The following is a 57,671-nucleotide window of genomic DNA, read 5'->3' as shown; positions in this document are numbered from 1 at the left end:
CTTGCTGAATCCAGCATAGAAGTAAGCTAATGAAGTTAACAGTGCTAAGGCAACTGTTGTGTTAATGTCGCTGGTGGGAGCGGCCAGTTCACCTTCTGGCAAATGAATTAGTTTAAATGGAACTAATGCCCCTGACCAGTTAGACACGAAAATAAACAAAAACAATGTGCCGATAAATGGCACCCAGGGGCGATATTCTTTTTCGCCGATCTGGTTTTTTGCTAAGTCCCGAATAAATTCTAGGGCAAATTCCATCAAGTTTTGAATGCCGCTAGGAATGCGTTTAACGTTGCTGCTTGCCAAGATGGAAACCAGTGTTAATACGCCAATTACAAACCAGGAGGTGAGAAACACCTGTCCATGTAGCTTTAAGTTGCCTATTTGCCAGTACAGATGTTTACCCACTTCCAATTCTGCCAATGGAAGGGAGTAAAAGTTCAGAAAATTCAGCATTTTCTTGTTAGTTGGATCGCTTCTCTCATCTTACTGGAGAAACAGAGCGTTTTAAGGTTGCCGGAGCTTTGTGGAGTCAGATATAAACGCCACTCTAACTACATAGATGATGAGTGTGGCTTTATAGGTGAGAAATCCCAAGAATATGGGCATGATTTCCAGTTGTTTCAACTTTGATGCTAACAAAATCAGGATGACTAATAAAGCTAACCTGGTTTTACTCAGCTTTTGTTTCTCTGTACCTAATCGCTCTACATCTTTGGCCAACATCCTCAAGTAAAGCACACCTGCACACGCCCCTAATAAATAATTTAGAGCAATGTTGAGGGAATAGGAAACCCAAACAGAGATGAAAATGACCCCTGTTAACACAAGCGTGATTACCAACAACTCTTGATAGAGTTGATAAAACTCCTGCATGGAGGAGCTTGCTGGCTGTTTTTCTTCAGAACTAGCTTGAGTATCTTGTTCTGTTGTCGGAGTGGGTACAATTTGTTCTTCTGACAAGCTCACGGGACTTGAAACCAGTACAGCTAAATAGGGTGACTGCACATTCAGTCAGTTGAATCATATCACGCTCTGGTAACAATACTTTAGAAAAAAACAATTATCTTATTTTTTGGTGATTGGTGACTGGGGACTGGGAAAATACAAATAATTTTCCCTGCTCTCTGCTCCCTGCTCCCCTGCCTCTTCTACACTCTCTCGCTAGGTGTAGGGATGAGTAGTTGATGTTTTATGAGGTTTTAGACTACGTTTAAGTATAACTACTGAACTTTAGACTAAAAACACAAAATGACTCAGGGAAGCTGAGTTGAAAAAAAGCAAAGTAAAAAATTCAAAAAATGAGAAATCAAGCAGTTTTTGGCTGGGCTTTACGTGAAGGTGAAGTACGCTTTTTAACGATAGGATAGCGAATTCTACGTTGTCTGTTCTGTCCGGTCTTCCAGCCGGGAGATTTACCCCGTGGTTTTGGCGGTTGGGCAGGAGTGGAAACCCTGACTAAAATCCCAGGCATCGCTTGTGCAACCCTTCCAGGCGTAAGTTTAGTGATTTGTTTCTGCCATTTTTGCCTTTATTTTTAAACACATTTTTGATGTTTAATTAATAGTTTGGCATACTATGTACTGAAGAACCAAATTAAACACGGTTGTCTTTATTTTTGTCCTGATTTTTGTCCTGATTTTTCTATTTTATCACTACCTCAAGATTTGAGCGATCGCCTATTCTCAATATACGACAAATCAAATACAAAAAACAACTAGTATAAAACCTGATGTAATCTATCCTTAAATCCTGGATATTATCTCGACTTACTTCGACATAGTTCGACTGCGCTCACTAACCGCTCAGTACAAGTCGCGGTAGTTGAGCGTAGTCGAAACTCGATAACCACCTGATTATGACAAAATTTGAACGCAGATGAACGCGGATTTTTAATTTTTAATTTTTAATTTTTGACTTTTGATTTCCCGAAGGGTGTCCTGATGCTGACAAAATCATTCATTTATCAGCTTTCAGTAAACTGATTACTGATTACTGATAGCTGAATACTCACACAGACTTTAACCTAGCAAATAATAACTCTACTTTATCTAAATCTTTATCTCCTGGTGAACGTTCTACACCACTAGATAAATCAATTCCATCGGGATGAATTTGACTTAAAGCTGTTAATATATTATCTGGTGTTAGTCCTCCTGCTAAAAACCAAGGACGACTAGGTTTATAAGCTTGTAACATTTCCCAATCTAATGTTTTTCCTGTTCCTCCTAATTGTTGGGGATGGTAAGCATCTAATAGTAAAGTATCTACATAGTCAATATAGTTAGCTGTGGTTTCTAGTTGTTGTAAATTTCTCACTCGCAAGGCTTTAATAATTTCTATGTTTGGTAAAATTTGACGTAATTGATCACAAAATTCTGGTGTTTCATCTCCGTGCAACTGTACACCCGTTAATTTAGATGTTTGTACAGTTTCACTAATTTGTAAAATGCTGCTGTTGGCAAAAACGCCAATTTTATCAATATTATCTGGTAGTGGTGCTACTGCTGCTTGTATCTGTTCTATGGTAACGTAGCGTGGTGAAGTTGGCACACAAATAAATCCTAGTGCGGTTGCACCTAAGTTAGCTATAGCTAAAGACTGCTGTGGTTGAGTAATTCCGCAAATTTTAACTCGCATTTAAGTGTGAGATAAGTTTAATAAATGACGGGGGAAATTAAAAATAATTACAAAAGTACATTAATTTAAAGGAAAAACTTTTGCTTTGTCCTAGCTAATTCTATAATTTTGTAGGTTTGGATTCATTTTTCATAATAGGAGAATACATCTTGTTATCATCTATTTTATTAGCAGCAGCATCCGTACCCGCTACACCTGAGTGGAGTCCTACAGTTGGTATTATTATCAGTGCCAGTTGTTTGGTGGTACTTTTACTCAGTTTGGCAAGTAAAGCGCCCAAAGTAGGACCCCAAATGCCTTTACTTCCCGTAAGTGTAGCAGGTTTTATCGGTGCAATGGCTTTTGGTCATGTAATTGGTATTGGTATTGTTTTAGGACTGACTAACATCGGTCGTTTATAAGTTTAATTTAATGCTCTTTTACTAGAGAGTAACTTAAAAATTCGGCGGTAGGTAAACATTAACTTACTTACCGCTTTTTTATGTCTGGGGACTGGTGACTGGTGACTGGGGACTGGTGACTGGGGACTGGGGACTGGGGACTGGTGACTATGAGACAATGGAAAATTGATAATTGATAATTGATAATTGATAATTGATAATTGATAATTGATAATTGATAATTGATAATTGATAATTGATAATTAATAATTAATAACTTCTACCTCCCCTACCTGCCCTACTTCCCCTGCCTTCTGCTATGGTGAGAAATATAAGAAATATATAAATAAATTGATGTAATGCAAAAAAATTGGCAAATTGGATCTTTATTTGGCATTCCTTTGTTTTTGGACTCCCTATGGTTTGTAATTGTTGGGTTGGCAACTTTAAATTTTGGGGTTGCTTACCAAGAATGGGGAACTGTCACGGCTTGGAGTGCAGGACTGGTAATGGCACTGCTGTTATTTACTTCTGTGCTGTTGCATGAGTTGGGGCATAGTTTAGTGGCGCAGTCCCAAGGAATTAAAGTTAATTCGATTACGCTGTTTTTCTTTGGTGGTATTGCAGCGATAGAGGAAGAGTCAAAAACTCCAGGTAAAGCTTTTCAAGTGGCGATCGCTGGTCCTGCGGTAAGTATTATCCTGTTTTTGTTGTTAACTCTAGGTTATCAAGTGATTCCTGATACTACATTATTAAATGTTATGGTCAGGGATTTAGCAAGAATTAACTTGGTTGTGGCTTTATTTAACTTGATTCCTGGTTTACCTTTGGATGGGGGACAGGTATTAAAAGCAGCACTGTGGAAAGTTACAGGCGATCGCTTTCAAGCAGTACATTGGGCGGCTAAGTCTGGACAAATTTTAGGTTATTGTGCGATCGCTTTCGGATTTGCTCTAGATTTCTTTACCCAGGAATTGGTAACAGGTTTGTGGATTGTATTATTAGGTTGGTTTGCAATTCGTAATGCCAATACCTATGACAATGTTACCACCCTGCAAGAAACTCTGATTAAACTCCAAGCAGTTGACGCGATGACTCGTGATTTTCGCGTAGTTGACGCAAATAAAACATTACGGGAGTTTGCGGACTTATATCTTTTAGATACATCTTTTCCCCATACATCACACATTGCACATACTTATTTTGCTGCATCCGATGGACGTTATCGGGGTTTAGTGAAAATTGATGATTTGCGGATCACGGAAAGAAGTCAGTGGGAAACTGAAACTTTGCAAACTATTGTTCATCCTCTGAACACAATACCCACTGTCAGCGAATCAACTTCTTTAGCAGACGTTATCAACAAACTAGAAAACGAGCAGCTACCCCAAATCACCGTACTTTCTCCCGCAGGTACAGTAGCTGGCGTGATTGATAGGGGAGATACTGTCAAGTGTTTAGCACAAGAGTTAAATTTGCAAATTAGCGAAGGGGAAATAAAGCGGATTAAAGAAGAAGGGACTTTTCCCCCTGGTTTGCAGTTAGGGGTAATAGCAAAGTCAGTAGTTGAGAGGTGACAGGGGACTGGGGACTGGTGACTGGTGACTGGTGACTGGTGACTAGGTGAGAAAAACTAAGTCTTGATCCTGACTCCTGACTCCTGTACGGGCGAAGTAGGGGCGAAGCATTCGGAAAATAGCCTTTTCATAAAATTGATAATTGGTTGCCCGAATGCTTCGCCCTTACAGGAAAATAGCCTTTTCATAAAATTGATAATTGGTTGCCCGAATGCTTCGCCCTTACAGGAAAATAGCCTTGGACAAAAATTTATCATTAGTCGCCCCAATGCTTCGCCCTTACGACTCCTGACTCCTGACTCCTGCTCTAAATTACAATTTGCCAACTATTTATTAAGCTCGACGTTCTAAAGGATTAGCCACATAATTAAATGTTGGTTCAGAGTCAATACTTTTCGGTTAAGCCCAAAAAATAGAATTATGTAGGTTGGGTTGACGTTAGGAAACCCAACATTGATAGGCTTTTGTTGGGTTGCGCTATCGCTTAACCCAACCTACGAAAACTCGACTATTTATTAAGCTCGACGTTCTAAAGGATTAGCGACATAATTAAATGTTGGTTCAGAGTTCCAAGGACCTCGTTGATCTGGCTCAGTTCCATTTGTAGATAAGTTGTAATAAAGAGAAACAGTTTCATCTGGTTGAACATTACCAAACATAGGATCAGTCAACTTACCCAAAGAATCCAAAGCTTTCATAAACATTTGGGTATGCGAAATTTCTCTTGTTAACAAATGCACTAAAGTATTTTTAGTTCCTTGATCTGTTGCCAGTTTAATTAACTCTTCATAAGTTTGCCTTGCGCCAGCTTCTGCGGCAATATTCGCCCGTAAATCTCGAACTACATCACCACCTTCATTCAAGTAATTTGCAGTCCAAGCATGACCTTGACTATCAAGAAAATGAGGTCCTATTCCGCGAATAGCAAAAAGAGTGCTGTTGTAAACTTCGGTTTGGTCGGTATTTTTTGTATGAGATTCTATGAGTTTACCAACCATTTCTAAATGACCAAATTCTTCAATGGCAATATCTTGGAGCATATCCCGAATACCAGGATTTTCTACATGAAAAGATTGCACCCAATATTGCAAAGCGGCTGTGAGTTCTCCAGTTGCACCGCCAAATTGCTCTAGAAGTAATTGAGCAAAGCGGGGGTTAGGTTCATCAACTTTGACAAAATGAATCGGTTCTTTTTTGTGAAAAAACATACAATACAATTAATTCAAATTTCCAAACAATTAATTCAAATTTCCAACTTCAAAACCCAAAATCTAAAATCCAAAATCCAAAATCCCGAATCCAAAATCCAAAATCCAAAATCTAAAATCTAAAATCTAAAATCCAAAATCTAAAATTGAATTTAGGCTCGGCTACTTCTTTGGAATAGCGTCCATAAATAAATCGCAAGTATCGCGCCAATTATTGCCACCAAAAGACCGGGAATACTTAAAGTTGCAGACGCAAATTGTAGAGTACCAGTGCGGAGGAGTGTAAATAAAGTTCCACCGATAAAAGCACCTACAATACCTAAAATTATTGTTGAGACAATGCCACCGCCTTGATGACCAGGATAAACAGCTTTGGCAAGCGCACCAGCTAATAGTCCTAAAATTATCCAAGCAATAATATTAATCATTGCCGATTACCTCTATAGTTTATACTGTATCAAATTTATTAGTATTGAAAGATAATTTTTTCTACCTGTTGATATATTTATTTAAATCAAAAGTTGTAGATAAAGGATTCAAGCTATCATAATTGTTAATTCCTGTTAATGCCATCAACATAAAAATATACCCCAATTATTAGATAATTAGGGTATTTAACGAATTACAAATTACCAATCACCAATTACCAATTACCAATTACCAATTACCAATCACCAATTACCAATTACCAATTACCATACTCAAATAGCACGAGAGAATTTTGTTTCTTTAATTCTGCTATGAGTATCAAAGTTAACGGCGATATTTCTCACTAATAATCTACCAGTATCGGTAATTTGGATTTCGTCGGCTAATAAATTGACCAGTCCATCATCTTCCAGAGGTTTTAATTCTTCTAGTTCCTGGGCAAAATATCCATCAAAATTGATGTGATATTTCTTTTCAATGTCTGATTTATGTAACTGGAAGTGAGACATAATAGACATAATTACATCCCGTCTGATGATATCATCTTGGGTTAATTTAATGCCTTTACTGGTGGGAAGAATACCTGCTGTTACAGCTTGATAATAGTCCTTTAAACCTTTATGGTTTTGAGCATAGGCATCTTCTAACATACTAATAGATGTAGAACCAAAACCAAAAAGTTCGGTTTCTGCGTGAGTTGTATAACCTTGGAAGTTGCGTTTGAGAGTACCATTTTGTTGAGCGATCGCTAATTCATTATTAGTTTTCGCAAAATGATCCATACCGATAAACAAATACTCGTTATTTGTTAATTCTTCAATGGTCATTTTCAGGATATCTAACTTTTCCTGAGCGCCGGGTAATGTAGCCGGATCAATTCTTTTTTGTACAGGTTTCATCCAAGGTACATAGGCAAAATTAAACACCACAACTCGATCAGGATCTAGAGCAATTGTCTTTGTGACAGTTTCTCTAAAAGTATGTAGATTTTGGTAGGGTAAACCATAAATTAAATCTACATTTACACTAGCGAAATTAGCCTCTCTAATCCAATCCATTGCCTCAAACAGCATTTTTTCTGGTTGGATACGGTTAACGGCTTTTTGTACTTCTGGGTTAAAGTCTTGGATACCAAAACTAATGCGATTAAAGCCAATATTTCTGAGAAATAGAATATATTCTCTACTGATATAACGGGGGTTAATTTCAATAGAAACTTCTGCATTTTCATCAATAGTGAAATAACGATTAATCTTATCCCACAAAAATTCAACTTGCTGCATTTCCAAATAATTTGGTGTTCCACCACCCCAGTGAATTTGCAAAACTTTGCGGCTGGTATCTATTAATTCGCTGGTATTTTGGATTTCCTGCGCTAAATTTTGTAGATAAGGTTTGGCAATATTCTTATTGCCAGAAATCACCGTATTACAGCCACAGAAATAACAAGCACTCTGGCAAAAAGGAATGTGGAAATATAAAGATAGGGGCGTTTGACGTTGATTAGAATTAATGATGGCTCTTTCAAAGTCTTGGGCGGTAAATGTTTCAGTTAATTCTGTAGCGGGTGGGTAGCTAGTGTATCTGGGTGCGCGGGTGTCATACTTTTTGATCAGGTCCAAATCGAATTTGACACCAGGTAATAGAAAGACCATCAAAACCTCCGAGTTACTGTTAATTGAATGCCTAGTAGTTGCACTAAGTTTGAATTGGGTTTGAGTTGGGTGGGAATTTGTAGATTGGCAATAGGTTGATATTTATCTTTTGTTACCAATTGCCAAAACATTTGTATGTTTAGCTTCAAATAATGAAACTAAAGTGAAACTAAATAGCTAGGACTTACTGCAAGAAACCCGGTTTTGATTTACAGCAGTTTTCATGTCTTTAGACCACAGTCAGGGCGAAGCATTCGGACAATTAATTATCGGTTTTTACCTAAGACTATCATCCGAATGCTGATGCTTCCAGCACGCTTCGCGAACGCCCCTACATTGTTGACGCGAAACCTAAATCAAAATGTGGTTTATTTACCTGAAAATAGCTGTAAAATACTATCTGCTTTTGTGGGGTATAGAATTCACGACTACACAAACTTGTTTGGTGGTGAATACTATTGTTGGAAATAAACCGCAAAGTACGCAAAGTACGCGAAGTAAGAAGAGTAGGAGAGGGTTTTTGTTAGTTTACAGGTAATTTACAGAGTGAAAATATCAAACTAGGTCGTTATATGTAGCTCGACCTAATGCTTGCATTAAAATTGGTTCTAACTCTTTAATTATCTCCATATTTAAGTAGAAAGCATGGTTAGCTTCTGCTACAATTTTATCAGCCATCACATCATCAACAGGCACATTATCCAATGCTTGCCGATACTTATTTTTGAATGCCTGTTTATCGGGAATTTGGGCAAAGTTATAAAACTCAGTTCCTTCATAACCAGACAATTTCAAAGCTGACTGAGCCACTTTTTGTAGCATTTGTCCACCGGAAAGATCACCCATATAACGAGTATAGGCATGACCTAATAATAAAGCAGGTTCATGGGTAGAAAGTTGGTGAATACGCGCCAGGTATTTTTGAGTTGCTGTTGATGGTGTAATGAAATTCCGCCAGAGATTACCATGATAAAATAACATATCTTGTTCTAGAGATGCTTGGCGATTTAGTTCGGGAAAATACATTACACTAATTACAGGATGTTGTTTATGCTTCTCAATTGCTGATTCTAGTTCACTGTAAACAAAATACAGATTACTCAAAAATTTACTAAAGCATTCTCTGTCTACAACTCCTTGAACAAAACATTTCATAAAACCGACATTTTCTGCATCTGTATGAGCTTGTTGAGTACCAGAACGCAGTTTGATGGCTAAATTATTACTCATTGTTGCTTCCTTCATTTTCAAGCGCCAAATTTGCTCAATAGTCATCGACTCGTTTACCAGTTCACAGTCGATGTCAACAGGAAAAAATGACTATTCTGGGTTTATGGGGTGATCCACTAATCTATCCAGCAAATACCACTGCTGCTAAAGATCAGGGTTATTTTTACTCTTACAAAATATTTAACTATCAATCTTCTTATTAATATAAAGATATTTATATTTCTTTAGACTTTTAAATATAACGATATTCAGGATTTGATGATATTTTATATTTTATTGAGTAAAATTACTCTATTTTTTGTATTGACAAATAAATTTACTGGGATTTAAAATAATTACTGAATTTTATGTATATACTTGTAAATAACAGTTAAAATAATAAAAAAGAATACAACTATGAGTACATCTGTCAAAACCATTACAGTCTACGACGAATTTATAGATTTTCTCGCTGCTGGTACTACTCCCGAAAGTCTAATTAATTTCCACCTTTCAGAAACAGCACAAAACCGTTTAGAAGATTTAATTGACAAAGCGAAAAATAATCAACTCACCAAAGAAGAAAAACGGGAGTTAGATATTTTTTTGAATTTAGAACACGTTATTAGATTAGCAAAAGCTAAAGCCCATAAATATATCAACACTGAGGGTAAATAAAATGTCTCGTACTTACATTAATTTAGAAACAAGACGGTTAGTTGTGGAACGTGCTGGAAATATCTGTGAATATTGTCTAATTTCAGAGGAAGATACCTTATCTTGTCAAGTTGACCATATTATTAGTGTTAAACACGGTGGAACAAGCACAGAGGATAATCTTTGTTATGCGTGTGTTTTTTGTAATTTGCAAAAAGGTACAGATTTAGGTTCAATAAATTGGCGAAATGGTGAACTGGTGAGATTTTTTAATCCCCGTCGAGACTTTTGGGGTGATCATTTTCGACTTGAGGAAGCTGTGATTCAACCATTAACAGATATTGGTGAAGTAACAGCACGTATTTTAGATTTTAACAATGATGATCGGATTCAAGAAAGACAGTTTTTAATAGAAGTTGGTAAGTATCCATCACTAGCAGCAAAAGCAAAAACGAATAATTAAATATAGAAAAAATGCTATAAAAATTTTCTGTAATTGCTAAATTATCTCAGATGATTTTGTACAAATTACTTTCAATAATTTAACTGATGACTACTCATTACTATTTATGTTTAGATAATTCTACAAGGATAAAATAGCAAAAGGAGTATCATGGTTAAGTCTTTGGAAACTCCCCCAGTTGAGTTGTTGAAACCAGGTGTCAAAGCACCTGTTCAAGAAACATTATTAACACCCCGATTTTATACCACAGATTTTGATGCTGTGGCGAAAATGGATATTTCCGGTTATGAAGAAGAAATCAGGTCTGTAGTTGATGAACTCAAGGCAGATTATAACCGTCATCATTTTATCAGAGATGATGAATTTAAACAGTCTTGGGATCACATTCAGGGAGAAAAAAGACTTGCCTTTATTGACTTTCTAGAACGGTCTTGTACTTCGGAATTTTCCGGGTTTTTATTGTTTAAAGAATTATCTCGTCGTATCAAAGACAGTAATCCTTTACTCTCTGAAGCATTTGAATATTTAGCACGGGATGAAGCCCGTCATGCGGGTTTTTTAAACAAGTCAATGGCGGATTTTAATTTATCCCTTGACTTGAGTTATCTTACTAAAAACCGGACTTATACTTTCTTCCCTCCAGAATGGGTAATTTATACAGTTTACCTATCGGAGAAAATTGGTTATTGGCGTTATATTTTGGTATATCGCCATATCGAAAAGCATCCAGAATTTCAATTTTATCCTTTATTTAGGAAGTTTGAAAGCTGGTGTCAGGATGAGAATAGACATGGTGACTTTTTCAAGGCTTTGTTACGTTCTCAACCTCATTTATGGAATAATTGGAAAGCACGTTTATGGGTGCGTTTTTTCCTATTAACTGTGTTTGTCACCCATACTATGACAGTTTTTGAACGGGCGAATTTTTATGAAATTTTAGGAATTCATCCCCGTAAATACAATAGTCAAGTGATCACAGAAACCAACAAAACCGCAGCTAGGGCTTTTCCTGTGATTCTCAATACAAATCATCCCTATTTCTTCTGGAATTTGGAACAATGTGCGATCAATAATCAGAAATTGATTGATCTCAAAAACAGTAACAAATCTGTAATTGAGAAGTTCTTCCAAAAAATTCCTTTGGTGATGAATATTGTGTGGTATATGTTGAAGCTTTACCTCGTTAAACCTATCAATACAGAAAAGACTCGCCAAACTGTTTGTTAATTTTTTAAACTTGTGATTTGCGGTTTTTTCTTATTATTAATTTTTAATCTTGCGTAATTCCTCAGATCCTCAACTTCTTAAAGAAGTCGGGGATCTTAATATTATTTAATCTTATGATTCTTTACAGAAATTTAAGTATTATTTGATGCTATAGGTTGTAAAATCTTCATGTCCTAAAAATCACTAAGATAATGAGGATTTTTACACAAGGTGATCGCTGGGTTATTTTATTAGTTTGTTTAATTGCTGTTTTTATTGGTTTTCAAGTATTTGCTAAACCACCTCAACCACACAATGCAGTTATTTTTGTGACTGATGGTTTACGTCCCATGACTGTAAATGCTACGGATACACCCACTTTACAGTCAATTAAAGAACAAGGTGTAAATTTTGTTAACTCTCATTCTCTATTTCCTACTTTTACCACAGCTAATGCTTCTGTGATTGCTACAGGTCATTATTTAGGTGATACAGGAGATTTTAGCAATAATATTAAAGTTAATGTACCAGTTAAAAGCGCGAAAAATACCATAGTTCCATTTTTAGAAAATGACGCAGTTCTCAGAGAAGTTAACCAACAATTTGGTAATAATTTCTTAAATGAAATTAGTCTTTTAGCGATAGCGAAAAAATCAGGTTTTAGCACTGCGGCGGTAGGTAAATTAGGTCCTGTTTTAATTCAAGATATCACTCAAGAAACGGGTAAACCGACAATTATTATTGATGACGCTACTGGTACATCAACAGGAATACCTCTGAGTGAGGAAATTAGCAAATTATTAACCCAAAATTCCCTACCTTTAATTACACCATCACGGGGTGAAAATGGTAAAGCTGGTGATAGTCAAAATCCCGGTGCAAAAGTTGCCAATATTAAACAACAGCAATATTTTGTAGATGCGACAACTAAGGTGATTTTACCTCTATTTCAACAACGAAAAAAACCTTTTGTTTTGGTTTATTGGTCACGTGATCCAGATGGAACACAACACAATCACGGTGATAGTTTAAATCAACTTGTTCCTGGTATCAATGGTTCTACTGTTCAAGCTGCAAAACGCAATGTAGATAATAATTTAGCGCAGATTATCGCTACTTTAAAAAAATTAGATTTGGCAAAAAACACAAATATATTTGTGACTGCGGATCATGGTTTTTCTACCATTAGTAAAGAAAGTAAAACTAGTTATGCAGCAAGTCTCAGTTATGAAAATGTCCCTGCTGGTTTTTTACCTCCTGGTTTTTTAGGAATTGATTTAGCAGATGATTTAGAACTTGCTTTATTTAACCCAGATCAGGAAAATTCAATAGTTGAACCGACACAAGGACAATTTTCTACTAATACTACTAATAGTATTTTAGGTAAAGATTCGCAAAATCCAGAGATAGTTATTGCTGGGAATGGTGGTTCTGATTTAATTTATTTACCTGATTTACCAAACAATGAAAATCAAAAATATTACGCCCAAAAAATTGTTAATTCTCTCCTCAAACAAGATTATGTAAGTGGTTTGTTTGTCAATGATACTTTAGGAAAAATTCCCGGTACATTACCTTTAAGTGCAATCAAATTACAAGGAAAATCACGCACTCCTACACCTTCAATAGTTGTTAATTTCCGTTCTTTTGATACAGGTTGTGGTGTACCCACAGCTTGCGGTGTGGTTGTAGCTGATACTACTTTACAACAAGGTCAGGGAATGCACGGGAGTTTTAGCCGTGCGGACACTTTTAATAACATGACTGCTATCGGACCAGACTTTAAAACGCAATATGTAGATGAAGCACCGGTGAGTAATGCAGATGTGGCTGTAACTCTCGCAAAAGTGTTAAATTTAAAAGTGCCTAGTCAGGGTAAGCTGGTGGGAAGGGTGTTAAATGAAGCTTTACGTGGTGGTGTGAATCAGGTAAATTTTCAATCTCATGTTTTAGAATCTGCACCAGCAGAAAATGGATTAAGGACGGTGTTAAAATATCAGACTATGGGTGATACTTGTTACTTTGATGTTGCGGGTTTTCTGGGTAGGACTTTGGGTTTGTAGTTATCAGAATCAGGATTTAAGGATGAACAGGATGAGGCTATAATTGATTTTAGGAACATTGCTAAAATCTAACCTATATATTCAATTATGTTTATTCTTGAATCAGCAAAAAGTTGGTTATAACATTAATATAGATAGATATGAAATGAGATACCAGATTTCTCGTCACGCACAAACAGAAATGGAACGCCGAAAAATTTCTGTTTCTTTAGTTGAATCGGTTTTAGAAAATCCTCAACAAATTCTCCTTGAAAGAGAAGGACGCAAAGTATATCAATCAAAAATTGATTTTGGTACTGGTAAACTTTTCTTACTGCGTGTTATTGTGGCAGATGATGTTGATCCTACAGTTGTAATTACTGTTTATCGCACTAGCAAAATTGAAAAATACTGGAGAGAATTATGAAAATCACATACAATGCAGAAGTTGATGTTTTAAGAATTATATTCATTGATGTGCAAGTTGAAGAAAGTGATGAAGAAAAACCAGGAGTTATTTTAGATTATGACGAATTTGGAAATATTATTGGCATTGAAATATTAGATGCTTCCAAACGTATTGATAACCCTTGTTCAGTAGAGTATTCTGTGAGTAATTCTTAGGTTGATTCTTTAATCCCGTAAATCCTATTCAGCTTAACTTAGTAACATTAGTTACTTCACTTACTACTCAAAGCATCACCATCTATACATTACTGACTGGATCGGGATAAAATTAAGAAGTATTCTAAAAATCCGGCATTTACCTTCACGGAGATTGTGGCCTGATGTTGCTGTGTCTCAGAATTGAAAATTTTGCCCTCATTGACCAGTTAGAATTAGAATTTGGTGCTGGTTTGAATGTTTTAACCGGTGAAACCGGCGCGGGAAAGTCAATCATTTTAGATGCGATTGATGCGATTTTAGGTGGTAAAATTTCTAGTCGTGTGATTCGCACTGGAACAAGTCGCGCTTTAGTAGAAGGGACTTTTAGTATTAATGCAATTTTATCGGCTTGGTTAAGTGAACAAGAAATTGATTTAATTGATGATAATTCAATAATTATTAGTCGAGAAATTACCGCAAATAACAATAATATCCGCAGTCGATCACGGGTAAATGGGGTGTTGGTAAATCGGCAAATGATGGGAAATTTGCGCGATCGCCTAGTAGAAATTACTGCCCAAGGTCAAACTGTACAAGTGGGACAATCTGCACAAGTGCGAGATTGGTTAGATTTATATGGTGGTGATGATTTAATTCAAAAACGTCAACAGGTTTCTGTTGCTTATAGTGCCTATCAACAAGCATACCAAACTTTAGAAAAACGCCGCACTTCGGAAAGAGAACGCTTACAACAACTCGATTTACTCACCTATCAAGTTCAGGAATTAAGTGCAGCAAATCTTGATGATCCGCAGGAAATGGAACTATTAACCCAGGAAAGAGAGAGGTTAAATCATGTTGTTGATTTGCAACAAATGAGTTATAAAATTTATCAATCTTTATATCAAAATGATGCCGAATCTCCCACTGCTGCTGATTTATTAGGTGATAGTGAAACTATATTAAATCATATTGTTGAATTTGATTCCCAACTGCAACCGATTTTAGAATTAGTGCGGGATGCAGTCGCTACTGTGATGGAAGTGGGTAGACAAATTAGCATTTATGGCGAAAGTTTAGAAGCTGATCCGCAAAGATTAGAAGAAGTAGAAGAACGCATCCGAGAATTAAAACAAATTTGTCGAAAATATGGACCAACTCTCACAGAAGCTATTGAATATTATCAACGCATTCAAATAGAATTAGCTGAACTTAATAACCAAGAACAATCTATAGAAAGTTTAGAACAACAAGAACAAGTTGGTTTACAATATCTTAACCAAATCAGTCAACAATTAACCCAACTACGTCGGCAAACTGCGGCTAATTTAGCATCTCATTTATTAGCTGAACTCAAACCTTTAGCAATGGAAAAGGTCAAATTTCAAGTGGAAATTACACCGACTTCTCCCACTGCTATGGGTGCAGATAAAATCACTTTTATGTTTAGTCCTAACCCCGGTGAACCTATTCAACCGTTAACAGAAATTGCTTCTGGTGGGGAAATGAGCCGATTTTTACTAGCTTTAAAAGCTTGTTTTAATCAACAAGATGGGGCGGAAACAATGATATTTGATGAAATTGATGTGGGTGTATCTGGTAGAGTTGCCCAAGCTATTGCGGAAAAATTACATCAATTAAGTCAAAATCAACAAGTTTTATGTGTGACTCATCAACCTTTAGTTGCGGCAATGGCAGATCGTCATTTTCGAGTTGATAAACAAGTAATTAATAAAAATGGTAACACTGAACAAAGAACCGTCGTGAGAGTTACCAGTTTGGATAATTTAAAAACCCGTCGGGATGAATTAGCACAGTTAGCGGGTGGAAAATCTGCAAATCAGGCGATCGCTTTTGCTGAATCTTTGTTATTGCAAGCTGCAAACCACCGTCAAAATAATGGTGAAGGATAAGAAAATGTTTTAAAAGTCTTTCATGGTGTATCAAATACTCTCATATCCCCCTAAATCCCCCTTTTAAAGGGGGACTTTGATGGATTTATCTCCCCTTATTAAGTGGGAATTTGATTTATTTGCCCCCCTTATTAAGGGGGGAAGGGGGGATCTTCGAGTTATTAACAGTTTAAAACTTGCAAAAGTTCCCCAATTTCATCTACAGTATTATAGTGTGCTAATCCAATTCTTAATAACCCTCCTGATGTTTCTACATCTAACTTTTCTGTCAGTTCAATAGCATAGAAATTTCCATGCCAAGTAAATATTCCCTGTTCTCCTAAAAACTTCGCTATTTCTGCCGATGTTTTACTTTCAATTGTGATGGAAACTGTGGGAGTTCTCCAGTTAAATTTTTCCGGTTCTGTAATTCCATAAACCTTAATTCCAGGAATTTCTAACAACCCATCAATCAATTTTTTACTTAATTCTCTTTCATATTGTTGAATCGCTGTCATTGCCGCTAACAAAGCTGCACGACGACTATGATAAGCTGATGCTAATTCATGGTTTTCTGGTGTTTCTGAAGTTAAAAACCGGGGACAATGAAAAGTAGTTAAACCTTCTCTATCTGCTGCTATTAAAGATTCCAGTAATTCATTATCTAAAGTTGGGGAAACGTGACAACCTAATTTAGCTAAGTAATTAATTGTTGCTACTAACCCCGCTAAACCTTCATGATTTAATGTTCCTGTTTCCCATCTCGATGGAACTTCATTAGATGCAGGTCTAACTTTATAGGGAGAAAATCGGGTTAAATGTTCTTTTTTGGCGTATAAAATACCAAGGTGGGGCGCAAAGAATTTATAAGCTGAACACGCGAGAAAATCACAATCTAAATGATGGACGTTTATCGGTGCATGGGGCGCATAATGCACAGCATCAACAAAAACTAAAGCCCCAAAACTATGGGCTAATTTGACTATTTTTGCAATATCATTAATTGTTCCCACAGCATTAGAAGCATAGGTGACGGCAACTAATTTTGTTTTTTCATTAATTTTGGTTTCTAAATCATTTAAATCTAGGGTACAATCTGAAATATTGATATCAACAAATTGAACATTTACACCTTTTTCTTCTAAAGCAACCCAGGGAGAAATATTAGCAGCGTGATCTAATTTTGTGACAATAATTTCATCACCTGGTTGTAATTCTCTAGCGATCGCACGACTGACACTAAAAGCGAGAGAAGTCATATTTGCACCAAATACAACTTCATCATGATCGCATCCTAAAAAATCGGCGATCGCTGCTCTGGCAGAATTAATTACCGCATCAGTTCGCGCACTGGTGGTAAAATAACCATGAGCGTTAGCATTAGACCTAACTAAATAATCATTGATATTATCCAAAACTGCACCCGGAACTTGAGTTCCCCCAGGTCCATCAAAAAATATCGCCGGTTTTCCGTTAATGGTTTGGTTTAATGCGGGAAATTGCGATCTAATCCATTTTATATCTAGAGATTCCATAAATTAATTTCCTCATGGAGAGAAAACAGATTTTTTAATGCAGATGAACGCAGATAAACGCAGATAATTTTCATTGATTTGTATTTGTAATACCAGATCCCCGACTTCTTTTTTGTATTCTGTATAAAATTATCAATTGCTCTCAGAAGTCGGGGATCTAAATTCTCAAAGCAACGTTTTTCAAAATATTCATTGGACCGATATCTTTAACTAGCTGCATTTGTTCAGTATTTCTCACCAACAAAGCACCGGCAAACCCTAGAGAATTAATAGAAATTGACTCAAATTCCTCCTGCAAACGTGGTATAATTAACATCCATTCTCGCGTTGCTAAAAAATTATATGCTCCCGATTGTTGATTATTATCAACTGCCTGAATGCCTACCATCTCTAGTAAAGCATAATATTTTGCTAACGTCACCCCTGCTGTTTCATTAGGTGCAAAAGTTGTAAAAGCGTGTAAAAAAGGCAGTCCGGGTATAGTTGTGATACCTTCTGTAAATTTAACTGTTTCTATTAATGCTGCAATGGGTATTTCTTTTCCCGAAATTGGTACTATTTGTAAATGTCTATGTTGCTGACTTGCACCAGCAATTTTACCACCATTATAAAATACTAACCCATCAAAGTCAACCAAACAAGCCGACATTGCCGTAAAATCTTCGAGAGTTAATAAACTTTCCTGTTCCTCAAAAGCACGGGTAATAATTAATAGGTGATAATCAACAACATTGAACTTATTTAAAATACAAACATGAGTTTCGGAAATGTCAGTTACAAATAAATCTTGTTCATAAGGTAAAAAAGGATTAAATTCTTTACCTGTCTTGGCAGTTTGTTTTTCTTGTTGTTCTTTTGCGGCTTTTTTACGGTTGAGATTTGCTAAAATTCTCACTAAAAATTTAACCCCATCTTGTTCCACAAATTCAAATTCTGTGGGAATAGATTTTAAAGCTTCACATTCTAAAGCGTGTGCTGTAGTTTGTTTTACCCTCTTCCATAAAGTCCCTGGTTCGAGTAATATTTTCCCCTGTGTCATCTGTTTTTATGATAAAGGTGCGAAAATATTATATACTAATTCTCAATCAATTGTAAATAACAAAATACCCTGAAAATATTGATTTTACTCCCTTTCCCCCAAAAGATTACTAATTATCTTCCTTCTCTTCCTTCTCTTCCTTTGTGTACTTTGCGTACTTTGCGGTTAATTCATAAAAAAATTGGCAACTAGATCGGAAAAGGATTAGTTATTTGTCACCATTGAAATGATCTTTGGGGCAACTCAACAAAGATGAAAATGCCCCATTTTAATTAAATAATTAAGTACGCACAGTTTCCGGCCAAAGTTCTCGCAAAGCTGGGGGCATCATGTGAATAACATCTTCAATTTCTCCTGGGGAAACTCTTTGAGCCATAACCTTAAAAACTGCACGCACCAAAGTTTCTGGATCAATATCAGCATTAACATTGCGGAAATAATCCCGAATATGCTGTAAAAATTCCTCCTTTGTTCTATCTTTAGTTTGTTTTGCACCTGGTCGCCAATTTTCGTAATAAAATCCACCTAGAAGAATGGGTAATTGCGCTCCCAAATGGGCAGCTTCTTCCACAGTCAAGCGATCGCGCAATGCGTGTAATGTAGCTCGCAAACCTTGAAAAACTTGGTGTTTATTTTCCCAACCTAACTCTTTTCCTAACTCATTAATCCAAGGAATTGTTTTCTGTACAGTAGCATCAAAAGTATCTAATCCTGTCATTGTCATAATTATTTCTCCTATTTCAGAGGATGAGTGTATGACGTTTTTTAAGCAGACTACTTAATGACTTCAAATTATAAAAACCTGAATATTTTCTAACTTCTAGCTAATGGAGCATAATTTTTTATATACTCCTCTATCTGCTAGGAGATTAGGAAAGATGAAAAAATTTTGTTACCAACAGATAAACCAAACTCTTACCTGCCTCCACGAGAAGACTTTCAATAGCATTCCCTAATTATTATTAGCAGGTGCATTTGCATTTTTTTCTTTTGAATTTGTTTCTTGTGTTGGTACAACCACAGCAGAAGAATCTTTACTCTCAGATTGCTTAGGTGGTGTTGTGGGTACAACCACAGAATTTTTCGGTTGTGGCGGTGCTGTTGGTATAACTACAGGTGCTTCTGGTTTTTCCGGTTGGGCAGAGTCGTTATTTTCAATAGCAGGGGGTGAGATATTTTCTTTTTCTTTTTCTGGAGATGGAGTAGGTTGAGGAGATGATTGAGCTTCCCGTAGCTTCTCCACTAATGAAGGTGTGGGAGTAACCACAGGTGCAGATGTAGTTTGTGGATTTGTGCTGGGTGTAAGTTCTGAAGAATTTTCTTGTTCAGGCGCAGTTTCTGGAGAAACACTCTCGTTAGTGGGAGTTGGTTCTGGGGAAAAATTACGTTTGCGCTTGCGTCGTTCTGAAGTAGAAAATGATGCCGACTCACTAGAAGATTGAGTTTGATTATCTTGATTTTCCGGTGAAGGTGTAGTTTCAACTACAGGTTGTGGTGTAGTAGGTTCTGGAAGAGGTTGTTCAAAAAGTGGCTTGGGGGCTTGTGATTGAGATTTCGGTAACATTCTTATCACAGTAAACCCTGCTGTCATAGCTACCAAAGCTACACCCACGCTCATAAATGCCTTAAATGTAACAATTTTGTTTGGTAATACTGTAACTTTACTTACTGGTGATGATATAGGAGCAGGAATAGGTGCTGGTTGTTTTTGCCGATTTTCTGCTTCTAGTGCTGATACATTAATCGTTGGTGCGGGTTGAGTAAGTAATTGCGGTGTCATCTCCAAACCGCTTCCAGGTAATAATTGTAACCATTCTGCTACCGTCGCCGGACGAAACCGAGACTCCACAGCCATACCGCGCATAACTGCTTGATTAATAGCTGCACTCAGGTAGGGTTGCAGTTCACGGGGAGAAGGCATTGGTTGTCTATCTCGTAATAATGCCGGTATGGGAACTTGTCCGGTTAACAGTGCATACAAAGTAGCAGCTAAACCATAAACATCGGTAGCTGGGGTGCGTGTTGCTTGGCTTAAATACTGTTCAATAGGTGCATAGCCTTCACTCACTAAACCAGTGTGAGTTTGTTTAACACCGCTGTTAAATTCTCTAGCTATGCCAAAATCAATCAGTATAACTTCCTGAGTGCCTTGGCGGAGAATAATATTATCAGGTTTAATATCTCGGTGCAGCAAACTGTTATTATGTACCACCTGCAATGCTGCCCCAATTTGGCGAATATAATGAATTGCGGTTGCTTCTGATAAAGGTATTCCTGGTGACACAAAGGCTTGTCCTAAAGTTTCCCCTGGAATATATTCCATCACCATGTAAGGTAAACCATTTTCCTCAAAAAAGTCACTAACTCGGACAATGTTAGGATGGACGCAAGTGGCTAATCTTCTTGCTTCATCTTGAAATTGACGCTCGAATTTAGGAAAATCAGGATGTTGCCTGAGCCGTTCATTGATAGTTTTCATCACTACTTCTTGACCTAAGTAACGATGCGTAGCTTTGAAAGTAATACCAAATCCACCTCTCCCTATTTCTTGGATAATGGTATATTTTCCACTCTGCAAAATTGTACCTGTTAACATCGGGATTCTTGAGTCTTAATTGAGCAGTTGACACTTCCATTAAAGCTTGTGTCTTTATCAGTCTAAAACTTTTTCTGGGGTTCGAGTTGAGAAGTTGTTTCTGGATAGTAGAGAGGGTTAGTAGCTAGTTACTGTTTTCTTAACCAATAATAACAAATACTCACATTTGCTGAAAATTTCCTGTTATCTTTTGGCTTTGTGACAGAATTACAGTAAAATCACTGTATGCTACTAGGATTCAAAACCCAACTCAAAGTTAACAAGCAACAACGACTACTACTGGCGCAACACGCAGGAGTAGCCAGACACGCTTGGAATCAAGGTTTAGCACTTTGTCAACAGGTATTATTACATAATAAACTTAATCCTGAAGAAAAAATCAAATTTCCCACTGACAAGGAAGCTCAAGATGTACCTCAGATGTACCTCGTGCTTTATCTAAATACAACAGGAGTCAGGAGTCAGGAGTAAAACTCTCTTTCTGTATAGGTTTCAATTTAGATTCTATAACTGATTGATCTTGATTGATCTGAAATCTGCTGTATCTAGATAAATATACCTGCGTAGATATACAGTTTTAGGACTTACGCAAGATGTGACTGAAAACCTTATTCTTGCGTAGGGGTAATTCATGAATTACCCCTACTTTCGTTCCCTTTTGCGTAAGTCCTGAGTTTTTGTTGTTAGTTTTTGTTGTTAGTTAATATCTCCATAAAAATCATCTAAAACAATTCCCCCTGTTCTCCTATATCTTGATTTTCGCGTTGTGCTTTTTTAAATGTCAATTCTCCCTGCTTCATATCAAAAAATTCTGGGCGTTTTTCTCCTGTTAATAATTCCTCAATCGTTAAAATCTGAATTTTAGCGTAATTTCTACCATTTCCAGCTTTATAAAAACCGGAAGATGCAGCTTCTTTAATCATTGGTTGGGTGGGAGGTGTGAGGGTAACAAATAATCCAATTTCTGCTTTATTTGTTTCCATAGTACCGCGCAAATCTCTAATCATAGATGCGTTAATATTTTTCCCACCTTTCACACTCACAATGATTTTTTTAACTGCTGTTTTATTTAATTTTTTAATATCTATAACATCTTCAAAAAAGATTAAACCATCTATTCCCCCATCTGCACCTTTCTTTTTATCTTTATAAGGTTGTGCATTCACCAAAGAACACGCCCACCATTGAAATTGATAAGCGTCTCTGTTAAATAAATCTATGGCTGCGGCTAAATCTTGTGGTGTACCTTCTACTTCAAATTCTATCCCTGGTACTAACTTTTGATTTTTATTTTCATCTTCAACAAATTTACTCGGAAAAGCATCTTTTAAACGTTTTTCTATTAAAGAAATTGCTAAATGGGTAATATCAATACCAATCCAATTTCTGCCTAAATTTTCTGCTGCATGGATAGCTGTACCACATCCACAGAATGGATCAAGAATGATATCATTTTCATTACTACTAATTTGAATGATTCTTTCTAATAATGTTAAAGGTTTTTGGGTAGGATATCCTAAAGCTTCCTTAGCTTGAGAATTAATAGGTGGTATATCATCCCAAATATCAGGGATAACTTTACCTTGAACCTCATCTAAATAACGTTTATAACGTGGTGTTTTTCCTGTTGGTGGTATGGCAATTTTACCTTGACTTAGCCACTCTTGAGCGCGAGATTCTGGCATTCTCCAACCATTCTCAGGAGGATCACAATCTAACAGTTTATAGAAATAACCTTTGCTAGTTTTTGTATTTGATAAATCACCAAATTGAAATCTTCTCCCGTCGCTATCAATATTACAATAATATTGTTTGATATATTCATCTGAATAACTCAACCGTTGAGGATTCCAAGTAAATTTGTTAGATTTGACATAGTAGAAAATAATATCTGTAATTCTCGCATACTTTTTAGCATCACTATGACTGCTAGTACGTTTCCAAGTAATTTGATTCCGATAATTTCTGGCATCAAATATTAAATCTAAAATCATTTTTAAATAATGACTAGCGGTAGTATCACAATGTAAATATAAACTACCTGTAGATTTAAGAACCCGATGTAATTCTATTAATCTAATTGCCATCATTACCAAATAAGCTGATAATGAATTTTTACCTAATGTTCTTACTAATAAATATAAAAATTGATATAATTCACCTTTTTTATCTTGAATTTCATCTAAAAATCTTTCTGATTCTATTCCCCAACTCCAGGTATCTTCAAAAGCGGTAATTTGTGCATCTGATTTTTCACCAGTAGCATTTTTAAAGATAATATTATAGTTAGCTTTAGAATTAAAAGGCGGATCAAGGTAAATTAAATCAATAGATTCATCAGGAATATTTTCTCTGAGAACTTGGAGATTATCACCGTAGTAAAGACGTTTCATGTATGGGAAGATTTGGTAAATTATAAAAAGTCAATGGTTGATATAATAACATATAACTAAGCTAACCTGAAAAACATCAAAGTAAAGTTAGAAAAAAATTAAGCTACCTGTTCCGCTAAAACTCGACCTTCCACACGCTCATATTCATCCTCAAGCAGCCAAATTTTCGCTTCTTCATAACTGGAACAAGCAAAAACTATCTTGTAATTTTCTGTGGGATCTAAAATGCAAAAATTATTTTTATCGTCACCAAGCAACATTAAAATATAAGGTGGTACAGAAGTGGGATCAACCCATATTTCTGTAAACTGCCAGTTATTTGCTAGGTCGGGTGCGGGGAATGACATGATATCTATCTCCAGTGACTTTTATTTCCTTTGCAGTATTTACCCAAAACGCCAGGCAAACGTTAAAAAACATTTCACTATATTTTCAAAATACAACACTATAAGGATAATTAACTAAGCATGGTTATGTTTTGCAATATAAAGTAATATACAATTTTATTGTTATACATAACGCTGCTGAAGTTTTTACAAGTAGGAAAAAATTATGATACCAATTCAAGTTACCTTTGCATTAGCAAGTTGGGTTGCTAAAGGCTTACAAGATGGAACTTTTGAACGGGTTGGGGGTGTAATTCGTGATGTAGCAAGTAAGAAAATTGTAACTTGGTTGCGAGACAGTAATTCAGTTGATAATGCAGCAATTTCAGCTAAAGGCTTTTCTGATCTAAATCAGCGTTTAGATGGTATTGAAAATCATATCGGTTCAATTGGGCAAAATTTACAATTTTCTCAAAGTATTTTGCAAGTATCTACTGCTGCTAGTATTCTCAATCTTGGTGTTTCTGTGATGGGTTTTGCGGTTATATCCCAGCGTCTAAATGAGATAGAAAACCAACTAAAACAAGCGGAGGAATTGCTAAATAAAATCAATCGCAAAATTGACATGAGTTTTTATGCTAACTTCCGTGCTGCAATCGAATTAGCGATTAATGCCTTTACAATGACTAAAAATGAAAACCGGAGAAGTAGCGCATTACAAGCTATTAATCGTTTTTTAGAAGCAGAACATATTTATAAAGATTACACCATTAATGAACTTTCCCAAAAAAGCCAAATCATTGATAAATATATCCTAACATTATCTTTAGCTTATATTGCTGAAGCTCGTTGTTATTTAGAACTAGAAGAACATGAAACAGCAATTCGTCGTTTTCAAGAAGGAGCAAAAGTTATCAGGTTACTGATTAATCAGTATGTTGAAATTATGCTTACTTCTAATCCAGCAGCATATTTACACCCTCAATTTAAAGGACAAATTGATTTATGTAGATTAACCAAAATTTACCGATGGATTAACGCTAATTTAGATGAAAATGCTGTATTTGATATGTTGCGTGAGAATATATTTAAGTTAGCACAAAATAATAATGAATGGTTGTCTTCCTTACCATCATCTATTGTAGATCGTAATGAGATCCGTTGGGGTTTATTTGGAGGAAATCCTACACCATTAACAGGTAGATTTGAAAAAGAAGTTTTTACAAGACTTCCCCAAGTATTTGCAGTGATGGAATCAATGATTGAAACTAACAACAGATTTGAATCTTACCAAACAGAAATACAAGCAATATCTAAACTAGGAATTAGTTTTCATGAATGGTTGCAATTGAAACCATCTACAGAACAAAAACCAGAAGGTGCAGAATTAATGTTTATTATTCCTTCTCAACCTTTAGAATTACCTGTTTAAAACTGTATTTCCTCAACACTTTGACGAATAGCATCTTCCATATCTTCCAGGGTTGCAGGTTCACCATCATATTTTAAACAACCTGCAACATCCTCCAACTTAGTTACTGGAAAAGGCTTTCATGATTAAGAATGATACCTGCTTATACTATTTGATGATACATTAAATGATGATATTTTTACGGATTTTAAATTTGCAAAATATTATGTATAATATTAAAATTCCGATTCAAGTGATGTGCAAGTAGTAATAATTAAATACAAATAGACGCAGATGATTTTGTAATTCACCAGATTGGGAAACGCTATATATTGCGAATTTATATATTAAAAAATACAAACATATTATTAATTCTCAAATTTTACTTATGGAAAAATTAACAATTAAAAACTTTCTCAACATAAATGAAGCTGAATTTAATTTATCCAAGATTAATATTATTATTGGACAAGAAGCCAGTGGTAAAAGCGTAATTGCCAAATTGGTTTATTTTTTTAAAACCTTCTTAATTGAATATAGAAATTCGATTTTAAAAAACCACAAAAAAAGTGAATTTGATAAAAGCATTATTAAGAATTTTAAAGAAATATTTCCTGAATATTCTTGGAATTTTCAACAATTTGATATCACATATCACATAAATTACGAGTTTCAAAATTATTATATTCGCTTGTATACCAAGCAATCCACCAAAAACAAATATACTCTAATTTTAGAATATTCAGAACATCTAATTAATATTCGTAGAAAATTACTTTCTGAATATACAAAAACAATTATTGATGATAGAGATAAAACTCAAAATAATTCCTCCAGTATTAGCAAATTAAATATAGGAGAATTTATAGATGAGATATTTTCAAAATACATTCTATCAGGAAAAAATATCAGCAATCTTGATCTACTAACTTTTATTCCCGCAGGTAGATCATTTTTTGCCGTTTTACAAAGTAATGTGTTTTCTTTTTTATCAGAAAATATTACCATTGACTATTTTCTTAAAGAATTTGGTTCAGCCTATGAAAGAGCTAAAAACTTGTATCAAGCCAGAAAAGATATCAATTTATTAGAATATAAAGATGATATTGATGAATTAGTAAACAAAATAATTGTTGGAAAATATATTCGTGAAAAAGGAGAAGACTGGATATACACTGACGATGACAGGAAAATAAACTTGTCTCATTCTTCATCTGGACAACAAGAGGCTTTACCTATGGCACTTATATTAGCAATTTTACCTTTTTTCACTTCATCTCATCGCATCTTTATCATTGAAGAACCTGAAGCACATTTATTTCCTACATCACAAAAACATATTGTTAGTTTAATTAGTCAAGTTTTCAATACAACTGAAAGAAAACATAAATTTATTATTACTACTCACAGTCCTTACATATTAACAGCTTTTAATAACCTCATTCAAGCAGGAAATACCTTTAAAGCATTAAAAGAAAAACCTGAACAAAATGATTTACTCAGAGAATTATTTAAAATAGTTCCCGAAAATCAAATGTTAGATATTAATGATATTGCTGCTTACACTATTAAAAATGGCATGATTGAAAGTTTAATTAATGAAGAAAATCACTTAATTGATACAAATATTATTGATGATGTATCCAACGAATTTAGTAGAGTTTTTGAAAAATTAATAGACCTGGAATTTGGAGAATAAAATTTGTGGATTTAGATAAATGTTCTGAAAAGATTACCCATAAAAATATTTTAATAGAAGAAAAGAAAAGTAGTAAAATAATTTTTAGCAATGAAAACTTAATAGAAGTTGAGAAAATTCAAGTAGATGGCTGTTTAGATATTCAAGGTGTTAAATGTGATTGGTTATTAGTTATCAATGAACCTTATCTGGAAATATACATAGAGTTAAAAGGTTCTGATGTAGAACACGCATTTACACAAATTGAAAATACAATTAAACTTATATCCCAAGATTATAAAAATGTGCGTAAATATTGCTATATAACCCACATTCCGTTTTGTGCCAGTGTTTCTGGTAGTTGGAGGGTGATAATTTCAGACATTTTGAAAAAGTGAAACTTTGACAATTTATTATAACCGTAAAATGTTAATATAAGAGTAACCTAGTTTAACCTAAATTAAACACCATGACTAATATTAATATTACTCTACCTGAATCACTGAAAAGTTTTATTGATCAACAAATTGCCGAAGGTGGTTATAATTCAGTGAGTGAATATTTACAACAGTTAATTATTCAAGAAGCAAGTCGGAAAAATAAAGGAAGTTTAGAATGTTTGATGTTAAGGGATCAAGAATTGGAAAGTGCTTTAGATGAATTAGCTGATAATTTGACAGCGTGCGTGGGTGCAAACGCGCCTATTTTATCTGATTATGCTGTTAGTAGTGAAAGTATTTAAGAGGATTATCTTTAATCATTTTTTTAGTTATAATGTTCGTATTTACAGCCTGTATGAAATACAAAATAAATGGAGATGGAGAACAACTTTCTTTATTTTCTTTAACAGAATTTTCGGAAGTCAATTATAAGAAAAATTCTGTATTATTTATCAATCAAACCACTCCATCAAAAATAGCGTCAAGCAAAATTGAATATATAAATAGTAGCAGTTTGCTAACTTCTCCAAGTGGATTTATCAGAGCCTATAAATTTACCCTGAATCCTTACAGTGGATGTAGTTTTGGTTGTGAATACTGCTATGCCCGCTTTTTTGCTCCTACTATTGAACAACAAAAAGATTGGGGAAATTGGGTTAAGGTTAAGGAAAATGCTATTGACTTACTTCACCGTTCCTGTAAAGCTAAGTCTCAAGACAGAAGATTAGAAACAGGGGATACAATCTATATGTCTAGTGTTACAGATCCCTACCAACCCATTGAACATAAAGTAGGCTTAACTAGACGTATTCTTGAAGAATTAGTTGAAATTCAACCACGCTTAACGATTCAAACCCGTAGCCCTATTGTAGTCAGAGATATCGACTTATTAAAACAATTCCAGCATATTCGGGTGAATTTTACTATTACAACCGACTCAGAAGATATTCGGTTACGATATGAACCCCATTGTCCATCAATAGAAGCACGATTAAAAGCTGCACGGCACGTATCAGAAGCGGGTGTACCAATTGGGATTTCTATCAGTCCCATGTTACCAATCAAAGATCCTGAGATTTTTGGACAAAGAATAGCAAAGTTAAATGCCGCAGAATATGTAACACAATTTTTCAAACCTACCCGCTCTCGTTTTAGTGCTGGTAGTTCTCCTGAGTCTATCCAGAAAATGAAGGAAGATAATTGGACTGAGACTAAGTATCAAAAAGTGAGAGCCACTTTGATTAGCATTCTGGGGAACGAACTTCCACTACTAGAAGGTAATGAAGGGTATGCGCCCGTATAAAAAAATTAGCCAAATAATGTTTAACACTTATTGACACTCGTTTCTTTTATTGCTATTGTTTATACACCTACTAAAGCATTGATTTTCTGTTGTTGTTCCGCAACAGAGTATATTCAAGTCACCAAAAACACCAAAAAAAGGTGTTGTTTAATGGTTAATACTGGAATGCTATTAGTAGGTTATTAATATTTTATTCAAATTTATATACTACAGATAGTAAATAGAGTATTTATTATACTTGGTATCAATTTATTGTAAATTGTTTATGCGATACTTACTAAGAGAAGCTTCAGAGATAGTAGAGTCATTTAGGAAAATTAACAGCTTTCAAGATTTTGCAGACTTGTTAGAAGTTGATTATTTTTGGTTCAAACAAGAATTATTTGCAGTTCCATTAGAAGAAAAATATACTTCATTTACTATTCCCAAGAGAAATGGTGAATCACGGGAAATATATTCACCAGTTTCGGGAATTCGTGAAATACAGGCAAGACTGAATGAAGTTTTGAGATTAGTATATGAACCTGAACGTAAACAGTCTGTACATGGATTTACTACCAGCAGGAATATTGTAACTAATGCTAAAAATCACTGTAACAAAAAATTTGTTTTAAACCTTGATATAAAAGACTTCTTTCCTACAATTACTCAACAAAGAATCAGAGGGGTTATGATGTCCCCACCTTATAATTTACCTAGTCAAATTGCAACGACTATTTCACATATATGCTGCTACGAGGGTAAATTACCTCAAGGCGCACCAACTTCTCCAATTATATCCAATATTGTTTGTGCTAAGTTAGATAGCGAATTACGTCTGCTTGCCAAACAAAATAAATGTTTTTATACTCGTTATGCTGATGACATCACATTTTCAACTATAGTAAAGAACTTTCCTTTATCAATTGCTAAAATCACAGGTCTTAAAATTACTGATGTTAGCTTAAGTGATAATTTAATTTCTATATTTAAATCTAATGGATTTCAAATAAACTTTAATAAAGTTAGAATACAGGGAGACAATCAGAGGCAAGAAGTTACAGGTTTAACAGTTAATAATAAACCTAATGTTTCTCGTAAATATATTAGACAAGTTCGAGCCATGCTCCATGATTGGCACAAAAATGGATATGTTCAAGCTTATATTAACGATTCAGCCATACGTTACCAAAAAAATAAGAACCGTGTTAACTTTTCTTCAGCATTAAGAGGGAAAATAGAATTTATAGGACAAGTTAGACAAAAAGATGATTTTATTTATCAAAAATTATTAACTTTTTACGAAAAACTTATAGAAAGAGAAATTATCAGACAAAGATCACTAAAATTTGATGATAAAGATTACAATAATTGGTGCGATTCGGTTGACGAATATGCTCTTCATATTATTAATAACTACATTGATGCTATATCTGTAGACATTGATAATATGAAAGAATGTATACAACAAGGTTTTGATGAATTAGACAAATTAAGAAAAAAACAAGATCCAGATTATGATCTACCTGGTGTTCCAATAGCTTATGCTTTTAAATACTTGCCCAGAAAAATTATAGCAATGACAGCAGTATTATCTCATTATTTTAGAGAAGAAAATGTACCCATTCCTGAAAAAATATTAGATGTTGGTAGTGGTACTGATGCAGTCGGCATTGCACTAGGCTTATTTAGACAAAAAATGTCTTTCCAGATTACAGCTATTGAACCTTGTAGCTATATGCGTCAATTTGCTATGTTTAGACCTAGTTTGCCGAATTTAGAAGTTTTAAATGTTAATGGTAGACTGGGAGATTGGTTTAATTACTTAAATAATAACTATTTTAATTTGATATTTATGTCTTCAATTTTGCAAAACTCCTTTGAAAATCTAGGAAATTCCTGGTGGTTAGAATGGGCTAATGAGTTATATCAAGCCTCTACTAATAATGCTAGATTAATCCTTATTGAACCTAGTGTAAAAGTAAAATTAGTCAATAAAATGAAATGGGCAATGGAGAGTTCTGGCTGGATATTAAGAGAGCAACTATTATTGAGTGATTTATTTCCAAATGTTTTTAATAAAGGTTGTCAATTAAAAAAATTAACTTCCTTAAAACAAGAACTTATAGGCAATTATTGCCCTTGGCCTGTATCTGGTTGGAATACTTATTATAAGTATAACGAAGTTATCCATATTTATTCTAAAAACAATCAATAAAAACTAATTATAACATCCCTCACTGCGTCCTCTGCGCCTCTGCGTGAGAAAACAAAAAAAGGACGAACCCCAAAAGATCCGCCCGAAAATTGCCAAAGAACACGCAAACTTTAAAACTTATCTAGGTTTTAAACCTTAGCTTCCTCCCTTACCAACTTATCCCAACCCAAATCCTTCAAATTATTATTCCTTCTTAAAGGACGAGTTACCAACTCCAAAATATCCCGCGCATTACCAAAACCATGAATCTGTGCAAAGGTAAATTCCACAGACCATTTAGTATTAATACCCCGCGCTTCTAAAGGATTTGCATGAGACATACCAGTAATTACCAAATCAGGTTTTAAATCATAAATTCTTTGTACCTGATTGTAATTATCCGGCTTTTCAACTATCCTTGGTAAAGGAACATTCATTTCCTGACAAGTCTTTTCTAACAAAGCTAACTCCGCAGCTTGATAGCGTTTATCCATGTAAGGAATACCGATTTCTGGAACAGTCATTCCACAACGCACCAAAAACCGAGCTAAAGAAATTTCTAACAAATTATCACCCATGAAAAACACAGACTTACCGCGAATTAATTTCACGTAATCTTCTAAATTTTCCCAAATCTGCGCTTCTCTTTCATCTAAACCTTTGGGTGTAATGCCAAAAACAGAACAAATTTTTTCTACCCATGCGCGAGTTCCATCTGGACCAATGGGAAAAGGTGCGCCAATTAATTTACATTTCCTGCGTCTCATTAAAGTTGTTGCAGTGCGACTTAAAAAAGGATTCACACCCGCAACATAATAACCTTCTTCTAACACAGGTAATTCTGTAAATCTTTTTGCAGGTAGCCAACCAGAAACTTTAACACCTTGTTTCTTTAATTCTAAAGTTAATTGGGTAACAACTGGATCAGGTAAAGAACCAAATAAAACCAAAGGTGGATGATCTACATATTCTGATTCTTCTTGTACAACATCTTCCTTTTTCTTCCCGAAATGTAATAACTTTTGAATTGCATTTCGTTCATTTTTTTCTGTTTCTGAAACTGGTGCTTGATCAGGACAACGGTTAGCCATTGCAGCTAAAACCGTATCTTCTCCCTGAGTAAAAGCATAATCTAAACCATTAGCACGAGCGACAACAATAGGAATACCAATTTCCGCTTCTAACTTGGGGGCTAAACCTTCCAAGTCCATTTTAATAATTTCCGTGGTACAAGTACCAATCCAAACGATAACACTAGGATTGCGATCGCGTTTAATTTGCTCACACAATCTTTTCAATTCTTGATAATCATTTAACTGAGCCGAAATATCACCTTCTTCTAACTCAGCCATTGCATAACGGGGTTCAGCAAAAATCATCACCCCCATCGCATTTTGTAGAAAATAACCGCAGGTTTTTGTACCAATAACTAAAAAGAAACTATCTTCAATTTTTTGATATAACCAAGCCACACAACTAATAGGACAAAAAGTATGATAATTACCAGTTTCACATTCAAAATTTAAAGCGGTATTTTCTGTAGCGATAGTCATTGTAATCTTCTCCCCTTAATTTTTAATGCTTACAAGTCAGGAGTCAGGTGACAGGAGTTTTTTATTTTGGATTTTGGATTTTGGATTGTTTTTGTTATCTCCAATCTAAAATCTAAAATCTAAAATTTTCTTCCCCAGTCCCCAGTCCCCTATTCACTGATTTATATTGTTGGGGAAGAGACGAGCCATTTCTGACTCATCAAAAACCTCAGAAGGTAATTCTTCACCTAAAAGGTTATTATTTTCTTCACCCTCTTCCAGAAGAGATGAATCATCTCCCCAAACATCAGAAATCACATCACGAAATTCACTTTCATCTGGTTGATTTAAATCATCCAATCCATTTTCATCGGATAGATTGAAATCATCTATAGCTTGATGTTCGTTATCTGCTGTTAAATTGACAGTCTCAAAAGACATCCCGCTAAAGTCTTTTTCTGTTTCTAAATCAGGTGCTGATTTAAACTCATCCGTGATGTTTTCTTCAGATAAAGAAATTGAATCAAACGCATCTTTACTTGCCAGTGAATCTTCCTCTTGCCATTGATGTTCCCTGACATCCATTGTGAACTCTTGAACAGAGTTTTTTTCCTCAACAACGCTGAAATCATCGACTGCTGATGGTTGATCTTCAGAAATGTTTTCTGTAACCTCTTGGGAAGCATGAGAATAAATTTTTGCTTCTTGGGTAGGACTCAACCGATTACCAAGGACAATATCTGGATCAAAATGCAGCCCTAGCACGTCAATTAGAGTATCAGCATCAGGATTTAATTTGGCAAAAGGAAACATCAACTGGGCTAATTTAGGTTCTAGGGCATTTACTACTCCCAGAATGAGGTAAGAGGAAGGACGCTTCCCGCCATCGGGGGTATAAACCGATTCCACTGCCATTTGCAAGGTAATCCAGTCACGGTTGACTTGAAAGAACTGTAACCACTTTTGTTTGATTGAATCCGTAAAACTATCAAAGAAGGCCATAATCTCCCCCATCCTGAAGAGGTAAATTGTTTTATACAATCATCAAGTCTAATTCCTCTTCCGGATTTGTTACCTGTGGTTTACTCGGATTTAAATAAAAATCTGACAAAAGTGAAAAAAGTTCACGATCAGGGGCATCGTTCGGAACGACACCTTCAGGACGCGCTAATATCTGATCAGCTATACTTAAATAATAGTCGCAAACGTATCTCAGGGAAGGATCTGACTCAGCCATCTCAAACAGCGTTTTTCCTTTAACGCGGGAAACACGGATATCTTCTATTAAAGGCAATACTTCTAAAACTGGCATTGGTACGGCTTCTACGTATTTTTCAATTAAGTCACGTTTAGCAGTACGATTACCGATTAACCCCGCTAGTCTCAGGGGGTGAGTTCTGGCTTTTTCACGGACGGAAGCAGCGATGCGGTTAGCAGCAAATAAGGCATCAAAACCGTTGTCTGTAACGATCATACAGTAGTCGGCATAGTTCAAAGGTGCTGCAAAACCACCACAAACCACATCACCGAGAACGTCAAATAAAATTACGTCATATTCATCAAAAGCGTTAAGTTCTTTTAAGAGTTTGACTGTTTCACCTACCACATAACCACCACACCCCGCACCGGCTGGGGGTCCTCCAGCTTCGACACAATCAACTCCACCATAACCTTTATAGATCACATCCTCTGGCCAAACATCTTCGTAGTGATAGTCTTTCTCTTGTAGGGTGTCGATGATAGTAGGAATCAAAAACCCGGTCAGGGTAAAGGTACTGTCGTGTTTAGGGTCACAACCAATTTGCAGCACTTTTTTACCCCGTTTAGCTAGGGCTACGGATATATTACAGCTGGTTGTAGATTTACCGATACCGCCTTTTCCATACACTGCTAATTTCATTTTTCTTTACCTCTAATAGTTTCTTTTCTTAGCTTGTACCTTTACCCAGCACTCAACCAGTTATGGAGATGTGTGAGGTCTGTGAGTGCCATTATTGTGCAAATTCCTAGAAAAGCAAAGGGTCTAAAAATCATCAAATCAAAGATAATTGATTTATTACAAAGATATTTTGATAATTAAGGCTAAAATAAACTCTAAAATCTCTAAAAAATCTTAAAAAATTGATTTATTGATATTTTTAAATTTTTTATATAAAAATAGTTACAAAAGACAAATTAGCTAAAATAGTATTTTATTAATGGTTTCCATATAATTATTCAATCATTGCCCAAGTTTATTAAGCAGCAAATAAGATGTTATTGCTGATGAGCATAACTATCGTCAGTGCATACCAGGAGAATAGACTTGAGATTTGAGAGAGGATATAAATTTAGGGTTTTTGGGACTGGAGGAACACAAAAGTAATCTGCATCTATCTTTGATCTCTGAGTATCTGCGATCATTGTTGTTAATTAATATTAAATATTCAAATATCTGAGAAAAGTTAATCAAATCATGAAATAGTTAAATTTTATGTATGATCATGTAATGTTATTAATTTTTTCCAGATCATTAATTTCCTGTAAAGATTGCCAGCCGGCGTGCCATTGAGAGTTATCCTGTAATAATTTGGCATTGATCCAAAAACGCACATTAGGGTCACAAGCAGCTACCATTTCCGCATAGACCCACTTACCCTGATTTTTACGGTTAACAACTTGAAAATGTCGCCAACCATCAACTTTTTGCTGTGCTGTCCACTTAGAACCCAGTAAATGAGGAAACTTTTGTTTTTTGGGCATTGGTGATTGGTGATTGGTGATTGGTGATTGGTGATTGGTGATTGGTGATTGGTGATTGGTGATTGGTGATTGGTGATTGGTGATTGGTGATTGGTGATTGGTGATTGGTGATTGGTAAAAATTAATATAATTTCTCGAACACCCAAACATCATGTTTATAGACTCTTTTCTCTGCGACTCTGCGCCTCTGCGTGCAACAAAAAGCATTAAGCAAAATTAGACAAAAAAGAAAAACTTTCACCAAGGTTTTACTTATTTTTTAACTTATACTTATAATTTACCCTTGGATTGTACATATATCATACCACAAAAATCTTGTGTGTCAATATCAATCCTGAAACGACGGAAACTCGTTGATAATTGATAGTGATTCTCAAGATTATTGAGAATAAATGGGGCTAATTCTCAATAAACCACATCGCACACTTTTTTTCTAGATCAGAGATTTAAAAAACTTATATATTGTTGAGGTGACAGTTGACAGGTGACAGTAAATAATTAATTATCAATTACTCATGATCGGCTTAAACTAAATAACTGATAACTTGGGATAATACTACATAATGAGGATGGGAAGACCGATCCAGAAAAAGGCTAGGGTATTTTTACAATGACGATATGAAAGTCAAATATCAAAAAAACTATGCAACCGACTAATCCGAACCAATTTACAGAAAAAGCCTGGGAAGCGATCGCGCAAACTCCCGAAATAGCTAAACAGTACCAACAACAGCAACTAGAAAGCGAACATTTAATGAAAGCACTGCTGGAGCAGGATGGACTTGCTAACGCTATTGTCACGAAAGCCGGTGCAAACATCCCAAAAATCAGAGATTACACAGAACAATTTATTTCCCGTCAACCCAAAGTATCAGGAAGTAGCACATCTGTATATTTGGGTAAAAGTTTAGATACATTATTAGACAGATCGGAAAAATATCGCCAAGAATTTAAAGATGAATATATTTCCGTTGAACATATATTATTAGGATATGCTAAAGATGACAGATTTGGTAAAAGTCTACTGCAAGAAATTGGTTTAGACGAAGGCAAATTAAAGAATACTATTAAACAAATTCGTGGGAGTCAGAAAGTGACAGATCAAAGTCCAGAAGGAAAATATCAATCTTTAGAAAAATACGGACGTGACTTAACAGAAGCAGCACGTCAAGGAAAATTAGATCCGGTAATTGGTCGGGATGATGAAATTAGAAGAACCATTCAAATTCTGTCCCGCAGAACCAAAAACAACCCTGTATTAATTGGTGAACCTGGAGTTGGAAAAACCGCCATTGCGGAAGGTTTAGCACAGCGAATAGTTGCGGGTGACGTTCCCCAATCTTTGAAAGATAGAAAATTAATTGCTTTAGATATGGGAGCGTTAATTGCTGGTGCAAAATTTAGAGGAGAATTTGAAGAAAGACTCAAAGCCGTATTAAAAGAAGTTACCGAATCTGGTGGAAATATTGTATTATTTATAGATGAAATTCATACCGTTGTCGGTGCAGGTGCAACCCAAGGGGCGATGGATGCAGGTAACTTATTAAAACCCATGTTAGCACGGGGTGAACTGCGTTGTATTGGGGCGACAACTTTAGATGAATATCGTAAATATATAGAAAAAGATGCTGCTTTAGAAAGACGTTTCCAACAAGTTTATGTAGACCAACCAGATGTACAAGATACGATTTCTATTTTGCGGGGTTTAAAGGAACGGTATGAAGTGCATCACGGGGTAAAAATTTCCGATAGTTCTTTAGTTGCTGCTGCGACTTTATCGAGTAGATATATTAGCGATCGCTTCCTGCCAGATAAAGCTATTGACTTGGTAGATGAAGCTGCTGCTAGACTGAAAATGGAAATTACATCCAAACCAGAAGAGCTAGACGAAATTGATCGGAAAATTCTCCAATTAGAAATGGAGAAACTGTCCTTACAAAAAGAAAGTGATTTAGCTTCCCGCGAACGTTTGGAAAGACTAGAAAAAGAACTTGCCGACTTTAAAGAAGAACAACGCGCACTCAGCGCCCAATGGCAATCTGAAAAAGATATTATCACCAAAATTCAATCTATCAAAGAAGAAATTGATCGAGTTAACTTAGAAATTCAACAAGCAGAAAGAAACTATGATCTTAACCGCGCTGCTGAGTTGAAATATGGTAAACTCACAGAATTACATCGACAATTAGAAACCGTAGAAAGGGAACTTGCTAACGCCCAAGGAACAGGAAAATCTCTATTACGGGAAGAAGTCACCGAAGCGGACATTGCTGAAATCATTTCTAAATGGACAGGCATTCCTATTAGTAAATTAGTGGAATCAGAAAAAGAAAAATTACTGCATTTAGAAGATGAACTACATCAGCGAGTAGTGGGACAAAGTGAAGCTGTGACTGCGGTAGCTGATGCCATTCAACGTTCTCGCGCTGGACTTGCTGATCCTAACCGCCCCATTGCTAGTTTTATTTTCCTTGGACCTACGGGAGTTGGTAAAACAGAATTAGCTAAAGCTTTAGCTGCTTATATGTTTGACACAGAAGAAGCTTTAGTCAGAATTGATATGTCAGAATACATGGAGAAACACGCAGTTTCTCGGTTAATTGGTGCGCCTCCAGGTTATGTTGGTTATGAAGAAGGTGGACAATTAACAGAAGCTATTCGTCGTCGTCCTTACGCAGTAATTTTATTCGACGAAATTGAAAAAGCGCACCCGGATGTATTTAACATTTTCCTGCAAATTTTAGATGATGGTCGTGTCACTGACTCCCAAGGAAGAACGGTAGACTTCAAGAATACCATTATCATCATGACTAGTAACATCGGTTCTCAATATATTCTGGATGTTGCTGGGGATGATTCAAGGTATGATGAAATGCGTCATCGAGTGATGGAAACAATGCGGAATAGTTTCCGTCCTGAGTTCTTGAACCGCATTGATGAAATTATCATCTTCCACGGTTTACAAAAATCAGAACTGCGAGAAATTGTGCAACTACAAGTAGATAGACTCAGACAAAGATTAACTGATAAAAAAATGTCCCTGCGACTTGCTGCATCTGCACTAGACTTTTTAGCAGAAGTTGGTTATGATCCTGTATTTGGTGCGAGACCATTAAAACGTGCCATTCAAAGAGAGTTAGAAACCCAAATTGCTAAAGCTATTTTGCGGGGTGAATTTAATGACGGTGATACAATTTTTGTTGATGTGCAAAATGAACGTCTAGCTTTTAGTCGTTTACCAGTGGAAGTGTTTAGTAATTAAGTCAGGAGTAAAACCCTTTTTTAATCAGAGTTTTATGATTAATTGATGTCCTAACTACTCTGTGTACGGCTATAATTTAACTGTGGAGAAAAATTGAAAAACCTAGTTTTTAAAAACTTTTAAAGGCTAGGAATAATATCCCCGACTTTTTAAAAAGTTGGGGTTTTGAGTTATAAATCATCAAAATAAACCATAAACTAGGAGTGTGATCTGTGTCTTTAGAACAAGTTGAAAGTTTTTATGAAATGTTAAGTTCAGATCCCGGTGTTTATGATCTGTATTATAAAAATTGCCGTCAACCCGGAGTTTTTGATAATTCTCACTGGGATACAAAAAAAATAGTTAATTTCGCTGCTACTTTTGGCTATATTTTTACCGAAGAAGAATTACAGGACTTTTGGTTTGCAACTGAACCTGTAACAGTAAGTCGTAAATAGGTGATTGGTGATTGGGAAAATACAAATAATTTCCTCTGCTCCCCAGTTTCTGCCCCAGTCCCTAGTCACCAGTCCCCAATAACCAAAATTCCAAAATAGCTTTTGCCTGTAGACATTACTGTTATTGACTTAAAATCAGCACTTGTCGCATTTTACGCATATTTTCTGGTAATTCCAAGTTCATTGCTTGTTGAATAAAAATTGAGGGGATGGGAATATTCGGTGTTGCTTGCACTGTATAGGCTAACAAAGTTCCATTTCCCATGTCTTTAAGTTCTAAGTTGGCATGGAAATCTTCAAATGTCCCTTTTTCCATGCGAAATTGTATTTGCTGTCCTAAGACTTCAACAACGCTGAGATAAATTTCTACTTGGGCAGTGAAAAATAAAAATGCTTTCTGTGCTGTTTGATATAGGCGCTTGACATCACCCTTGGTTATGATCTCGCTTTTGGTGATGTCAGGGAAATATTGCACCCAACGGGGATAATCTGTAATCTGCTGCCAAACGTTGGACCGAACTAAGGGTAAGTACATCCAAGCTGTGACAGCACCACCCCAGAGAGTATGCGATCGCGTTTGTAGCAAAATTTCACCTTGGATCAGTGACTTTTGTTTGTCTGGACTCCACAACATATCTAACCCTTTAGAACCTTGAATAGTTGATGAGATATCAGATACAGACATAGTGTTTTTCTCTACCCCTCAAACAATATTTATTAACCAAAAACTGAATCAAACATTTAAATCTTCTAAAAAACCAGAGTTTGAAAGTTTCAACCAAGAAATTTCAGGATTTAAACCTACTCATTTTTAATTACAGTTCATTTTATTGATTTTCTGGATATAATTTGATGGAAGTTGATTCTATCTACAAACTCTTGCACCCTGTATTTAAATCTACCTGTTTGGCAGAAATGACTTACAGTATCATTTTTTCTCTCTTTCCCATTCTCTATTTCCTACCCAAAGAGATATGAACCTGCAACAAGCAAACGTGATATAATTTTAATAGAAAATGTAACTTTTGCTGAAATTGCCAGAAAAATCCAGTGAATCAATCTTCATTAAATCGCAAATTAACTCAAATCTTGGGTATCCTTCTTGGTATGGGAATAGCCTTATGGATACTCAGAGGCTTGGGTATTCTCACTTTTATTCCTGGTGGTGTGATTTGGCTATTGTTGTTTGGGGCGTTGGGGTTAGGCATTTTCAGTTATTTTCAACGCAGATTATGGCGTTTTTAAGATCCGTCCTCAGCAATAAGCAAGTAAATATAGATTGATAAGCTGTTACACAGCTAAATTGTATAATCCTAATATTCTGAACTCTTGTTTAACAGGCAAGATGCCTGTTCCACTTATACAAATTAAATGCACAACAGCTTATCAAAATATAAATATAGTGATAAATATAGTGATCCGATTTGATTCATGAATTTTTCGTAGATGTGGGGAACAGGGAACAGGGAACAGGAAACAGGGAACAGGAAAGAAGGCAGTATGTACGGAGTTCTGTTCAAAAATCAAATAGGAGTCCTATATATGGAATACTATGGAATAGTGGAAAGCTGAAATAATTAGTTATTAGGGCGCACAACCATGAAAAAATATATATGTACGGTCTGCGGCTATATCTATGATCCAGAGGTAGGTGATCCTGATGGTGGTATAGAACCAGGAACAGTTTTTGAAGATATCCCAGAAGACTGGGTTTGTCCTGTTTGCGGTGCTGCAAAAGAGGATTTTACACTTTTTGAAGAGTAAAGTAAGATTATTGAAAGATTTTTAAAGTTGTCACCCTTGCAAATTGTAGTTATTGGTGGTGGGGCGGCGGGTTTTTTTGGTGCGATCGCCTGTGCTGAAGCTAACCCCCAAGCCCAAGTTACTTTAATTGAAGCCAGTCGTAAACCACTGGCAAAAGTTCTCATTTCTGGTGGGGGACGCTGTAACGTTACTCATGCTTGTTTTACTCCTGAAGAGTTGGTGCAAAATTACCCCAGAGGTGGTAAAGCTTTGCGGGGTGCTTTTACTCGTTTCCAACCTCTTGACACCGTAGCTTGGTTTGCGGCTCATGGTGTAAATTTGAAAACTGAAGCTGATGGGCGGATGTTTCCCATTACAGATCGTTCGGAAACTATTGTAGAATGTTTGATTAAAGGTGCTTTTAATGCTGGGCTAGAACTGAGTATTGGTACTCCTGTAATTTCTGTGAACCGAAAAAACGAGGGTTTTGAAGTTATTTTCAAGTCGGGAGAAACGAAATATTGCGATCGCATAATTTTAGCTACTGGTAGCAGTTTAATAGGTTATAAAATCGCTAGAGAGTTAGGTCATCACATCGAAACCCCTGTTCCCTCTTTATTTACTTTTAACATTGCTGATCCAAAATTACGAACATTGGCAGGAATTAGCGTTAATCCTGTTAATCTGCGTTTATCAATTGCAGATAAAAAACCTTTACAACAAACAGGACCTTTGTTAATCACTCATTGGGGTATCAGTGGACCTGCAGTACTGAAACTTTCCGCTTGGGGTGCAAGAATACTGCATGAAAATCGCTATCAATGCAAATTATACATTAATTGGTTGCCCAACTTGCCACAAGAGGAAGTGAGACAAAGGCTTTTAGCGGTAAAACAGGAATGGGGCAAAAAAGCGATCGCCCTCCATCGTGGTGTTGACTTACCCCATCGACTGTGGCAATATCTAATTAGCCGTATAAGTATTACTACTGAAGACCGTTGGGCAGAAATATCTAACAAAACCTTAAATCAGTTAGTTCAAGAAATATCTCAGGGAGAATACTTAATTAATGGTAAAGGAGTTTTCAAAGAAGAATTTGTCACCTGTGGGGGTGTCAACATCAAGGAGGTTAACTTTAAAACAATGGAAAGTAAGCTAGTTCCGGGTTTATACTTTGCTGGGGAAATATTGGATATTGATGGTATAACTGGTGGTTTTAACTTCCAAAGTGCTTGGACAACCGCATATTTAGCTGGAAAGTCAATGACTCAAACGAGTAATTCCTAACTGTCACCAAAAAAGATCAGATTAAGGCATGATCATTGTCAGAAACCTCAGATGCTCAAAATTAAATCATGTTATTCAGCGAAATTGTTAGTAAATTAAGTGACAATATTCAAGCTCACAGTCTCACCCTGAACCCAGAACTCAACCCAGAAATTACCGGAGTTGCAGCTATAGATGAAGCTACAAGCGGTACTATCACCTATGTGGAAGGGGGAAAATTTGCATCTTTAGTTAATTCTACTGTTGCCAGTGCTTTAATTTTACCTCTGGATGAAAAATTACACACTCAAGCTACAGAAAGGGGTATTGCTTGGTTAGCAACTCCCGAACCCCGGTTATTATTTGCTCAAGCGATCGCTCTTTTTTACCAACCCTATCAACCTACCCCAGAAATTCATCCCAGTGCCGTTATTGACCCCACCGCCAAAATCGGTAATAATGTTTATATTGGCGCTCATGTTGTCATTTCTCCAGGTGCAGAAATTGGTAATGGTGTAATTATTCACCCCAACGTCGTGATTTATCCTGATGTAAAAATTGGCGATCGCACCACCTTACACGCTAACTGTACCATCCATGAACGTACCCAAATCGGTGCAGACTGCGTAATTCATAGCGGTGCTGTCATCGGTGCAGAAGGTTTTGGTTTTGTTCCCACTCGCACAGGTTGGTTAAAAATGGAACAATCTGGTTATACAGTTTTAGAAGATGGGGTAGAAATAGGTTGTAACAGTGCAGTTGATCGTCCCGCAGTTGGTGAAACCCGCATTGGTAAAAATACTAAAATTGACAACTTAGTACAAATTGCTCACGGTTGCCAAATTGGATCAGGTTGTGCTATTGCTGGACAAGCTGGGATGGCCGGAGGTGTAAAAGTAGGAAACAGAGTCATTTTAGCAGGACAAAGCGGAATAGCAAACCAAGTAACAATTGGAGATGGGGCGATCGCCTCTGCTCAAACAGGTATTCATAACAATGTTGCACCAGGAGAAATCGTCTCTGGTACTCCTGCAGTACCACACAAATTATACCTGAAAGTATCTGCTATTTATAGCCGTCTTCCAGAGATATATCAAACTTTCAAACAATTGCAACGTCAACTAGGGAAAAAGTCAGATTAATTTTTTTGTGGAACAGGCATCTTGCCTGTTTTGAATTGATAATATTTTACTACTTTGGATAATTCTAGCTATTAAGCCAATCTTCACCCCCTGGTAATTGAGCAAAATAATCATCTATAACATCAGGTAATTCTCTATTTGTATAGTTATATGTCATTCCTAATAACTCAGTTGCATTTAATATTAATTGGGATTTATTTAACATTTGGGAAATTTGTTTTCGTTTTAAAGTACCATGCAAAACCTCTAAACTAGCATCTGCTATTGCTGGTGTAAGTTCATCTTCTAAATAAGTTTGCCATTCATCTTCATTGATATAATGAGATTTTTGATTATCTTTCAAATTCACCTCTTGAATTTCCAAGATAGCATTACGAATAGAAGCAGCCCAAGAATTGGTTAATTTCTGTTCTATTTGATTCTTAATTAAATGTATGAGCAGAATCTTTAAAAAGGATTTAATCTGCCGCAAAATAGCCTTTTTACTCATTCCCTCTAATTCATCAACAATTGCCAGAGCATCTGTGTAACGTCCTGCTAAAATGCTATTTCTGAGGTCAATTAATTCCTGTGTCATCTGTATTCACCTCAAACTATAAGTAAGAGAATATTGATTCAGACAATCCTTAATTGTATTTTATAGTTAAATTTGTTCATTTGTCTAACTTGAATCAGCCGGTTTTGATATATTCTGGAGATACAACCATCAAAAGTGCGGAGAATCAGAATTGTGAAGTTACATAAACCAATATTAGTGGGAGGACTGGGTTTGTCCGTTTCCCTGTGGATGTTAGACACCTGGCATGATTCAATAGTACAGGTAGGAGAGTTTGGTCTGTTGAGTGCTTTAGTCGTTGGTGGGGGTTTGTGGTTGTTGCAGAAAAATCGCCCCCAGATTGGTGAACAGCTAGATAATATGGTTATAGATAGGTCATCTGTAGAAAATGCAGTCAATAAAACCCAAGCTATCATCAACCAACTCGCACAAGAAGCAGTCAACCATGCCAGCTTAACAACTTTACGTGAACAACTGGAACAATTACTTTTAGAGTTGGATAGACGAGAAATTCAAATTGCTGTTACAGGTGGTAAGTCTGTAGGTAAAAGTACAATTATTCAAACTCTCAAAAATGTAGAAACTTTATCTACAAACTCTCTACATTTTGTAGAAACAGCACCTTTATTTACAGGAATGAATGAAAATTCTGATGCGGTTACATTATCAGAACTGCAAAAATCTGATTTTGTTTTATTTCTTACCAATGGAGATTTAACAGATTCAGAATTTCAAGTTTGGCAACAATTAAAAGCTGTAAAACAATCAGTATTGCTGGTTTTTAATAAACAAGATCAGTATATAGTAGATGAACGCGCTACAATTTTGCAATCCTTGAAACAAAGAGTTTCTGGTAATGTAGTTGCAACTTCCGCTTCACCTTTACCTGTAAAAGTGAGAAAACATGAAGCTGATGGTTCTGTACAAGAATGGATGGAAAAACCAACACCAAACATTCAAGAATTAACAGAAAAATTAGTTGAAGTTTTAACACAACAAAAACAGCAGCTAGTTTGTACAACAACAATGCGGAAAGTGCTGTTACTCAAAGCGGAAGCGAAAAATTGTTTAAATAGCATCAGACGCGATCGCTCAACACCCATCATAGAACAAAATCAGTGGATAGCTGCTGCTGCTGCTTTTGCCAACCCAATTCCCGCTTTGGATATATTAGCAACTGCGGCTATTAATGCACAAATGGTAATGGATTTAGGTAATATTTATCAACAAAAAATTTCCTTAGAACAGGCGCAACAAGTAGCGGTCACTATGGGAAGCTTAATGTTGAAATTAGGATTAGTAGAATTATCTACTAGAGCAGTAACAGGTATTCTCAAAACTAATGCTGTCACCTTCGTTGCAGGGGGAGTAGTTGAAGGTGTGAGTGCTGCTTATTTAACCAAAATTGCTGGTTTAAGTTTGGTTGAATATTTTGAACAGCAAGAAATAGCATTAGAAACAGGAACTGGTTTAAACCTGGAAAAATTACGCCAAGTTTTGCAAAATGTATTCCAGCAAAATCAAAAAATTGCTGTTTTGGAAGCATTTGTTAAACAAGGTGTGAAACGGTTATTACCAGAAACAAAACCAGTTGAAGTATTGGGATAATTTTGTACACAGAAATTACAAACCCGCTTGCAGTGGAGTTATTCCCAAATAAAAAGCGGGTTTTATTGTCAGAATTTAGCAGTCAGAAGTCAGAAGTCAAAATATTTTTTAAATCACTCAAATTTCATGCGATTTTGAACAGATTTATTTTGTGGTAGGGTTTATGATAATGTCTGTGATTTTCTCAGATGTTGAAACTATTGGTAAATTTATGACACCTCAAGAATTTTTGGATAATTTAGCTACAGCAAAAACAGACTCAGAAAAACTTGTTGTTTTTGCAAGATACCTAGACACAACAGCATTAGATCATGCAACCACCCCCAGATGGAAAAGTTTAGCTTACAGTATGGAAATTCAATTTGCACTCAATAACCTTGCTTTTCATTTAGAAGCATTAGCTGAAAAAGCAAATTAATGATTGAAAATAATACTTAATAGGTATGATTTTTTTGTACCTATCAAGTAATTATATTTTTTGGTTAAACTCTCCTAAATACCTGATTTATCAATTCACAAATTACTTAAATTAGTTAAAGCTGACGATAAACGGCAAATAAATAATCATTATATTTGTGTTCAACCTCAAGATTAGTAAACGCCCAAGCGATTGGATAAGGTTTTTGATATTCTCCTAAAATATTGATCCTGTGACAAACACCAGGAATTTTGGTTAAGTATTTGTTGTTTAAAGGTGAATCACAAACAAATAAACCTCTAGCTGTGTATGTTGTACCTATGATATTTAAGCTATGATTAATTATGATTGCTACATAGTATTTATCATCAGCAGAATGCAGCACTTGAACTAAGTCATTATGAGTAATACCAAGTAAACGAGTAGGTAATTTAAAATCTGCGCTGGTGTCTAAGGGGAGGTTTTGAGTCTTTACCCAAGTGATAATTTCTTGATGTTTTTTCAATGCTGCACGTTTTTGGAAAAAATATTTGATCTGGGTAAATAAATTAGCGATCGGGTATATCAGTTGTAGTGCGATTAATATCAAGGTCATGAATATTCTTTGGAGTTTAAACATTTTTTACACCTGTTTGTTATAATTGAGATTATAAAACATTTTAATTAATCTATAGTTGTAACATACTATGCAGCCTAAACATCCTTGGTTACAAAAATGTATACAAAAGCTGGAAGAACTACCTCAGATAGAGACAACAACAACTATAGAACCTTTTTTAGAAAACACTCTAGCGGATGGGTTGTTAACAATATATACGCCTCATAACCAAGTTAAATATTTAGTTGAAATTAAAGCATCCATCACTTTAGATACAGTTGATGCAAATATTAATTATATCAATCATCTGAAGCAAAAACTGAGCAGTGATAAGAGAACATTGCTAATTACAGACACACTTTCTGATGCTGTTGTAGAGTCATTACTAGAAAACAATATAGAATTTATTGACACGATAGGTAATATTTACCTTAATAATTCGTCCTTATATATTTTAGTTAGAAGTAGTTCACAACAGAGCAAAAAATTACTATCTGCTCCTAAAATTACTACCAGCGCCCTAAAAGTTGCTTATGCTTTACTTCAAGATCCAAGTATTTTACAATATCATAATTTAGAACAAATAGTAAACGTTGCAGTTGTTGATTCTACGACTGTTAAACTCAGTCTTTTAGAACTGATAGCGAATGCTGCGGGAGTTGATACTAAAACAGTAAAACGCAGTCTCGAAACTTTGTATCAACTGAATTATTTACAGCGTCAACGCAGTGGAACATATCGGATTGAAAATTACACAAAGCTATTAGAAAGATGGGAAATGGGGTATATAGAAAATTTACGTCCAGAACTTTTGATAGGAACATTTACCCCTAGAGAAAATATAAATGTAGATTTTCATAGCATATCACAACGAATATTAGCAATAGCAGAAGATGAAAAAATTATAATTGGAGGAGAATTAGGTGCTGCAATACTCACAGGGTATTTAAAACCTATCAGCATGACTATTCATATTCCTGAAGAATACAATTATCGTGTGATCACAACCATGTTGCGTCTCAAACCAGATCCCAAGGGGAATATTATCATTTTGAAGCAATTTGGTAATAAAAATCAACCTAAATATAACTCATCTGAACCTGTAGTAGATCCGTTACTTATTCATGCAGAATTGTCTTTAAATCCAGATACAAGACTCAAAGAAACAGCTAAACGTTTGTATGAAAAATATATTATTGTCAGACAAGAAATTGCAGAAATGGTATAAAGATGAAAAACTTATATACTCAAATTGACTCAGAAACTAAAAAATTCCTCACTGATTTTAAATCTATCATTGATTCTTTAGAAGTTCCTATGTTATTGATAGGCGCTCAAGCAAGAATATTAATATTTGATAGTCAATATAAAGTTCAAGGTCGTGCAACTAAAGATTGGGATGTGGCAGTAAAATTAGATAATTGGGATAAATATAAGCTGTTAATAACCAAAATGACAACTGGAAATAATCCTCTATTTAAGATAACCAGCGTCACTCATAAGTTTATTCATATTGAAACTGGACTAGAAGTTGATGTTATTCCTTTTGGTAATATCAGTAAACCAAAGCAGGAAATTAACTGGCCTGATGGTAATCAAATGAGTATTTTAGGTTTAGAAGAAGCTTTTGCAAATACAGAGATTATAGTAATTGACAACGTAGAAATTCGGGTAGCTGATATTGACGCTTTTATCGCTTTGAAACTACTTGCTTGGAATGAGAGAAAGGAAAAGAAAGATTTGAAAGATATTATTACAGTCCTGCTAAAGTCTCCCAATGAAGAAGATGAACAGCGAGTTTATGATGAATTTATTGATGAAATTATATAAGGAAGATTTGAAGTAGATGAAGCGGCTATTATTTTTATAGGTAGAAATATTCAAAGTAAATTTAAAATTGAAACTTTTAATAAAGTCAAGGAAATTGTTAGTACAATACTAGAATTTCAAGATAAATATATTTCCGAATGTGTACCTAAAACTCCAGATGTTCAAGAATGGGATGAAAATTTTGATAAAATAGTGAAACGTTTTGAAGCATTGCAATATGGGTTCACTAATTTTTCTGAATGATTGATTATAGGAGGTTACACTTTTTTAAGTTATTAATTGATTTATAAGAAAATCTCACGCAAAGGCGCAAAGACGCAAAGAGTTAAATTTTGCATTTTGCAACTAACCCGCCTACAATTGAAATCGTAGGCTAATAGCCAAAGTCCACTAAAGTGGACTGAAAATCAATCTTTAGTCTACTTTAGTAGACTTGAGCTATGAGACTCTTAATTCATTTCTTGGCAGATTATTATATTATATACATCAAATTTGATTTACAATGTAGTTCAATATGACAACATTAGTAAAATTTTCCATCCTTGTTTATTATGAAAATTAAACCTACCATATTTTCCTTCTTCTCCGGTTCAGGTTTCCTCGATTTAGGATTTGACAATACAGGTTATAAAATCGCATACATTAACGAAATATTCCCCCATTTCATGTCTGCTTATCGCTATTCACGGGAAATTCTTAAACTCCCATCTCCTGAATATGGATATCATGAGGGTGAGGAAGCAGATGTCAGTAAATTAACTCAAGGAAATGCGGCACAAAAATTAAATGAATTAGTCAAAGATTCCCGAAAATCAAATAATATAATTGGCTTTATTGGTGGTCCACCTTGTCCTGATTTTTCTATTGGTGGTAAAAACAAAGGACATTTGGGGGATAATGGTAAATTATCGGAATCTTATATTGAGTTGATTTGTCAAAATTTACCTGATTTCTTTTTGTTTGAAAATGTTAAGGGTTTATGGAGAACTAAAAAACATCGTTTATTTTATGAATCTTTGAAAATTAAATTACAGCAATCTGGTTATATTTTAACAGAACGTTTAATTAATGCTATTGAATATGGTGTACCTCAAGATAGAGATAGAATTATTTTAATAGGTTTTAAAAATAATCTGCTCAATTGTATGGAAATTGATGATTTTACCTTTCCTTGGGAAGAATATATTTTATATCCTCAAAATCAAGTGTTTGCATATTCTTGGAATAAAACCGAACCTTTTAAAGAAAATTCTATCACCTATTGTCCTGATAATATTCCCCAAGAATTAACTGTTGAATATTGGTTTATAAAAAATAATGTGCTTAATCATCCTAATTCAAAACATTATTTTCACCCACGAGCAGGTATCACTAAATTTTTAACTATTGCTGAAGGAGATGATTCTAAAAAATCATTTAAACGTTTGCACCGATGGCGTTATTCTCCTACAGCTTGTTATGGAAATAATGAAGTACATTTACATCCTTACAAAGTGCGACGTATTTCTGTATCTGAAGCTTTAGCTATTCAATCTTTACCCGCTAATTTTTCACTTCCAGAAAATATGTCACTTACGAATATGTTTAAAACCGTGGGTAATGGTGTTCCGTACTTAGCAGGGAAAGCATTAGCTCAAAGTATACTTGATTTTTTGTATATTAAAAAGTTTTCTGACTCCTGACTCCTCCAAATATGATTTAATAGAGAAGAAACATCTTAAATTTTCATAAAGATTAATAATCCCTAACTGGCAGACTTAACAATGGCAGCAGACTCCCCCAACATTGATATTGCGCCATTTATCGATCACTCCCTGCTATTACCAACTACTACCCCAGAGCAGGTTGAAAGATGGTGTGAAGAAGCATATAGATTTAATTTTGCATCGGTTTGTATCCATCCCTGTTATGTCAAACAAGCTGCCCAACTGCTGCACAACAAAAACCCCCAAGTTTGTACTGTGATTGGTTTTCCTACTGGTTTGACGACTTCAGCCGTGAAGTTATATGAAGCGCAAGAAGCTGTGGAAAATGGTGCAACAGAGTTAGATTTGGTGATTAACTTAGGTTGGTTGAAAGCAGGTAAAAGCGAGGAAGTACACCAGGAAATTGCTACAATTTGTGAAGAAACTGGAAAACCTGTAAAGGTAATTTTAGAAACCAGTTTACTCACGGATGCAGAAAAAAAACTTGCAGCCGAACTAGCTATGGATGCGGGTGCTGCATTCTTAAAAACCAGTACAGGTTGGAATGGAGGAGCAACTGTAGCAGATGTACGCCTATTAAAAGAAATAGCACGGGACAGGGTGGGAATTAAAGCATCAGGAGGGATTCGCACCCATAACGACGCTTTAGATTTAATTATGGCTGGTGCTACCAGATTAGGAACATCTCGCGGTATAGACTTACTGCGTCAGCGCGATCGCCAAGAAGAGGTGACTGGTGATTAGGGACTGGGGACTGGGGACTGGTGACTGGTGACTGGAGACTGGGGACTGGTGACTGGGGACTGGTGACTGGGGACTGGTGACTGGAGACTGGTGACTGGGGACTGGTGACTGGGGACTGGTGACTGGAGACTGGGGACTGGTGACTGGGTAAAAATAACTAATGACTAATAACTAATGACTAATAACTAATGAGTAGAACTTATCAAGCAACTGGTATTAATCTGAAAACCCAGGCATTAGGAGAGTCAGATAAAATAGTGACAATTTTAACCAAAGAATTTGGTTTGATTCGGGCGATCGCTCCTGGTTCACGGAAACATAACTCCAGTCTGGGTGGGAGAAGTGGAATGTTTGTAGTTAATCAACTGCTCATTTCTCAAGGGCGATTATCACAACCAGCTACATCAACTCTCAATAGAATTACTCAAGCCGAAACTATAAAAACCTACCCAGGTCTAACCAAAGACTTGGGAAAATTAGCTGCTAGTCAATATTTAGCGGAAATAGTTCTGTGTCAAGCTTTAAGCGAACATCCCCAAGAAGAACTTTATGAGGTACTTAACGAACATCTCCAGCGTTTAGAAGCTTTACCAAAAAATCAAGGACAAGATGTAGTAGCATATTTAGCGCATGGAGTATTTCACCTCCTAGCTTTAGCAGGATTAACCCCACAAGTGCAATTTTGTTGCTTAACCCAGCGTCCCCTAACTCCAGACCTGACCAACCCCAACTGGCAAGCAGGTTTTAGCATTGCTGCGGGGGGAACAGTTTGCTTACAAGCGTGGGAACAGTTAAGAAAACAAAGGGAACGGCAAAAACAGGAAGAAAGAAAACAGGAAGCAGAAATTTCTCCATCGGCCAATAATTCCCCCAAAGCGGGTTATCAAACCCTTTTCCATCACCAAGACCTACCAAAAATTTCCCGTCGTTTGGGTGCAAAAGAATTAGAAATGCTCCAACATTTGTCCCAACCAGGGATAATGCAAATAGATGCAGCCGCAGATGATGGCTGGTTATCTGTTGAGCAAATTTTGCGCCAGTACACCCAGTATCACCTGGGTCGCCCTATTCGCTCTGCCACATTGATAGATTCTTATTTTGCCGCTAACCATGATGCAATCGTCTGATTTGGATCGAAAAATTCAGCCTTTATCACCTAGCCAAGCTAACAACAAGAATAGGGTATCAGAATCTTCAAGACCTAATCATTTAAGTTCTGTTTCACCCCTCAACTCTGGCAAAATTAATAGTCCAGAAATGTCTCTCAAAGAAGTTGCTGATGAGAAAAATTTGACATCAGAACTTGATGTGAATATACCTCAACCATCAGATATAGATTCACCAATTTCAGGAACAAGTAATGGTGAAAATGGTAAGGTTAATACTAAGGTTAATACTACGGAAAAAAGTTTACAAGTAACATCACCCCTAGAAACAGAAACATTACCATTAAACGGTTCTGGTTCAGGTAGAAATTCAGCATCAAGTGATGTGGAAGAAAAGGGATTTTTTCCTGTATTAAAAAACCCAAATTTCCTAGCACTGTGGGGAGGACAAGTTTTTTGTCAACTGGCTGATAAAGTATATCTAGTATTGATGATTGCTTTGATTAACAGTGAGTTTCAACAAGGTGGTCAAAGTATCAGTGCTTGGGTGTCAGCGTTAATGATGATCTTTACCATTCCCGCAGTTTTGTTTGGTTCAGTGGCTGGTGTGTTTGTGGATCGCTGGTCAAAAAAAGCTGTATTGGTAGCATCAAATATTTGGCGCGGTATCCTCGTTTTAGCAATTCCTTTTTTACTGTGGTTAACCCATGATTGGCAGCCTGTGGGAGTTTTGCCAGTGGGTTTTTTAATGATCTTACTGGTGACTTTTTTGGTTTCCACATTAACACAGTTTTTCGCACCAGCAGAACAAGCAGCCATTCCTTTAGTGGTGGAAGAAAAACATTTACTTTCTGCTAATTCCCTGTACACAACAACGATGATGGCATCGGTAATTGTTGGTTTTGCTGTGGGCGAACCAGTGTTAGTTTTAGCTGATAGTATTTGGGCAAAATTTGGCGGTAGTGGGGGACTAGGTAAAGAAATTTTAGTTGGTGGTTGTTATGCGATCGCTGGCATGATTTTATTCCTCCTCAAAACCAACGAAAAACCGCACCCGCCAGAAACAGAATTTCCTCACGTTTTTGAAGACCTGCGGGACGGTTTACGTTACCTCAAAGAAAATCACCGCGTCCGCAATGCTCTTTTACAATTAATTATCTTATTTTCTGTGTTTGCAGCTTTAACCGTTCTCGCCGTTCGCATGGCAGAAATTATCCCTAATTTAAAAGCTTCCCAATTCGGTTTTTTACTTGCAGCGGGTGGTGTTGGTATTGCAGGAGGCGCGACAATTCTCGGCCAATTTGGTCAACGTTTTTCCTATCGACAACTTAGCCTCTGGGGTTGTCTGGGTATGGCTGCATCTTTAGTTGGTCTTTCACTCTTCACAACCCAGCTATCGCTAGTGCTGCTTTTCATAACTTTATTAGGTGTGTTTGGCGCTTTGGTTGGTATTCCCATGCAAACCGCTATCCAAACCGAAACACCCCCAGAAATGCGCGGTAAAGTGTTTGGACTGCAAAATAATGTGGTTAATATTGCCCTGACTCTACCTTTAGCTTTAGCAGGTGTAGCGGAAACTTTCATTGGCTTAAAATCAGTCTTTTTGTCCTTGGCTGTGATCGTCTTTTTCGGAGGTATCTTCACCTGGTATAATTCCCGTACCTAGTTATCAGTTAGTCAATCATCAAAAAGTTAATAAAATCACTGGTTTTCGTGCTAAACTTAATCCAGCGAAAATTCAGGACATACTTGCTGAGGATTAATGAAACCTGATCCTAATTGATTGGCGATCAAGTTGATTAATTCCCAACTTAAAAACACCACAAATAAAGCCATAAATTTGCTATTTGACTTGGCTGATAGCTGGGATATTTAATAAAGATATGGCATTAATTTATTGATGCACAAAAAGCAGCAAGTATCACGGGATAAAAACAGCTAAGTATAAAACCCCAATCATTTCAAACCGATTTTATCAACAGCTAATTAAAGAATGCGTATAGCCTGGATTGGAAAAAAATCACCCTTTTGCGGTAATGTCACCTATAGTCGGGAAATTACAAATGGATTATTAGATAGGGGACATGATGTAAGTTTTCTTCACTTTGCTCAAGACGACTCTGAACCAGATAACTGGCCAAATTTTAAAGAAGTTCCCCTACCTTTTATTTATAAGTCCCAAGTTTACACACTTCCCGCTTTTAATGCCACTAAGGTTTTAAAAGACGCATTGCGGGAAATACAACCACAAATAGTCCATGCTTCCTTGACTTTATCCACTCTGGACTTTGTTTTACCAGAAATTTGCAAAGAATTAAATTTACCCCTGATTGCTACTTTTCACACTGCCTTTGCTGGTAAAGGAGCAAAATTAATTTCTGGTACGCAACTTTTAGCTTATCAGCTATACGCACCTTTTTTAGATAATTATGATAAGGTGATCGTATTTTCCCAAATTCAACGAGAATTATTAGCAAAAATGGGAGTTAGGGAAGAAAAAATCGCCGTTATTCCTAATGGTGTTGATACTGTTAAATATTCCCCTGGGGTTTCCCATATCAAACAAGAATTTAATGCTGAACGTTTGTTTGTTTACCAAGGCCGTATTGCACCGGAAAAAAATGTAGAATCCCTATTACGAGCTTGGAAACAGTCAGATATGGCTGCTGGTAGTAAGCTTTTAATAGTGGGTGATGGTCTATTGAGAGCATCTTTAGAACCATTTTATGGCTCAGAATATGGCATTATCTGGTTAGGTTTTGTCGCTAATGAAGAACGCCGTATAGAAATTTTACGGGGGGCAGATGTATTTATTTTACCTTCTTTGGTAGAGGGTTTATCCCTGTCTTTGTTAGAAGCAATGTCCTGTGGTTTAGCTTGTTTAGCGACTGATGTCGGTGCAGATGGGGAGGTATTGGAAAAAGGTGCTGGGGTAGTAATTAATTCTAAAACTGTGCGATCGCAACTCAAAACCCTTTTACCACTATTCCAAGATCATCCAGAGTTAACAACCATGTTGGGGCAAAAAGCAAGAAAACGAGTTTTAGAACGCTATACCCTGAGTGATAATATCAGTTCCTTAGCAGAACTTTATACACAAGTTTTAGCAAAGCGTCCTGTAACATTAGGTTGGGGTGTTTAAGTGATCAATTGACAATTGACAATTGATAATTGATAAGTGTTTCATTCAGGGTTTAAAACCTCCCCCTTCAAGGGGAAAAAGCCAAAAATGCTGATTTTTCCATTCTCTGATTTGAAGGGAGAGGTAATTTGTCAATTGTCCATTATTGATAAACTTTAAATAGTCTTAAATAGTCTCAGGATCAATATTTAACTCTCGCAATTTGTCAGCTAAACGGGATGCTTTTTGATCCGCTAATTTTCGTGCTTCTGCTTCTGCTTCCGCGCTTTCTTCAGGTGTAGGAACTAAAATTCCTGCGGGTGTGAAATATCGCAATAAACCATCATGAATACCCAAATATAAACCTAACTGTTGACTCCAAAGATGTCCTTTTTCATTTACTATTAAAGGTTGATATTCTCCATCTACTAAATGAAAACCTGCAAATTCTAAAGTATAAGGATCAAACCAAAAATAATCTGGTGTACGGAATGTATTTTGATAAAGTTCTTTTTTAAATTCTCGATCTGTATTTGCTGTACTGGGTGAGAGTATTTCGACAATTAAATTAGGATATTTACCATCTTCATCCCACACTACCCAACTTTTACGGGTTTTGCGTTCAGTTCCCAATACCACAAAGAAATCTGGACCACGAAAATATTCTGATTTTTTCTGGTTAGGACTATAGTAAATGCTCATGTTTCCAGTAGCATAGAAATCATTTCTATCTTTCCACAACCATTCTAGACATTGGAAAAGTAGGATTATTTGTCTGAGATGCAGTTCTGTTTCCACGGGGGGTTCATCACTATATAAATCACCAGGGGGAAAAATTACATCTTGGGAGATGTTTTCTTGTGTTTCTAATTCTTGTGCAATGATCATAAATTTGATATGGCATCAAGTTGTAATTTTTGGATTTTAACATAAATTTATGTAGGTTGGTTTGAACTAAAAAACAAAATTATTAAACCTGATTGTTAAAATTTGTATTTGGTTGCTCTATCAATTAATACGACATAAATTACTGTTACACTACGAATTTATATCAATATCTCAAATTTTTGTGGCTAATTGAGCAAGAATATCTTGACGCATTTCTATTGACTCAGAGTTCCAGTTATCAAATGGTTCTAAATCTTGGACTGCACGATCAATTGATGTATTTGAACCAATATTAACTTTTTCTCCTATTGATTTAGTAATTAAAAACTTAGATTTTGGATAGGCATTTTTCTTAATTTGAAAAGGTTTATCCTGTATTGAAGCATTAATAGGTTTTTCTAGCAAGGTAAGATTACCAAGCATCTTTATGTATTTATCTATTTGATCTGGTTTATCAAAATCAGATTTTATCCCTATAAAGTATTCCCAATCCGAACCAGATTTGTTCGTATCAAATTGTTCATAAACATCATTTAAAAGCTCTAAAACCTGTGTAATTTTTCCAAAGAAAATTAATATAAAAATGTAATTATTTACCCCACTAATAGAGATAAATAATTACTACTAAAATCCAATATTTTCCTAATTGCTCCCCTTCCCACTTGGACGCTGAATAATAGTTTCCATCACCCGACGTTTTGCTTTCGGATCAACACCTACCAACCGCACATATTCACCACTATATTCAGCTAAACAAGATTCTAAAGTTGAAATCGCATCAGATTCACCATCTATCTGTAAAGTACCACAACTTTGCCACGAACCAGCGCGAAAACGTCTTTCATCAACGTGTTCTACACCAATTTTATAACCTTGGGATAAAATTTGCCGGACTTGTTCCTGTGTCTCTAAACTTAAATGACTTTTATTTGTAATGCTATTATTTCCATTTCCATTAGTTACAGGTTGACTAACAGGTGTTTCTTTAATAACAGCTTGAGATTTATAAAGTCTACCCCGATTTAAACGATTATATTCATCAACTAAATGGGAAGTTTCCACCCGTTTTTGTTCACCTACCATTAAATTACCAGATTCAATTAAATGGGATAAACTAAAATCAGGTTTCTTAAATTCTGGTGGTGGTTCTACACTATTAACCACTCGCATTGAGATTTTTTCATAACCTATTTGATGAATAAAATCACGAATTTGTTCATCATAAATGCGAGAACGCAAAGCACTAAAAAAGTCAATAGACTGATGAGAGAAAGTATCTACTAACTGTTCAATTTCTCTTTGTGAAAGTCCATCTTCCGCAAAAATTCCCCCCACAACTCCTACCTTATCATCACGGTTGGGTTCCCAGTAAAACTTCTCCATTCTTCCATCTCTAATTAATGGTGCATAGAGAGTAGAAAAATCATTTCCTGTAACAATAATGGGAACACGACGAATAGGGTTAGCATCATAACTTCCTGGTAATTGTACATCAGTGGGATTATCTGCAATATTCATTAATGTTGCATTTACCAACTGAGTATTAACTGTGTATTGAGTACCTTCGTCAAAGCGTCCTGCACCTGCATCTAAATCATTAATCATTAAGACGCACATTTTACCCCGCACCTTAACTAATTCTGCGGTTTCTCGATAACGCAAACGAATTAACCGTGCTGGATCTCCTGCATCTGGACTTTCTAATTCTCCTCCAGAAATGAGGGTGACACCTATACCCATTTTTTCAAATGCTAATTCACATTGAAAAGATTTACCTTCACCTTTTTTTCCATGAATCCCTAAAATTAAGGGAACTCGCACACCGGGAATATTTAAAAAGTTTTTGGTGATGTGAACAGCAATTTTATCCAGAAACCGAGGGGAGATGTAGTAACCCATAATTTTATTATAAAAGAAAGTTATTATCAAAGTTTTGACTTTTGACTGAAAACCAAAATTAAAACTTAAAATCGTTTGGGGGATTTTTCCGATACAAAAAAGCTAACTAATGCTAACAAAAGTTGGCTTTTTCTTCCTGTTTCACCCTAGCAGTGTCGGCACTATCTAGTCCACAGGCTAACACGATCAATCTGACCGCTTCTTGTTTTAAATTA

The 57,671-nt window shown here is 35.8% G+C and carries 57 protein-coding genes (1 of these 57 running past the window's edge); 31 read left to right on the top strand and 26 right to left on the bottom strand.

All coding sequences use genetic code 11. The features are described from left to right. The 4 genes from atpB to H6F45_RS10700 form a co-directional block, all read right to left on the bottom strand. A protein-coding gene (gene atpB, locus H6F45_RS10715) for a F0F1 ATP synthase subunit A (protein WP_096572349.1) crosses the window boundary here: on the bottom strand, positions 1-453 show its 5' portion. The gene continues 303 nt to the left of window position 1, outside the view; the window shows 453 of its 756 coding nt (coding positions 1-453); the start codon lies at positions 451-453; its stop codon lies off the left edge, out of view. A 51-nt stretch (positions 454-504) separates the two neighbouring features. Further along, positions 505-966, bottom strand: a complete 462-nt coding sequence (locus H6F45_RS10710) for an ATP synthase subunit I (RefSeq protein WP_096572891.1) — start codon at positions 964-966, stop codon at positions 505-507. A gap of 340 nt (positions 967-1,306) precedes the next feature. Continuing rightward, positions 1,307-1,471 carry a hypothetical protein gene (locus H6F45_RS10705; RefSeq protein ID WP_190347157.1) on the bottom strand — a complete coding sequence of 55 codons (165 nt, stop codon included), beginning with the start codon at positions 1,469-1,471 and terminating at the stop codon, positions 1,307-1,309. Positions 1,472-2,007: 536 nt separating this feature from the next. Further along, positions 2,008-2,637 (bottom strand): phosphoribosylanthranilate isomerase, encoded by a 630-nt coding sequence (locus H6F45_RS10700; RefSeq protein WP_190347156.1) that lies wholly within the window; start codon positions 2,635-2,637, stop codon positions 2,008-2,010. A gap of 149 nt (positions 2,638-2,786) precedes the next feature. On the opposite strand from H6F45_RS10700, the gene psaK reads away from it, so the two are divergent. After that, positions 2,787-3,038, top strand: coding sequence for a photosystem I reaction center subunit PsaK (psaK, locus tag H6F45_RS10695; protein WP_096572347.1), 252 nt, complete (start codon positions 2,787-2,789; stop codon positions 3,036-3,038). 2 nt (positions 3,039-3,040) lie between these two features. Here the strand turns inward: psaK and H6F45_RS10690 are convergent, their stop codons facing one another. Then, positions 3,041-3,196, bottom strand: coding sequence for a hypothetical protein (locus tag H6F45_RS10690; protein WP_190347155.1), 156 nt, complete (start codon positions 3,194-3,196; stop codon positions 3,041-3,043). Between the two features lie 180 nt (positions 3,197-3,376). On the opposite strand from H6F45_RS10690, the gene H6F45_RS10685 reads away from it, so the two are divergent. Further along, positions 3,377-4,594, top strand: a complete 1,218-nt coding sequence (locus tag H6F45_RS10685; RefSeq protein ID WP_190347154.1) for a site-2 protease family protein — start codon at positions 3,377-3,379, stop codon at positions 4,592-4,594. A 56-nt stretch (positions 4,595-4,650) separates the two neighbouring features. On the opposite strand, the gene H6F45_RS10680 is transcribed toward H6F45_RS10685, so the two are convergent. From H6F45_RS10680 to H6F45_RS10660, 5 genes are all read right to left on the bottom strand, one after another. After that, positions 4,651-4,920: a hypothetical protein gene (locus H6F45_RS10680; RefSeq protein WP_190347153.1), complete on the bottom strand. Its 270-nt coding sequence runs from the start codon at positions 4,918-4,920 to the stop codon at positions 4,651-4,653. A gap of 189 nt (positions 4,921-5,109) precedes the next feature. Next, complete coding sequence (locus H6F45_RS10675) at positions 5,110-5,802, bottom strand: manganese catalase family protein (RefSeq protein WP_137668167.1); 693 nt, start codon at positions 5,800-5,802, stop codon at positions 5,110-5,112. 152 nt (positions 5,803-5,954) lie between these two features. Next, positions 5,955-6,227, bottom strand: a complete 273-nt coding sequence (locus H6F45_RS10670) for a GlsB/YeaQ/YmgE family stress response membrane protein (RefSeq protein ID WP_096572890.1) — start codon at positions 6,225-6,227, stop codon at positions 5,955-5,957. Positions 6,228-6,503: 276 nt separating this feature from the next. Continuing rightward, a complete protein-coding gene (gene hemN, locus H6F45_RS10665) occupies positions 6,504-7,886 on the bottom strand; it encodes an oxygen-independent coproporphyrinogen III oxidase (protein ID WP_096572344.1) in 1,383 nt (460 codons plus the stop codon). 555 nt (positions 7,887-8,441) lie between these two features. Continuing rightward, positions 8,442-9,116 (bottom strand): heme oxygenase (biliverdin-producing), encoded by a 675-nt coding sequence (locus H6F45_RS10660; RefSeq protein ID WP_096572889.1) that lies wholly within the window; start codon positions 9,114-9,116, stop codon positions 8,442-8,444. 396 nt (positions 9,117-9,512) lie between these two features. On the opposite strand from H6F45_RS10660, the gene H6F45_RS10655 reads away from it, so the two are divergent. The 7 genes from H6F45_RS10655 to recN all read left to right on the top strand — a co-directional run bounded on the left by H6F45_RS10655 (position 9,513) and on the right by recN (position 15,982). Continuing rightward, positions 9,513-9,773: a hypothetical protein gene (locus H6F45_RS10655; protein ID WP_096572343.1), complete on the top strand. Its 261-nt coding sequence runs from the start codon at positions 9,513-9,515 to the stop codon at positions 9,771-9,773. Between the two features lies 1 nt (position 9,774). After that, on the top strand, positions 9,775-10,215 hold the full coding sequence (locus H6F45_RS10650; RefSeq protein ID WP_137668168.1) for an HNH endonuclease signature motif containing protein: 441 nt from the start codon (positions 9,775-9,777) through the stop codon (positions 10,213-10,215). 150 nt (positions 10,216-10,365) lie between these two features. After that, complete coding sequence (acsF, locus tag H6F45_RS10645; RefSeq protein ID WP_137668169.1) at positions 10,366-11,442, top strand: magnesium-protoporphyrin IX monomethyl ester (oxidative) cyclase; 1,077 nt, start codon at positions 10,366-10,368, stop codon at positions 11,440-11,442. A 191-nt stretch (positions 11,443-11,633) separates the two neighbouring features. Beyond that, positions 11,634-13,484: an alkaline phosphatase family protein gene (locus H6F45_RS10640; protein WP_190347152.1), complete on the top strand. Its 1,851-nt coding sequence runs from the start codon at positions 11,634-11,636 to the stop codon at positions 13,482-13,484. A gap of 145 nt (positions 13,485-13,629) precedes the next feature. Further along, complete coding sequence (locus H6F45_RS10635; RefSeq protein ID WP_096572888.1) at positions 13,630-13,890, top strand: DUF4258 domain-containing protein; 261 nt, start codon at positions 13,630-13,632, stop codon at positions 13,888-13,890. Further along, a complete protein-coding gene (locus H6F45_RS10630; RefSeq protein WP_096572339.1) occupies positions 13,887-14,087 on the top strand; it encodes a DUF2283 domain-containing protein in 201 nt (66 codons plus the stop codon). The genes H6F45_RS10635 and H6F45_RS10630 overlap by 4 nt, the downstream gene beginning before the upstream one ends. 164 nt (positions 14,088-14,251) lie before the next feature. Then, a complete protein-coding gene (gene recN / locus H6F45_RS10625) occupies positions 14,252-15,982 on the top strand; it encodes a DNA repair protein RecN (RefSeq protein WP_137668171.1) in 1,731 nt (576 codons plus the stop codon). Between the two features lie 161 nt (positions 15,983-16,143). Here the strand turns inward: recN and H6F45_RS10620 are convergent, their stop codons facing one another. The 4 genes from H6F45_RS10620 to H6F45_RS10605 all read right to left on the bottom strand — a co-directional run bounded on the left by H6F45_RS10620 (position 16,144) and on the right by H6F45_RS10605 (position 21,131). Then, entirely contained in the window at positions 16,144-17,496 is a 1,353-nt protein-coding gene (locus H6F45_RS10620; RefSeq protein ID WP_190347151.1) for a cysteine desulfurase-like protein, read from the bottom strand. Between the two features lie 157 nt (positions 17,497-17,653). Then, the gene (locus H6F45_RS10615; protein ID WP_137668173.1) at positions 17,654-18,535 is read right to left on the bottom strand and encodes a DUF4922 domain-containing protein; all 882 of its coding nucleotides are present in this window, start codon (positions 18,533-18,535) and stop codon (positions 17,654-17,656) included. 280 nt (positions 18,536-18,815) lie between these two features. Next, positions 18,816-19,259, bottom strand: coding sequence for a DUF2267 domain-containing protein (locus tag H6F45_RS10610; RefSeq protein WP_190347150.1), 444 nt, complete (start codon positions 19,257-19,259; stop codon positions 18,816-18,818). 228 nt (positions 19,260-19,487) lie between these two features. Continuing rightward, positions 19,488-21,131, bottom strand: coding sequence for a serine/threonine-protein kinase (locus H6F45_RS10605; RefSeq protein ID WP_190347149.1), 1,644 nt, complete (start codon positions 21,129-21,131; stop codon positions 19,488-19,490). Between the two features lie 225 nt (positions 21,132-21,356). Between H6F45_RS10605 and H6F45_RS10600 the strand changes: the two genes are divergently transcribed. Beyond that, positions 21,357-21,602: a helix-turn-helix domain-containing protein gene (locus H6F45_RS10600; protein ID WP_242052590.1), complete on the top strand. Its 246-nt coding sequence runs from the start codon at positions 21,357-21,359 to the stop codon at positions 21,600-21,602. A 251-nt stretch (positions 21,603-21,853) separates the two neighbouring features. On the opposite strand, the gene H6F45_RS10595 is transcribed toward H6F45_RS10600, so the two are convergent. Beyond that, positions 21,854-23,524 carry a DNA methyltransferase gene (locus H6F45_RS10595; RefSeq protein ID WP_190347148.1) on the bottom strand — a complete coding sequence of 557 codons (1,671 nt, stop codon included), beginning with the start codon at positions 23,522-23,524 and terminating at the stop codon, positions 21,854-21,856. A gap of 98 nt (positions 23,525-23,622) precedes the next feature. Further along, entirely contained in the window at positions 23,623-23,871 is a 249-nt protein-coding gene (locus H6F45_RS10590; RefSeq protein ID WP_137668527.1) for a hypothetical protein, read from the bottom strand. A 205-nt stretch (positions 23,872-24,076) separates the two neighbouring features. Here H6F45_RS10590 and H6F45_RS10585 point away from each other — a divergent pair, with 205 nt between their 5' ends. From H6F45_RS10585 to H6F45_RS10555, 6 genes are all read left to right on the top strand, one after another. Next, entirely contained in the window at positions 24,077-25,282 is a 1,206-nt protein-coding gene (locus tag H6F45_RS10585) for a hypothetical protein (protein WP_199301794.1), read from the top strand. A gap of 367 nt (positions 25,283-25,649) precedes the next feature. Beyond that, entirely contained in the window at positions 25,650-26,960 is a 1,311-nt protein-coding gene (locus H6F45_RS10575; RefSeq protein WP_190347147.1) for an ATP-binding protein, read from the top strand. Positions 26,961-26,965: 5 nt separating this feature from the next. Then, on the top strand, positions 26,966-27,337 hold the full coding sequence (locus tag H6F45_RS10570) for a hypothetical protein (protein ID WP_137668530.1): 372 nt from the start codon (positions 26,966-26,968) through the stop codon (positions 27,335-27,337). Between the two features lie 71 nt (positions 27,338-27,408). Next, entirely contained in the window at positions 27,409-27,681 is a 273-nt protein-coding gene (locus H6F45_RS10565; RefSeq protein ID WP_137668531.1) for a ribbon-helix-helix domain-containing protein, read from the top strand. Between the two features lie 53 nt (positions 27,682-27,734). Then, positions 27,735-28,682 (top strand): radical SAM protein, encoded by a 948-nt coding sequence (locus tag H6F45_RS10560; protein WP_137668532.1) that lies wholly within the window; start codon positions 27,735-27,737, stop codon positions 28,680-28,682. A 265-nt stretch (positions 28,683-28,947) separates the two neighbouring features. Continuing rightward, positions 28,948-30,879 carry a reverse transcriptase domain-containing protein gene (locus tag H6F45_RS10555; protein ID WP_137668533.1) on the top strand — a complete coding sequence of 644 codons (1,932 nt, stop codon included), beginning with the start codon at positions 28,948-28,950 and terminating at the stop codon, positions 30,877-30,879. A gap of 128 nt (positions 30,880-31,007) precedes the next feature. Here H6F45_RS10555 and H6F45_RS10550 read toward each other — a convergent pair whose 3' ends face one another. From H6F45_RS10550 to H6F45_RS10535, 4 genes are all read right to left on the bottom strand, one after another. Next, complete coding sequence (locus tag H6F45_RS10550) at positions 31,008-32,411, bottom strand: ferredoxin:protochlorophyllide reductase (ATP-dependent) subunit N (RefSeq protein ID WP_190347146.1); 1,404 nt, start codon at positions 32,409-32,411, stop codon at positions 31,008-31,010. Positions 32,412-32,564: 153 nt separating this feature from the next. After that, positions 32,565-33,392 carry a DUF5331 domain-containing protein gene (locus H6F45_RS10545; protein ID WP_190347145.1) on the bottom strand — a complete coding sequence of 276 codons (828 nt, stop codon included), beginning with the start codon at positions 33,390-33,392 and terminating at the stop codon, positions 32,565-32,567. Positions 33,393-33,423: 31 nt separating this feature from the next. Further along, on the bottom strand, positions 33,424-34,290 hold the full coding sequence (gene bchL / locus H6F45_RS10540) for a ferredoxin:protochlorophyllide reductase (ATP-dependent) iron-sulfur ATP-binding protein (protein WP_096572308.1): 867 nt from the start codon (positions 34,288-34,290) through the stop codon (positions 33,424-33,426). A gap of 581 nt (positions 34,291-34,871) precedes the next feature. Then, positions 34,872-35,132 carry a TIGR02450 family Trp-rich protein gene (locus H6F45_RS10535; RefSeq protein ID WP_137668222.1) on the bottom strand — a complete coding sequence of 87 codons (261 nt, stop codon included), beginning with the start codon at positions 35,130-35,132 and terminating at the stop codon, positions 34,872-34,874. A 643-nt stretch (positions 35,133-35,775) separates the two neighbouring features. Here H6F45_RS10535 and clpB point away from each other — a divergent pair. Together clpB and H6F45_RS10525 are read left to right on the top strand one after the other, a co-directional pair. Then, positions 35,776-38,394, top strand: coding sequence for an ATP-dependent chaperone ClpB (gene clpB, locus H6F45_RS10530; protein ID WP_190347144.1), 2,619 nt, complete (start codon positions 35,776-35,778; stop codon positions 38,392-38,394). A 212-nt stretch (positions 38,395-38,606) separates the two neighbouring features. Continuing rightward, a complete protein-coding gene (locus tag H6F45_RS10525; protein ID WP_137668220.1) occupies positions 38,607-38,831 on the top strand; it encodes a Nif11-like leader peptide family natural product precursor in 225 nt (74 codons plus the stop codon). Between the two features lie 121 nt (positions 38,832-38,952). Here H6F45_RS10525 and H6F45_RS10520 read toward each other — a convergent pair whose 3' ends face one another. Continuing rightward, complete coding sequence (locus tag H6F45_RS10520) at positions 38,953-39,516, bottom strand: SRPBCC family protein (RefSeq protein ID WP_096572304.1); 564 nt, start codon at positions 39,514-39,516, stop codon at positions 38,953-38,955. 365 nt (positions 39,517-39,881) lie between these two features. On the opposite strand from H6F45_RS10520, the gene H6F45_RS10515 reads away from it, so the two are divergent. The 4 genes from H6F45_RS10515 to lpxD all read left to right on the top strand — a co-directional run bounded on the left by H6F45_RS10515 (position 39,882) and on the right by lpxD (position 42,982). Continuing rightward, positions 39,882-40,076 carry a hypothetical protein gene (locus H6F45_RS10515; protein WP_096572303.1) on the top strand — a complete coding sequence of 65 codons (195 nt, stop codon included), beginning with the start codon at positions 39,882-39,884 and terminating at the stop codon, positions 40,074-40,076. Between the two features lie 354 nt (positions 40,077-40,430). After that, positions 40,431-40,595, top strand: coding sequence for a rubredoxin (gene rd / locus H6F45_RS10510; protein ID WP_096572302.1), 165 nt, complete (start codon positions 40,431-40,433; stop codon positions 40,593-40,595). 27 nt (positions 40,596-40,622) lie between these two features. Further along, entirely contained in the window at positions 40,623-41,861 is a 1,239-nt protein-coding gene (locus tag H6F45_RS10505; protein ID WP_190347143.1) for an NAD(P)/FAD-dependent oxidoreductase, read from the top strand. Positions 41,862-41,929: 68 nt separating this feature from the next. Then, positions 41,930-42,982, top strand: coding sequence for a UDP-3-O-(3-hydroxymyristoyl)glucosamine N-acyltransferase (lpxD, locus tag H6F45_RS10500; protein ID WP_137668218.1), 1,053 nt, complete (start codon positions 41,930-41,932; stop codon positions 42,980-42,982). Positions 42,983-43,046: 64 nt separating this feature from the next. Here lpxD and H6F45_RS10495 read toward each other — a convergent pair whose 3' ends face one another. After that, on the bottom strand, positions 43,047-43,559 hold the full coding sequence (locus H6F45_RS10495) for a DUF29 family protein (RefSeq protein WP_096572299.1): 513 nt from the start codon (positions 43,557-43,559) through the stop codon (positions 43,047-43,049). Between the two features lie 210 nt (positions 43,560-43,769). Here H6F45_RS10495 and H6F45_RS10490 point away from each other — a divergent pair, with 210 nt between their 5' ends. Both H6F45_RS10490 and H6F45_RS10485 read left to right on the top strand, forming a co-directional pair. Next, on the top strand, positions 43,770-45,146 hold the full coding sequence (locus H6F45_RS10490) for a DUF697 domain-containing protein (protein WP_190347175.1): 1,377 nt from the start codon (positions 43,770-43,772) through the stop codon (positions 45,144-45,146). Between the two features lie 211 nt (positions 45,147-45,357). Continuing rightward, complete coding sequence (locus H6F45_RS10485; protein ID WP_096572883.1) at positions 45,358-45,564, top strand: hypothetical protein; 207 nt, start codon at positions 45,358-45,360, stop codon at positions 45,562-45,564. Between the two features lie 115 nt (positions 45,565-45,679). On the opposite strand, the gene H6F45_RS10480 is transcribed toward H6F45_RS10485, so the two are convergent. Then, positions 45,680-46,183, bottom strand: coding sequence for a hypothetical protein (locus tag H6F45_RS10480; RefSeq protein ID WP_096572298.1), 504 nt, complete (start codon positions 46,181-46,183; stop codon positions 45,680-45,682). Positions 46,184-46,250: 67 nt separating this feature from the next. Here H6F45_RS10480 and H6F45_RS10475 point away from each other — a divergent pair, with 67 nt between their 5' ends. The 7 genes from H6F45_RS10475 to H6F45_RS10445 all read left to right on the top strand — a co-directional run bounded on the left by H6F45_RS10475 (position 46,251) and on the right by H6F45_RS10445 (position 54,690). Further along, positions 46,251-47,390: a type IV toxin-antitoxin system AbiEi family antitoxin gene (locus H6F45_RS10475; protein ID WP_137668217.1), complete on the top strand. Its 1,140-nt coding sequence runs from the start codon at positions 46,251-46,253 to the stop codon at positions 47,388-47,390. Positions 47,391-47,392: 2 nt separating this feature from the next. Further along, the gene (locus H6F45_RS10470; protein ID WP_242052589.1) at positions 47,393-47,992 is read left to right on the top strand and encodes a hypothetical protein; all 600 of its coding nucleotides are present in this window, start codon (positions 47,393-47,395) and stop codon (positions 47,990-47,992) included. A gap of 551 nt (positions 47,993-48,543) precedes the next feature. Continuing rightward, the gene (locus tag H6F45_RS10465; protein WP_190347142.1) at positions 48,544-49,674 is read left to right on the top strand and encodes a DNA cytosine methyltransferase; all 1,131 of its coding nucleotides are present in this window, start codon (positions 48,544-48,546) and stop codon (positions 49,672-49,674) included. Between the two features lie 81 nt (positions 49,675-49,755). Further along, positions 49,756-50,442, top strand: a complete 687-nt coding sequence (gene deoC, locus H6F45_RS10460; RefSeq protein WP_190347141.1) for a deoxyribose-phosphate aldolase — start codon at positions 49,756-49,758, stop codon at positions 50,440-50,442. 188 nt (positions 50,443-50,630) lie between these two features. Further along, on the top strand, positions 50,631-51,569 hold the full coding sequence (recO, locus tag H6F45_RS10455; protein ID WP_137668912.1) for a DNA repair protein RecO: 939 nt from the start codon (positions 50,631-50,633) through the stop codon (positions 51,567-51,569). Continuing rightward, on the top strand, positions 51,553-53,214 hold the full coding sequence (locus H6F45_RS10450) for an MFS transporter (protein ID WP_190347140.1): 1,662 nt from the start codon (positions 51,553-51,555) through the stop codon (positions 53,212-53,214). Before recO ends, H6F45_RS10450 begins: the two co-directional genes overlap by 17 nt. 327 nt (positions 53,215-53,541) lie before the next feature. Beyond that, on the top strand, positions 53,542-54,690 hold the full coding sequence (locus tag H6F45_RS10445; RefSeq protein ID WP_190347139.1) for a glycosyltransferase family 4 protein: 1,149 nt from the start codon (positions 53,542-53,544) through the stop codon (positions 54,688-54,690). A gap of 165 nt (positions 54,691-54,855) precedes the next feature. Here H6F45_RS10445 and H6F45_RS10440 read toward each other — a convergent pair whose 3' ends face one another. The 3 genes from H6F45_RS10440 to H6F45_RS10430 all read right to left on the bottom strand — a co-directional run bounded on the left by H6F45_RS10440 (position 54,856) and on the right by H6F45_RS10430 (position 57,456). Then, on the bottom strand, positions 54,856-55,557 hold the full coding sequence (locus H6F45_RS10440; protein ID WP_137668909.1) for a Uma2 family endonuclease: 702 nt from the start codon (positions 55,555-55,557) through the stop codon (positions 54,856-54,858). A 171-nt stretch (positions 55,558-55,728) separates the two neighbouring features. After that, entirely contained in the window at positions 55,729-56,034 is a 306-nt protein-coding gene (locus H6F45_RS10435; protein ID WP_347237725.1) for an HNH endonuclease family protein, read from the bottom strand. A gap of 165 nt (positions 56,035-56,199) precedes the next feature. Continuing rightward, the gene (locus H6F45_RS10430) at positions 56,200-57,456 is read right to left on the bottom strand and encodes a ribulose bisphosphate carboxylase small subunit (protein WP_190347138.1); all 1,257 of its coding nucleotides are present in this window, start codon (positions 57,454-57,456) and stop codon (positions 56,200-56,202) included. Positions 57,457-57,671: the final 215 nt, after the last annotated feature.

The sequence above is a fragment of the Sphaerospermopsis sp. FACHB-1194 genome, from assembly GCF_014696235.1.
Classification (GTDB): Bacteria; Cyanobacteriota; Cyanobacteriia; order Cyanobacteriales; family Nostocaceae; genus Sphaerospermopsis; species Sphaerospermopsis kisseleviana.
This window is presented reverse-complemented; position numbering and strand designations above follow the sequence as displayed.

Bases quoted from the DNA above. Each gene is read 5' to 3' on its own strand.
- acsF (WP_137668169.1), top strand. From the start codon at position 10,366: ATGGTTAAGTCTTTGGAAACTCCCCCAGTTGAGTTGTTGAAACCAGGT.
- H6F45_RS10615 (WP_137668173.1), bottom strand. From the start codon at position 18,535: ATGACACAGGGGAAAATATTACTCGAACCAGGGACTTTATGGAAGAGG.
- H6F45_RS10705 (WP_190347157.1), bottom strand. From the start codon at position 1,471: ATGCCTGGGATTTTAGTCAGGGTTTCCACTCCTGCCCAACCGCCAAAA.
- H6F45_RS10675 (WP_137668167.1), bottom strand. From the start codon at position 5,802: ATGTTTTTTCACAAAAAAGAACCGATTCATTTTGTCAAAGTTGATGAA.
- H6F45_RS10560 (WP_137668532.1), top strand. From the start codon at position 27,735: ATGAAATACAAAATAAATGGAGATGGAGAACAACTTTCTTTATTTTCT.
- rd (WP_096572302.1), top strand. From the start codon at position 40,431: ATGAAAAAATATATATGTACGGTCTGCGGCTATATCTATGATCCAGAG.
- H6F45_RS10495 (WP_096572299.1), bottom strand. From the start codon at position 43,559: ATGACACAGGAATTAATTGACCTCAGAAATAGCATTTTAGCAGGACGT.
- H6F45_RS10610 (WP_190347150.1), bottom strand. From the start codon at position 19,259: ATGACAATGACAGGATTAGATACTTTTGATGCTACTGTACAGAAAACA.
- H6F45_RS10650 (WP_137668168.1), top strand. From the start codon at position 9,775: ATGTCTCGTACTTACATTAATTTAGAAACAAGACGGTTAGTTGTGGAA.
- H6F45_RS10450 (WP_190347140.1), top strand. From the start codon at position 51,553: ATGATGCAATCGTCTGATTTGGATCGAAAAATTCAGCCTTTATCACCT.
- H6F45_RS10535 (WP_137668222.1), bottom strand. From the start codon at position 35,132: ATGCCCAAAAAACAAAAGTTTCCTCATTTACTGGGTTCTAAGTGGACA.
- H6F45_RS10600 (WP_242052590.1), top strand. From the start codon at position 21,357: ATGCTACTAGGATTCAAAACCCAACTCAAAGTTAACAAGCAACAACGA.
- H6F45_RS10630 (WP_096572339.1), top strand. From the start codon at position 13,887: ATGAAAATCACATACAATGCAGAAGTTGATGTTTTAAGAATTATATTC.
- recO (WP_137668912.1), top strand. From the start codon at position 50,631: ATGAGTAGAACTTATCAAGCAACTGGTATTAATCTGAAAACCCAGGCA.
- H6F45_RS10565 (WP_137668531.1), top strand. From the start codon at position 27,409: ATGACTAATATTAATATTACTCTACCTGAATCACTGAAAAGTTTTATT.
- H6F45_RS10575 (WP_190347147.1), top strand. From the start codon at position 25,650: ATGGAAAAATTAACAATTAAAAACTTTCTCAACATAAATGAAGCTGAA.
- H6F45_RS10595 (WP_190347148.1), bottom strand. From the start codon at position 23,524: ATGAAACGTCTTTACTACGGTGATAATCTCCAAGTTCTCAGAGAAAAT.
- H6F45_RS10555 (WP_137668533.1), top strand. From the start codon at position 28,948: ATGCGATACTTACTAAGAGAAGCTTCAGAGATAGTAGAGTCATTTAGG.
- H6F45_RS10620 (WP_190347151.1), bottom strand. From the start codon at position 17,496: ATGGAATCTCTAGATATAAAATGGATTAGATCGCAATTTCCCGCATTA.
- hemN (WP_096572344.1), bottom strand. From the start codon at position 7,886: ATGGTCTTTCTATTACCTGGTGTCAAATTCGATTTGGACCTGATCAAA.
- H6F45_RS10430 (WP_190347138.1), bottom strand. From the start codon at position 57,456: ATGGGTTACTACATCTCCCCTCGGTTTCTGGATAAAATTGCTGTTCAC.
- H6F45_RS10590 (WP_137668527.1), bottom strand. From the start codon at position 23,871: ATGTCATTCCCCGCACCCGACCTAGCAAATAACTGGCAGTTTACAGAA.
- bchL (WP_096572308.1), bottom strand. From the start codon at position 34,290: ATGAAATTAGCAGTGTATGGAAAAGGCGGTATCGGTAAATCTACAACC.
- H6F45_RS10585 (WP_199301794.1), top strand. From the start codon at position 24,077: ATGATACCAATTCAAGTTACCTTTGCATTAGCAAGTTGGGTTGCTAAA.
- lpxD (WP_137668218.1), top strand. From the start codon at position 41,930: ATGTTATTCAGCGAAATTGTTAGTAAATTAAGTGACAATATTCAAGCT.
- H6F45_RS10685 (WP_190347154.1), top strand. From the start codon at position 3,377: ATGCAAAAAAATTGGCAAATTGGATCTTTATTTGGCATTCCTTTGTTT.
- recN (WP_137668171.1), top strand. From the start codon at position 14,252: ATGTTGCTGTGTCTCAGAATTGAAAATTTTGCCCTCATTGACCAGTTA.
- deoC (WP_190347141.1), top strand. From the start codon at position 49,756: ATGGCAGCAGACTCCCCCAACATTGATATTGCGCCATTTATCGATCAC.
- H6F45_RS10480 (WP_096572298.1), bottom strand. From the start codon at position 46,183: ATGTTTAAACTCCAAAGAATATTCATGACCTTGATATTAATCGCACTA.
- H6F45_RS10465 (WP_190347142.1), top strand. From the start codon at position 48,544: ATGAAAATTAAACCTACCATATTTTCCTTCTTCTCCGGTTCAGGTTTC.
- H6F45_RS10445 (WP_190347139.1), top strand. From the start codon at position 53,542: ATGCGTATAGCCTGGATTGGAAAAAAATCACCCTTTTGCGGTAATGTC.
- H6F45_RS10485 (WP_096572883.1), top strand. From the start codon at position 45,358: ATGACACCTCAAGAATTTTTGGATAATTTAGCTACAGCAAAAACAGAC.
- H6F45_RS10490 (WP_190347175.1), top strand. From the start codon at position 43,770: ATGTTAGACACCTGGCATGATTCAATAGTACAGGTAGGAGAGTTTGGT.
- H6F45_RS10475 (WP_137668217.1), top strand. From the start codon at position 46,251: ATGCAGCCTAAACATCCTTGGTTACAAAAATGTATACAAAAGCTGGAA.
- H6F45_RS10635 (WP_096572888.1), top strand. From the start codon at position 13,630: ATGAGATACCAGATTTCTCGTCACGCACAAACAGAAATGGAACGCCGA.
- H6F45_RS10605 (WP_190347149.1), bottom strand. From the start codon at position 21,131: ATGTTAACAGGTACAATTTTGCAGAGTGGAAAATATACCATTATCCAA.
- H6F45_RS10550 (WP_190347146.1), bottom strand. From the start codon at position 32,411: ATGACTATCGCTACAGAAAATACCGCTTTAAATTTTGAATGTGAAACT.
- H6F45_RS10655 (WP_096572343.1), top strand. From the start codon at position 9,513: ATGAGTACATCTGTCAAAACCATTACAGTCTACGACGAATTTATAGAT.
- H6F45_RS10640 (WP_190347152.1), top strand. From the start codon at position 11,634: ATGAGGATTTTTACACAAGGTGATCGCTGGGTTATTTTATTAGTTTGT.
- clpB (WP_190347144.1), top strand. From the start codon at position 35,776: ATGCAACCGACTAATCCGAACCAATTTACAGAAAAAGCCTGGGAAGCG.
- H6F45_RS10470 (WP_242052589.1), top strand. From the start codon at position 47,393: ATGAAAAACTTATATACTCAAATTGACTCAGAAACTAAAAAATTCCTC.
- H6F45_RS10520 (WP_096572304.1), bottom strand. From the start codon at position 39,516: ATGTCTGTATCTGATATCTCATCAACTATTCAAGGTTCTAAAGGGTTA.
- H6F45_RS10545 (WP_190347145.1), bottom strand. From the start codon at position 33,392: ATGGCCTTCTTTGATAGTTTTACGGATTCAATCAAACAAAAGTGGTTA.
- H6F45_RS10440 (WP_137668909.1), bottom strand. From the start codon at position 55,557: ATGATCATTGCACAAGAATTAGAAACACAAGAAAACATCTCCCAAGAT.
- H6F45_RS10700 (WP_190347156.1), bottom strand. From the start codon at position 2,637: ATGCGAGTTAAAATTTGCGGAATTACTCAACCACAGCAGTCTTTAGCT.
- H6F45_RS10660 (WP_096572889.1), bottom strand. From the start codon at position 9,116: ATGAGTAATAATTTAGCCATCAAACTGCGTTCTGGTACTCAACAAGCT.